Here is a 57,186-nt window from a genome sequence, read left to right as displayed (position 1 = left end):
TTACCGAAACCGTTCCCAGGTGCGACCGCGACATCGGCTTCATCCAATAATAATTGGGTGAACGATGCACTCGTATAACCTGCCGGGACAGGCAACCAAGCGAAAAATGAAGCGGCGGGTGCTTGGACATCCCAACCGATGCGTCTACATTCATCAATAAAGACATTGCGACGACCTTCATATAGAGCAATCAGTTCGCGTACATTTTCTTGATCACCGGAGAGGGCTGTAATGGCAGCACGTTGAACAGCCGGGAATTGATTGATGAATAAATGATCTTGCAATAAATTGATCGCTTCGATGATGCCTGCATTCCCAATCGCGAAACCGACACGCCAGCCTGCCATATTATATGTTTTAGACAATGTATACATTTCAATCCCGACTTCTTTCGCCCCTTCCGCTTGTAAGAAACTGACCGGCTTTTTGCCGTCAAATCCGATGCCGCCATAAGCGAAGTCATGCATGATGGCAATGTCATGTTCTTTGGCAAGGGCGACTGTCTCTTCGAAGAATGGAAGTGTTGCTGTTGCGCTCGTTGGATTGTTTGGGTAGTTCAAATACATTAATTTGGCTTGTTTTTTTTGTTCAGCTGATAAACTACCGTAATCAGGCAAGAAATCGTTTTCGGCAAGCAATGGGAATGTTTCATGACGAATATTGGCCAAGCTGACGCCGGATAAGTAATCGGGATAACCGGGATCAGGAAGCAAGAGCAATTCGCCTTCGTTCATAATAGCAAGCGGCAATTCAACCAATCCTGTTTTCGTGCCGTATAGGATGGCGACTTCCATATCGGGATCGATATCCACGGCATACTCACGTTTATAAAAATCTGCAACAGCACGCTTCAATTCAACTGTTCCACCAAATGGTGCGTAACCGTGTGTTGCCGGATCCTCGACGGCCGCTTGTAACGCTTCGACAATATGAGGCGGAGTCGGTTGATCGGGGTTCCCTCGTCCTAGATTGATGACGTCCCGACCTTCAGCGAGCGCTGATTCCACATTTTTGACGAGTGTGGAGAAAAAGTGGGGAGGTAAGCTTTTTAAACGATTCGATATGGTCATGGAAAAACCTCATTTCAATTCTTAATGGAATATAGAGCTTGTAATGAAGTAAGTATACTAGGTTCAAAGTCGAAATGACAACATTCATCGAATTCTTACTGAAATGAAAATCATGTTGACTTTTGCGATTGTACAAACTATTATATGATGTATACTCAAATACAACTTCATATTGTAACTTATCAAGAGCGACCGAGGGATAGGCCCGATGACGTCCAGCAACCCCTTGTATTATACAAGGAAGGTGCCAACTCCTACAGAGTGATTTTCATTCTGAAAGATAAGCTGAAACAATTTTTCGGTGCTTCTTTCATTGATGAAAGAGGCGCTTTTTATTTGATTGAGGTCAGAAAGGAAAATAGACGATTTTCAAAAATATGAGTGTCTAGACTCCGGACGCTTTTCTATAGAATGTATAGAAAGAGGAGAAATTAATGATTCAAATTCAAAAAGTTTCGAAAGTCTATCAAACAAAAGATCGACTTGTAAAAGGGGTTGACAATGTATCCCTTGAAATTGAAAAAGGAGAAATTTTCGGTATAGTCGGTTATTCCGGAGCGGGGAAAAGTTCTTTGCTTCGTTGTTTGAACCTATTGGAGAAACCGACAGAAGGTACAATTCTTATAGATGGCATCAATTTGACGGAGTTAAAAGGGAAACAGTTACGTCAGGCTAGATTGAAAATCGGTATGATTTTTCAACATTTTTATTTAATCAGTCAAAAGACTGTATATGAGAATATCGCCTTCGCTTTACGGGCTGCTAAAACGCCTAAACAACAAATCGACGATCGGGTGACTGAACTGCTTGAAATGGTCGGATTGTCGGAGAAGCGCGACGTTTATCCGGGTCAATTGAGTGGTGGTCAAAAGCAGCGGGTCGCCATTGCGCGTGCTCTTGCGAACAATCCGAGTGTTTTGCTCTGTGATGAAGCGACGTCCGCATTGGATCCGAAAACGACATTGTCCATCTTACGGTTACTGAAGAAAATTAATCGGGAATTGGCTATTACAATCGTTTTAATCACCCATGAAATGCATGTGGTGAAAGAGATTTGCGACCGTATGGCCATTATGCAGGATGGAAAAGTGATCGAGGAAGGGCAAGTATATGATATCTTTTCGAATCCGGTGGCAGAGTTGACGAAAGAGTTCATTAGCAGTGTCGTATCTTTTGAAGTTCCGGACACGATATTGGCGCAATGTACAGGAACCATAGTGAAATTGTTATTTAAAGGAAATGTGGCTGGAGAAAGCGTCATATCAGAAACCATTCAGCAGTTTGATGTCCACGGGAATTTCTTGCACGGTTCGATTGAATACATTCAAGAGATGCCGCTAGGAACATTTTTAATGGAGTTGCAAGGGCGAGAACCGGATATCGAGCGTGCCATTTCCTATATGTCCACCCGCCATGTCCATGTGGAGGTGATCAATAATGGGAATTGAGGTTCAACGGATCGCCGAATTATTGCCGGATATGACGAAAGCATTTGGCGAGACACTTTATATGGTAGGGATTTCGTTACTTGTTGCACTCATCATTGGACTTCCGCTAGGCATTTTATTGTTTGTGACCGACAAAGGATTGTTTCTGGAAAATACAGTTATCAAATCGGTTATCGGTTTTATCGTCAATATGGTGAGATCCATTCCGTTTATCATTTTACTTGTTTTATTGATTCCTTTGGCGACTCTATTAGTAGGTACAGCATATGGACCGACAGCTGCCAGTGTATCCCTATCGGCAGCGGCCATTCCTTTTTTTGCAAGGATCGTTGAGACGTCGTTTCGGGAAATTGATAAAGGCGTAATTGAAGCGGCAATTTCAATCGGTGCCAGTCCGTGGATGATTATCAGGGATGTTTTATTACCAGAAGGGAAATCGAGCATTATTCAAGGTTTGACGTTAACGGCAATCAGCTTGGTTGCTTATGCTGCAATGGCGGGAGTTGTCGGCGGTGGTGGAATCGGGGATTTGGCCATCCGATTTGGGTACTATCGCTATGACAAGACGATCATGGTTGTGACAGTTATCATTTTGATTGTGCTCGTGCAACTTATTCAATTTGCGGGCGATCGAATTTCAAAAGCAGTCGATAAGAGATAAGAAGGGGAGAATGACAGATGAAGAAATTATTATTGACAGTACTGATCCTTGTAGTTGGTGCGGCTTTAGCTGCATGTGGCGGAAAAGAAAAGGCTGGTGACGATAAAACATTGACGTTTGGAGCAACAGCAGGTCCATATAGCGATATGCTGAAAAAGGCGATCATTCCGGGTCTTGAAGAAAAAGGTTACAAAGTGACAGTGACGGAGTTCGGTGATTATATCCAGCCAAATAATGCATTAAATGACGGGAATGTTGATGCGAATCTTTTTCAACATACTGTTTACCTGGAAAACTTTGCAAAAGAAAATAACATGGAATTATCGAGTTTGATCGTTGTCCCGACTGCACCGCTAGGAATTTATTCGAAAAAATTTGAGTCGATTGACGAAATTGCGGACGGATCAACAGTCACGATTCCTAATGATCCGGTCAACGCGGCAAGAGCGTTAATCGTATTGGAAGCTAACGGTCTAGTCGAAATCGATCCTAACGTTGAGCCATTGAAGGCATCTGAGAAAGATATCGTGAAAAACCCGAAAAATTTAGTGGTGACACCGATTGAGGCTGCACAACTTCCACGCTCTGTTGAAAGTGCAGACGTGGCGGCAGTACCGGGTAACTTTGCGCTCGCAGCAAGTATGAATTTAACGGACGCGCTAGTTTTGGAAGATATGCCGGACCAATTCCGTAATGTGGTTGCTGTAAAAACGGAAAATAAGGACGAGCAATTTGCAAAAGACATTATTGAAGTGATTGAATCTGAGCAATTTGAAAAAGTGATCGACTCGGATTTCCAAGGGTTCGGAAAACCGGCTTGGATGCAATAAGTAGACAAACAACCAGTCGATTGAATAAGAATAGCCAAAAAGCCATCTAAGCGGATGGCTTTTCTCTATTTCAACCTATTCATCGGAATAGTCGCCACGCAGTTGTTTTTTATTTTTTTCAATCAATTGCTCGAAATAGGAGGTTGGCTTTTCCGGGGCTTGCATCGGTATAGGGTCGTCTGGACTACTTTGAGGATTTAATTCTGTACGGTCCTCAGTTAAGTCTAGTGAATATTGTTTCATGTCGACATCCATCATAATTTGTGTCTTTTCATTGGGAGGATCTTCTTGCGATAGATCTTTATGGTTAGCTGGTTCGATAATTTCAAGCGGTTGTTCGACATTTGAAGTGGCGAAACTTTCTTCAGTCTCATTGATGATGGTTTCTAACCTGGTAAACCATTGCTGAAGGTTGCTGTAGTGTCCTTGATATTCTGGAGAATCTTTTCTTATCCGGATATTTGGCTCATGATAGAAGCGGATTAGATGCCTTGGTTTTACGTTGTCGTTCAAGATAATTTCAAGGTCCATTGAGCTGATTTTATCGATAGGAGGCCCGGATGCATTTTTCGATTCTACTTTGTCCTTGCTTAATTTATTGAGCAAATAGTGGGTGAAGTGAGTATCCCTCTGAACGGTAGCGGTCTGATGCTGATCCTCTGTGAACCTCACCGCTAGAATATCAATATAATTGTAGGATTTGATTATGTATGGCATTCCAACATATGCTTTTGTGATGTTTTGAACCTTATCAGAATCGGCTGCCCAAAAGTAAACCTTTCCATGCTGGTCATCGATTGCAATTTTGGTCAATAAATCATAAGAGGTAAAGGATTTTAGTTTATGGAAGTCCTCCACATCAGGTTGGAAAGTTTGGAGGTAATCCAACTGTTTTAATTTGCGTTTTTCTTCAATCCGGATACCTAAGGCAATGAAGAGAATGGTTATGACGAAGGAAAGCACGATGGAGATAACACCTAGTGAGATTGAGCTTTGAAATAAAAAATAGCATAATAGTACGATACCGACAATCGGCGTAAGACAACCGAGACCGGCCATTAAATTTGAAAGTTTAGATGGCATGAAAAAACCCTCCACTTGAATAATACATAATTAGCGATGTATATCTATACGGGACATCGCCAAATAAGTTTCGCAATACGATAAAAGAGAAGCATTTCCCTGGTAATCAAGTGGGAAATGCTTTGTTTTTAGTCATTCATTCACTTTTGCCGCTTCAATTTCCTCTGTTAACGTAATGAGTTCATCAATCAATTCGCCGATATAGGCAATAGTGTCACGCAAAGGTTGCTCGGTTGTCAAATCGACACCTGCCATTTTGGCTAAATCGACTGGAGATTTCGTTCCGCCCGCTTTTAGTACGTCCAACCATTGCTCGACAGCAGGTTGACCTTCTTCGAGGATCCGCTTGGATACTTGTGTGGAAATGGTCAAACCGGCACTGTAAGTGTAAGGATACAAGCCCATATAATAGTGCGGCTGACGCATCCATGTCAATTCAGCTCCATCGATGATGTCAACATCTTCACCCCAGAATTCTTCGAGGACTCCGCGTTTCAGATTGTTCAATATGTTGGCATTGACGCTCCCACCTTCATCGATGCGCTCATATACTTTTCGTTGATAAGCCGCTTCCAGCAAATGCGTGACAAAGTTATGGTAGTAGGTGCGCGCGACGATGGATGAAATGACCCATCGTTTGAATTTAGGATCTTCTGAATTAGCGAGTAAGTGATTCGCCATCAACATTTCATTCATCGTAGAAGGTGCTTCGATGAAATAAAGAGATGGACGTGCGTTAAACACATTTTGCTCTCGGTTCGCATTATAGAAGTGGCCCGCATGTCCCAATTCGTGAGCTAAAACGAAGACATCTTCCATGCTGCCTGTCCAGGAAATCAAGATATACGGATGATTGCCGTAGGGGCTCGAACAGAATGCACCTGTCGATTTTCCGATGTTTTGTGCAAAGTCGATCCAGCGTTCTTTATAAGCACGATCGATCATATGGATATAATCATTTCCCATGATCGCGAGGGCCTCATCGATGTATTTCTTGGATTCTTCCACTGTAATTTTCGGTTGATAAGTTGGATCGAGCGGAATTTTTAAATCAGCGAATGTCATTTTATCGAGTCCATGCACTTTTTGAAGAAGCTTCGCATATTTGCGCATATGGGGTGCGAGTTCTTTCATAATGAGATCGATTTGACGGTCATGCATCGATTGATCGACTTCTTGATTGAACAACAAATAGTCGAAAATCGATGGGTATCCGCGTAAATCGGATGTTGTTTTTTCAATTTGCAAATGCATATCATATGTTTTCGCTGTTGTATGTTGGTACTCTTTCAGTTTAGCGGAAAATGCTTCAAATGCTGCACGTCGTACCGCTGTATTGGGTTCGGATTCCCAGTCACCTTCGAAAGTGACATAGCTTAATGGATAGCTTTTTCCGGCAACTTCGAAATCTTCGAAAGTCATATCGACCATTTTTGTCGTATTGTACAAGCCGTAAGGGTCATTGAAAGTAGAGGAGTAAGCGGCTAATGTTTTCTCGACTTCAGGGTGTAATTGATAATCTTTTTTGCGGATCAGCTTCTCTAAAAAGTTTTGGAAGTCTGCGGATTGTTGTATTGCTTCTTGTAATACTTCTGTCGGCAACGATAAAAGCTCGCTGTTAACGAAGCTTAGCTGACTCTGGATTTGTGCCGCAATCGATCCGAATTTGCTTGAACGCATTTGTGCTTCATCATTCGTTTGGTCCGTGCTTACCGAAAGGCTAGCGTAGGTAGCAACTGGAACGATTTTTTCGGAAATCTTTGCATAGCCTTTCAAACCCTCAATGACAGCAGAAGCATCTGTCATTTTACCTTTGAATTGTTCTGTATAAGACGCGACTTCTTTTTCCAGTTCCGTCATGGCGTTATTATAGGCTTCTTCGGTTTTGAAGAGGTCTTGCAAATTCCATGTTTCTTCACTATTTACTTCTGAACGAAATGGCAAGCTTTTAACCAATTAGATCTCTCCCTTTTTATTACGGATGTCAAATTAATACCAGTATATAGTAGAGTAGGATGAAAGTAAAAAGATGAATCAATCTTTTGGCAACTTTCAGACGCGTCCTATCATGGAAGCCGTGCTATTTCTTCGGCTACAACGAAAGCGAGGTCTTCATTGCCAAATAATTGTAAGACATCGAGCATCGTTTCGTGGTCGATGTGGATGTTGTCTTCCTCATCCGTTTCTTCTATTATTTTCTGCATAGCTTCGTTTTCTTGCTGAGCCGGATAGGCCCGTTGATATAACTCTTTCGGATCCAGTTGATGATTGGTACACCATTGGACAAATAATCGGATCATCAATTGCTCATCTTCTTGGTATTTTTGAATGATTTGTTCATCCATATTTTTGAAATCCATACAGTCAAACTCCTTTTTCTGGTACACTCATCATTAAGTATATACGAAATTTTACCAGTTTGTTTGGAAGGGGCAAAGAGAAATGAATGTTTTTATTATTATTGGAGTAATTTTATGTCTCTTAATCATTGGGGATTATGTACTAAGAAGAAAATTGAAAGTACTAAAGCATGAAAAAATGGATCCACGGCCAAAACGGATTGAAAATATTGGTGTAACCATTCTCTTTATAGGTTATATGATCATTTCTACTACGCTTATTTTCAAATATGACGATGTGAATATATTATTGATCATGTTCCCTTTTTTCATTGTATTATCTTCGTTTAGGGCTTTCATGGAATGGCGATTTAATCGCCAAGCGAGAAAATGGGCAATGGAAATCTATTCGCTCAGCGTGTTAAGCATTTTTATTATCTTTTTACTCGTAGCGGGAGACCGAGTATTTGGATAAAGGACAAGAGTAGCCTCTTATCCTTTTAGCCATCACGGAATATGGAAAAACCCCTATCTATAAATCGCATTAAAGTTGATTGTCGACGAAAAATTTGACTAGCCAGTCGACATCAAGTGGTCCGTCAACAATTTCATAATAGTTATGTCCGTTTTGGATGATGAGATTCTTGTTGACAACCACGCTGATCAGATTATCGTTTTCGTCCTTTAAACTGATGACAAATTGATCAAATCGGTCATCTTTGCCGATTTCTTCAGGTCGAAGTTTTCGAACGTGATAATCTTGAAGAAAATCGAGTAAGTCCGCAATCTCTGTTTCGTTTGATACGTTCCATGATACGGATGTGACACCATCCGGAGCCGGTTTTGTAAAAATAAGAGAGGTGAATGGCGTAGAGTGGGAATCGAGCAGTTCTGTCATCGCTTTTGCCTTGTAGTCATGGAAAGATTGGATCATGGCATAAGCGCCGCCCACCATAATGAGTATGAGTAGGAATGCTCTCATTTTCATCTTCAATTCCTCCTGCAATTCGTTTCTGTATTATACGCGAACGTAGCTGTAGAGTCTCCAGCATGTGACTATATTAAGATATGCGAGCCGCCCAAGAAAAATTTGTCCTAAGGGGATGTTTCCGTGATCACGAAGTATTTCCTGGATCATCGAGAGAAGTTTCTACAAGAAATTTTGAAAGATGAATGACTAGCCGGAATGTTATAATAAGTCCGAAGGGGGAATGATGGAGATGAAGAACGAAGTGGTACATGCAATTCAAGATGATTATCCGGACGATTTTGCGTGGTGTTTCGGCTGTGGCCGATTAAATGAAGAGGGGTATCGTTTTCGGACAGGCTGGTTGGGAGAAGAAACAGTAACGTATTATGAGCCGTCACCCAAACATATCGCGATTCCTGGATTCGTCTACGGTGGATTGATAGCCTCGCTTGTGGACTGTCATGGGACAGGCTCGTGTGCGCTCGCGTTGCATCGGAAAAACGGTTTTGAACCGGGGAGCGGCGAAGCGCCTCCACGATTTGTTACAGCTTCTTTAAATGTGAATTATTTGAAACCGACACCACAAGGGAAGCTGTTGAAAGCGGTTGGAAAAGTGGAGGAAATCCATCCGAAGAAATGGAAGGTGACCGTCGAAGTCTTTGCGGATGAAACATTATGTGCAATGGGGGAAGTTGTCGGTGTTGTCATGCCGTCAACATTTGCACAGAACGAATAAGCCCATAACATAAAACAAGCTGATTGCCAGATGCAATCAGCTTTTTTGCTGTTTATGAAAATAATAAGTGAAATGAAAACTGAATGAAAACGGAATAGTTGGGTAGACTGCTTAGGATTCTTCGATTTAAACGTTAAGAAGATAATGTAATATGGAGGGAAATGTGATGAGAAAAATAGTCGAAATTTTTGCGGCTGTTTTGATGATTGTGATGGGTGGAAAACGCGAGAGCGATTTGATCCAACAATTAGTGAAAGAACGGACAAGATGAATATTGGTCCATTGTGAAAATCGATGGATGTAGAGTTGAATAATGATTGACATGAAACCATTTGGTTGCGTATAGTAATTTATGCAACCAAATGGTTTTGCTTTTGAAAGTGGGAGGAATCGATATGTCGAAAAATGAAAATTTTGCAGAAGTAAGAAAAAATGTAATGATCCATGCACCAATCGAAAAGGTGTGGGAATATGTTGCGACCGCTGAAGGGATTGCGGCTTGGTTCATGCCGAATGATATGGAGCCGATTGAGGGGAAAGAATTTATCATACAAGCTGGGCCGTGGGGCAACTCTGCCTGTAAGGTGACTGAAGTGAGTCCGCCGAACCGTTTATCTTTTGAGTGGGGAAAGGATTGGCAGATTACGTTTGAGTTGAAAGCAACGGAAAACGGAACGGAATTGGCATTGATCCATGCCGGTTGGAATGAAGGGGAACAGACAGAATTCGGGGAATCCCATTTGGAAGTACGTTCACGTATGTCATACGGATGGGATGGACTCGTGCTCAAACTGAAAAATGTAGTGGAGGCTTAAATGGCGGAAGAGCATCAGCCATATGATGTTTTTCAAGCAATCGCAGACCCGACAAGACGTAAACTTCTCGAGTTGCTTGCCAATGATGAAATGTCGATTTCAACCATCAGCAAGCACTTCCCAATGAGCAGAACGGCAGTGACTAAGCATTTGCACGTGTTAGAATCGGCGGGACTTGTCCGTTCGCAAAAAGTGGGACGTGAAAAGCTTTACCATCTGGAAACAAAGCCCCTACAGAAATTGCAGTCCTGGCTGGAGTTTTTTGGCCCCTTTTGGGAATCCAAACTTTCGGAACTTAAAAGAGTCGTTGAAAATGAGCAGCGTGAAGATTGATTCCAAAGCTTATGATTTGTTACGACAGTTTAGCTATAGAGTTATGGTATTTTCCTCTTGCGCTACCTATCAATCAAGAAAAATGATGTACCGGATTAACGTAACAATCGCGTACATCATTTTTCTGTCATGTTTTCATATTTCATTTACGACTTCTTTTAGTTTTATCGGCGTCAGGGCTTTTGTTTGATCAAGGTAAATGAAAGCATCGTAACGTTTGCCGATTTGCGAGGGGACGTAATTTCCGAAAGCTTCAAATTCGGGATTATAGACGACCCCGATTGCGCGATGTCCAACCCATCCGGAAAAAACATCCCGGTTGGTATCATTGAATACATACAATTTGTCGTAAGCACCAGCTTTGTGTAGTAGGTCCTCCCACGAATGTTGGCGCGCTGGCGGTACATCGATGCTTTCGAAGGGGAGTCCCCATTTTTCGGCTGCAATGACTGTGCCACGATGCGTACCAAATCCGATTGCAAAGACCTCTTCTTTTTTATGTTGTTGACGCAGCAATTGGCCAACGTTTAACATGCCATCGTCCTGCATCGTCGTTGCGCGGGCATCGCCAATATGAGTGTTATGCTCCCAAACGATGATTTTGGTCTCTTCCCCGTGATGGTTCCGGATTTCATGTAGGGCTTCGACCATATGTTCATCACGGATATTCCAGGAATGGGCATTGTCTTGAAGCATTGTCCGGTAATAATCTTCGGCATTTTTTGTGACGAGTGCATTCACTTTCAAATTCAACTCTGCTTCCTGCTCATCTTCATAGTGTTTGGCGTGTGAACGGATGGATGCTAACAGATTACTGACTTCATCAATGCATACTAGCGAAAAATGGGCGGTGGAAATCGCATAATGTTCAGGCATGCCATTAAACGGTTCAAAACAGGAAAAGGCTTTCTTAGCCAATTCCAAATCGGCGCCAGCAGGATTGGTTTCGGTTAAATACCGGATGATTTCATCGATGGATTCCCAAAGGCTGTACAAGTCGATGCCGTAAAAACCGACTTTCTGTTCCGTTGCTTTGTGCAGGTTATGCACTTGCAACCAGCTGATGAATTCTGCAATTTCTTCGTTTGCCCACATCCACGTCGGCCATCTACTAAATGCGCTCAACACCTCATGTACCGTCAAATCTTGCTTGTTATACCCTTTTATAAATTTGTTCACGTGCTGAGCGGATGGCCAATCGCCTTCTACCGCGATGGCAGAGAACCCTTTCTGTTCGATCAGCAATTTGGATAGCTTCGCCCTGACTTTATAAAATTCAGAAGTGCCGTGACTCGCTTCCCCTAATAGAACGATTTTTGCATCTCCGATTGCTTCGAGAAGAGGTGCAAAATCTGCATCCGATTCAAAAGGGAGTGCATAGCGCTTTACCGCTTCTGCAAGTGTGTCTTTCATATAAAAACCCCATTTCTATCAAGGTATTCGGATAGTATGCCCATCTAGCCGTTCGGTAGCCGTTAGGATGTGGATGACAACGAAAAAAGTGGGATCGTTCATTTCAATCATGTACAATTGAAACAAATAAACGGCAAGGGGAGATTATCATGCTGACCGCTGTACTAATCGTTGCAATTGTCATGACTGTACCGATTACTGCCATCATTACGGATCACAATCGCAGAATCGCGAAAATTAAAGCGGAAACGGTTCGTGATGAAATTGAATTGGAGAAATTGAAACAGCAGAACTTTATTGTAGAAACGGAGAAAATGAAACTCGAATTGGAGAAGATGAAGCTGGATTATACATCGGGGCAAAATGAATTACTGAAAATCGATAAATGAGATCCTGTGAATCAGAACGTTCAAAAATACTATTGGTTCAAACTCAATCGAAAGTCGATGAAACTTCCTCTTTCTATATACGTATAATTAGGTACAAGAAGAAAGTAGGGAGGTTGTTCGAGTGGAAAAAACAGGTATGAAAGTATTGATACACGCCAGTGCTTTTTTTGCTCCCTTTTTAGTGCCATTTATTATTTTTCTCGTTGCTCACTCTACGGAAGATGACGAAGTAAAACGGTTATCCATACAAGCAATTCTGTTCCAACTTGTGATGGGTGTGATCATCAGTATTTCGGCGTTGCTCATCGTTGTGATTATCGGGATTCCGATGGTTATCGGTTTTGGACTTATGTGGCTTATCGTCCCGATCATCGGTATTGTGAAAGCGCTGAATGGCGAACCGTATAATTATCCGATTGTCGGCAGATGGATCTAATGGAAAAAAGAAGGACTGATTCGAAAGTCATTATCAGGGATTTTCGGATCAGTCCTTTTTTATGAGTGAAGATTTTGTTAGCCCAAGCATATACATCTATAAATAAAACAAAATGGGTGGGGTTTGGTGTATTTTTTGCAGAAAGCTTTGACGATCCTAATCGGTAGTTTTTTAGTCGCATGCGGTGTAAATGCCTTTCTTTTGCCGCACGGTTTGCTTGATGGAGGCGCATTGGGCATCAGTTTGATCTTCCATTACGTTTTGGATGTCAAAGTGGGGATGACTTTTTTACTGATCAGTATTCCGATTTTTGTTCTTGCTTGGATTTTTTATCGCTCTTTTTTCTACAACGGTATCCATGGTATGCTCTTTTCTTCGCTCATTATCGACGTTTGTTATCCGTTGCAGATAATCGGAAGAGAAACTCTCTTATCTCCATTAGTAAGTGCAGCATGTGGAGGGATTTTGATTGGTTCGGGGGTCGGCATCATGCTTCGACATGATATTAGTATTGGTGGGACAGACTTACTTGCACAAATGATTGCAAAGAAACTGACGATCAATCCAGGCATCATGATTTTAATCATTGATTTTCTCATTGTCTCGGTCGGCAGTTATTTGATCCAATCGGTCCACTTACTTTTATCGGTGACGACCGTCTTATTTGTCGGGCTTACTACGAGTGTGATCGTTTCCGTAACACCTAAAGCCGTCGATATGCATACACAATAAAAGTGATCAAATTTGAGTGAATGCTCAAATTTGATCACTTTTTTCTTTCTCTTTCTCCTTCACCATATTAAAACCGCTGTACGTATCGATGATGTTCGTGACAATGACTAAGCAGACGACTGCGTTCATAATCAATTGAATGACATCTGTCATTTTTTCAGATGTGCTGTTATAGACACCGGCCAAATACACAGCAAATTCGGGATCGAACAGTTTTGGATCCATTGCAACGACAAGGATGAGCACAATCCACATTAAGTTGACGAACAGGTTTCCAACCGCATGCTTCGCGGACCATTGGAAAACATCCGATTTATAAATCGACATGATGACTTCGAAGGTGATCAATAAAAGAGCAGCAGGAAAATAAGTTATTAACACTTCACCGTTAAGTATGGACATATGCCATTCCAACCCTTTCTAGCGTGATTCAGTCATATGGAGAGTGTAGCCAAAAGAATCGTCAATTATAAGTGAAGTAAAAGGGGTGTATAATATTTCCTGAAATGATGGTGAGCGTTTAGGACGAATTGATTCTTGATATTCCGATTGCCAAGTTCAATTGTTCTGGTTCGATCAATGATGGATTGAACCCTCTTATTTTTTCTGTACCCTAATTTTCTTGTTGTTAATCACCATTATCTATTTTCAATGGAATATGGAGGTTCTGAACGTCAAAAAACGGGATCGGCCTTTGGGCAAATCGATCCCGTTTTTTGTCAACGCTCATTTTCGTAGATTTTCAGTTTTGTATAGATGGTTTCCAGTATTGGAACTGGGATTTGGTGGGTAGAGGCATGTTGCAATAAGAAACCATGTAAATGATCTGCTTCCAATGGAAGCGATTTCTCCATATCCCGTTGCATGGATGACTTCATACCGAAAGGCATTCGACTTATTTTGGCGAATACTTCTTCCGTAATATTCTCCTGGATAGGGGCACCGATTTTCTGCATGATGGATTCGATTTCTGTTAGAACGGAAGCGATAGTATGACGCCCACTTTCCAATGTCATAATAGGACCGATTGCAGACCCCATAAGGGACGTGATTCCAGAAAGCGTAGCGATGAACAAATATTTATGCCACATTTCTTGAATGATTTGTGGACTTACTTCAAATGCTGCATTGGCTCCTTCGAATACTTCTTGCAATTTTTCAATTCGCGGAGTGATCTTCCCGGATCGCTCGCCGTAAATGAGCTGATGAATCGGGCTTTTTTGAATGATGGTTCCACGTTTGTCGAGTGTTGTTTCAATGAAACAAAGACCGCCAATGACGGTTTCTTCGCCGAAATGTTCAATGAACAGATCGATATGTGCGATTCCGTTTAACAGGGGAAGGATTGTCGTGTCATTTTTGACAGAAGGTCGTATGTCTTCAATTACTTGTGTGAGATGGTAAGATTTTGTGGAAATAAGGATGACATCGAATGTCTCGGTCTTATCGTTTGTAGTAAGTAGACGAGGGACAAGTTGCGCATTGCCATGCACACTGTCAATGTTTAACCCTGTTTTTTCAAGCTGCATTTTCCGTTTTTCTCGGACAAGAAAAGTGACATCCACCCCTTTTTCCAATAACCGCCCGCCAAAATACCCACCGATCGCTCCTGCCCCAACGATTAGAATCTTCAAATTGATGACCTCCTCATCTTTTATCCTCTATTCGATTATATATGAGTGGGGCGACTGGGATTATTCAGGAGGTAGGAAGCGCCGAAATAGTTGAGGGGACTTGCTTTGCGAAAAGTTGTTTTCGTTTTGCTGATCTTTGATTAAAAAACCCATCAAAGTTGTTTGATGGGCAGTAGAAGATTAAGCGTCGATCCAAGTTGTCAATTTTTTGGCATCTGTTCTCGTATAAGGTTTTGGTTCGAAATCCGGGTAACCGAGGTAAATAAAGGCGGAGAGCTCCCCTTTTTCGGATAGGCCGAAGAAGTCGCGCACTTGAGGGTGATAGCAAATCGCACCCGTTCTCCAAATGGCACCTAATCCGAGTGCATGGGCTGTTAACAGCATGTTTTGGACTGCGCTACTCACAGCGGCAAACTCTTCTTTTTCAATGATTTTGTCCTCAGTACCCGGTTCAACACCGACAGCAATGATGACAGGCGCACGGAGCGGATTGCGTTCACTGCGTTCAATTTTTGCTAAACTGTCCGCAGAGAGGGGATCTTCCTGTTGAGATTTTGTAATAGCAGCAAGGACTTTACCTAATTTCTTGCGACCATCGCCACGTAGGACGAAAAAACGCCATGGTTCCGATTTATGGTGGTTAGGCGCATATGTACCCGCTTCGATGATTTGTTCGATCAGCTCTTCCGGCACTTCTTGCTCTGTTACAAGAGAAATACTTCGCCGTGTTTTAATCGCTTCATGGATATTCAAATTCATTCGCTCCTTAACAATGATAATCCTTCTCAACTATTAGTATAGCGTCTTTAGAAATTATAAGCATTGTTTTCGCTCGAGTAATTGTTTCATTTTCCGGAATTTACGATATACTGAATCTATTACGATATTTCGAGAACAAGAAAGAGTGTGAGGATTAATGGCTACAATGAAAGAAACACCGATTTTGGGCAACCCGGTTTATCCGATCATGTTTGCAATCGGGGGTTGCCATTTACTAAATGATACGTTGCAAGCAGTCATTCCGGCGTTATTTCCAGTGTTGGAGCAGGAGAAAGGCTTGACCTTTACACAACTTGGATACATCGCTTTTGCTTTGAATATGGTTGCATCTGTTCTACAGCCTGTCGTCGGCTTTATCAGTGATAAAAAACCGATGCCTTTTGCACTTCCGACGGGTATGATTTTTTCACTGATCGGTATGGCGGGGATTGCATTCGCACCAAATTATTGGACGTTGTTAGTTGCCGTCATTATACTCGGATTGGGCTCAGCCGTTTTTCATCCGGAAGGATCGCGTGTATCCTATATGGCAGCAGGTTCGAAACGGGGGCTTTCCCAATCGATTTACCAAGTTGGAGGAAATTCCGGACAAGCGCTCGCTCCGTTGATTGGTGCATACATATTGGTGCCTTATGGTCAAAAAAGTGCAGCCTTTTTCATAATCGTTGCGGCAATCGGTTTTATTATCTTGATGAGAATATCGGCATGGTATAAAAAACAGTTAGAACAAGAACAAACGGCAAAGCGAAAAAAAGTCATCCTGTCTTCGTTGGGGAATTTGACGAAAAAACAAGTAGGTACTGCTCTTACATTGATTTTTGTTATCATTTTTGCCCGCTCTTTTTACGTAACGAGCATTACGAGCTTTTTTATTTTTCATTTGATGGAAAAGTACGATCTACAAAGTGAACGAGGGTTTTTGTATATCTTCTTATTTATGGCATTTGGTGCGTTAGGGACATTATTCGGGGGGCCTATGGCAGATCGGTTTGGTAGAAAGAAGATTATCATGCTTTCACTCGTAGTACCGCTTCCTTTCTGTCTGGCTTTGCCGTATGTTCCGTTGTGGGCGGTTGTCATACTCTTGATGTTCATCGGGTTTGTCATCATGCTCAGTTTCACTGTAACAGTCGTCTATGCGCAAGAATTAGTCCCGAGTAAAATTGGCACAATGGCAGGCTTGACGGTCGGGCTGTCATTCGGAATGGGTGCAGTTGGAGCAGTCGTTGTTGGAATTTTTATGGATCACTTAGGAATTCTTCCCACAATGATCATTATTTCGTTATTGCCACTTCTTGGGCTTGTCAGCTTGGCACTTCCGAGTGATCAAAAACTAACAGCAACACCGACTAAAGGATAAATGAATATGGATAAGAAAATGCCAGTTTCCACAAACACGGGAAGCTGGCATTTCAAATGTAAATAAAAAAATAGTGACAATGAAATTGGGAAAGGCTATAATAGGAAGTCTGTGAAAAAATGATGAGAAGGTGAATGGATTTGACGCAAGATCAAAAAAAGAAAATGTTTATCTTAATGGTGAACATGTTTATTGCGATAGGAAGTTTTGGTATTATTATTCCCATTTTACCAGCATATTTAATATCAATCGGACAAGGAGGCAAGGCGGCAGGATTGATGCTCTCCATTTTTGCGGGTGCACAGCTGATTATGTCACCCATCGCGGGGAAATGGGCGGATAAGTATGGGCGAAGAGTGATGATCATTGCAGGGTTGAGTGTCTTGGCGCTTTCGATGTTTGTTTTCTATTTTTCGGATTCAATTGGCGTGCTGTATCTTTCACGTGTAATTGGTGGAGTCGGAGCAGCGCTATTAGTGCCGGCAATCTTTGCCTATGTTGCTGACATTACGACGATGGATCAGCGAGCAAAAGGAAATAGTCTTATTTCTGCATCGATGTCACTCGGCATTGTGATTGGCCCTGGTATCGGTGGTTTTTTAGCAGATTTCGGTTTGAAAATGCCGTTGCTCGTTTCAGCAATCGTGGGGGTTTTTGCGGTTGTTTTCTCGGCATTCATGCTCAAGGAGAGCCGCGTAGCAAAAGTGGATGCTCCTCTTAAAAAGCCGGAACCGATGGTGATAGAAATTGCTCAATCTGTTAAGAAACCTTATTTTATCCCTTTGGTCATTACGCTTGTGATGAGTTTCGGTTTGATGGCATATGAATCGGTTTTAGGCCTTTTCGTTGATAATCAGTTCGGGGCTTCACCGAAAGACATTGCGGTCATGGTGACATCGACAGGTATTATTAGTGTCATTATTCAAGTATTTGCTGTTGATCGGGTTGTGCGCCGGTTTGGGGAAAACGCCGTTCTGAATATTTTCCTCGGAGTTGCCGCACTTGGATTTTTGCTTTCCATTATCGCTCCAAGCTATATTTTGTTTTTTGGGGTGACAATGATTATTTTCCTTGCAACTTCTATTTTAAGACCTGTTCTGACGACACTGATTTCAAAATTGGCTGGAGAAGAGCAAGGGTTCGCAATGGGCATGAACAATGCCTATATGAGTATTGGTAACGTGCTCGGTCCGCTTCTGGCAGGCGTATTGTACGATGTGCAGATTTTGTATCCGTTCATACTCGGTCTGATTGTTCTTGCGGGGACGATGTTCTTATCGATGAAGTGGAAAAGTCCACGCGAAACAGTTGTTTAAGGTAACTTGCAGCCATCCATTCCTTTGGATGGCTATTCTAATGGAATGAAATGCTGTCTATTGAAAAGCCGATCGCTTTACAAATTTCGAGTCACGAAGTATACTGTTATAGTTACCTAGGTAAATAAAGGGGATGGAATGATGAATCCGTTATTTCATGTCATTTTTCAAATGACACGCCTGTTAAATAAAGAAGTGAATCAAGCGCTGAAAAAACATGAGTTATTTGCTTCACAATGGACAGTCTTATTCTGTGTCTATCAACAAGGAGAAATGTCGTTGACACAAATATGGAAGTACTTAAACGTTGAAGCGCCGACGATTACGCGCACAGTCAACCGTCTGGAAAAACTGGGTTGGTTGACCACACATGAGGGGAAGGACCGTCGAGAAAAGATTGTTCGTCTTTCGGAAGAAGCGATTGCCAAGTTTCCGGAAATCGAATCATCAATTATTCAATTTGAAAATGAATTTTTGACCGGTTTAACAGAAGAGGAGCAGGTACAATTGATGACGTTGCTTCGGAAAATGGATAAGGAAGGATTGATGTAATTTAATGAATAAAGAACCAATATGGACAAAATCATTTATGAGTCTGTTTATTACCAATATAGCTGTTTTCATCGTATTTTATGGTCTTGTATCTGCTTTGCCGTTATACGCGATCGGTGTGTTAGGAAGAACGGATGAAGAAGCCGGCTTACTCATGACGGTCTTTTTATTATCCGCGATTGCAGTCAGACCGTTTACAGGAAAGATACTAGATATATTCGGGAAGCGAAAAATGTTATGGATCGGACTTGTACTCTATTTACTTTGTACGATCCTTTATTATTTCATCGAGCCGTTTGGATCACTTTTAGTATTACGTTTTGTGCAAGGGATCTGGTTTAGCATTATTACGACGGCAGCCGTTTCGCTTGCCGCAGATTCGATACCAGCTGCGCGAAGAGGTGCAGGTCTTGGCTATTTTACGATGTCGACGAATCTGGCTGTTGTTCTCGGTCCAATGATTGCATTATCGATCATTCAAACAGCTTCTTTTGATGTGTTATTTATTGTGATGAGTATTTTGATGGTGATCGGTGTAGTGACATCCGCATTTGCACCGGTGGGTACTGCGCCAGAAAAGCCGGTTGGGAAAAGAAGATTATCAATCGGCGATCTGTTCGAAAAAGGAGCCATGCCGGTTGCGCTCCTTGGCAGTATGATCGCCCTGTCATATGCAAGTGTCTTATCCTTTTTATCCATTTATGCACAGGAGAAAGGGCTTTTGCCATTGGCAAGTACTTTTTTTCTCGTGTTCGCTGCAGTCATGTTGCTAACGCGTCCTTTTACAGGAAAGCTTTTTGATGAAAAAGGGTCTCAATATGTGCTCATTCCCGGTTTTATCACTTTTGGCATCGGTCTTGTCCTATTAGCGTATATGGACTCGGTAGTAGTCTTTTTAATCGCTGGAGCGTTTATCGGATTCGGGTATGGTGCCCTCGTTCCGTGTTTTCAAACACTTGCGGTGCAATCGACGAAAAAAGAAAGAAGCGGTTATGCGACGGCAACGTTTTTCACATTTTTTGATACGGGGCTGGCACTTGGATCCTATGTGTTAGGAATTATTGCTGTCCAATTTGGCTACCAAAATGTTTATTTGTTATCAGCCGGTTTAGCTGTCGTTGTGTTTATCATCTATCTGAGTACCTTTATGAAACGAAAAAATAAAGTGATGATTAGTAATTAATGACTGTGAAATAAGGAAAGCGAATCCTGACTTATGAGGGTTCGCTTTTTGGCGTGGAAAGATCCCCACGAATGCGATTTCTTATGACTTCATTTGCTTATCATGATAAAGTGATAGGTAGCGTACCCCATCAGAGCGAGATGAAGTGCAATAACTCAGTTGGTGTTATATTGTTCATTTCCTGGGGAATATTTTGAAAACTTAGGATGGAAGTTGGTTTGACATTTATCGTAAGGGGGAGAAAAATGCTTGCTGATTTAATGAAAAAATCAAACTATACTATCGTTTACACAGGTGCGGGGATGTCGACGGAAAGTGGTTTGCCTGATTTTCGCTCTGCCAAAACAGGTCTTTGGGAAAATGAAAACCCGGCCGCAGTGGCAAGTACTGAAGCTTTGAATAAGGATGTGGAGCGCTTTTTCCAGTTTTACCGTACACGAGTTCTCGGAGTGAAAGACTGCCATCCGCATAAAGGGCATGAACTGTTGGCGAAATGGGAAAAAGAAGGCATCATCCGAGGGATCATTACACAAAACGTCGATGGCTTCCATTCAGTTGCAGGATCGGAAAAGGTTATGGAATTGCACGGGACACTACAAAAAGTCCATTGTCAGTCATGTGGGAAAAAGTATGGCAATGAGACGTATGAGGAGGAAATCTTTTATTGTACATGTGGTGGGAAGTTGCGCCCATCCGTTGTCCTATTTGGTGAAGGACTGCCGGAAGATACCTTTATGAAAGCAGTTGAGGAAAGCGAACACGCAGAGTTGTTCATCGTGCTCGGTTCTTCACTCACTGTCACGCCTGCAAACCAGTTTCCTCTCCTTGCAAAAGAAAATGGCGCTAAGCTCGTTATTGTCAATATGGAGCCGACAGTATTTGACGATTATGCAGATGTCGTCATTAACGATCGGAAAATCGGGGATGTGTTAGCTGAAGTGGCTGAACAGTTATAAAAAATAATCAAGCGTCCGTCCCTGTAAGAAGGTGGACGCTTGATTGCTTTGGTCTCTATCTGTTTTTTTACGTGAACGCCATCATTCGATCCAGAGGGCCATCGGGTTGGATAATGTCTGATAGATCGAGAATCGGGATCGGGAAATAGGGGAAGCCCCATACATACGGTGTAATTTCGTAAAGTTGGAAGTAGATGACGAGAGAGGTGTCTGCAATATAGAAATCCTGATCGTTGCGAATGCCTTTGAAAGGCGGGTCCAACAATTGAATATCCCAATCCTTGATCCGCTGTGTAATGATGTCAGAAATCCGCTTTTCATAATCACTTCCCGGCTTGAATAATTCTTTTAGTGTATACTGCTTGCCCGTTTTCGTATCGAACGTCAAGGAGTTGACGACTGTCATGCCGTGAGCACCACCCGTGAATGAATAGACGATCAGATTCAAGCTGAGGATGCCCCGCTGATTATTTTTTAATTCAAAATTAGCAAGCAGTTCCACAAGGTTGGCATCGTAGAAGTTCTGCTCAACTAGCAGTTTGTTCAGTGTTGTTATGATGGCATGATTGATGCGGCTTTGGGCATTGACGTTAGGTAAATGGACAACGACAGGGTAATAGACCGTCACTTTGGGGGAAGCATGCGGTAATCGTTTAGTGACAATTGAAACTGGTAAATCCATAATTGCCGTCCTTTCCTTTTCAATAGAGTCCGTACATCATATGTTGGAAAAGGTAAGGAAAGACGAGGATTTATATTGAAAAGAGAGGAAGAGCCTAAGTGATGGAATTCCTCTCTTTTCATTGCCTTAATATAAAAGTTGTAGCCATACTGCGAGAGCGGTCAGCGTGATGAACAACGTTGGCAATGTTAGTACGATGCCAACTTTAAAATAATAGCCCCATGATATGTTGACACCTTTTGCATTGAGCACGTGTAACCAAAGAAGCGTTGCAAGCGAACCGATCGGGGTCATTTTCGGCCCAAGATCCGATCCGATGACATTGGCATAAATGAGCGCTTCGCGAATGGATTCCGGCACATTTGCATCATGGATTGCAAGTGCATCGATCATGACAGTCGGCAAGTTATTCATGACAGATGATAAAATGGCTGCGATGAAGCCCATACCGATGGTTGCGGCATATAGCCCGTGACTTGCTGTCCATTCGATAACAGCTGTCAAAACAGAGGTCAATCCTGCATTGCGCAAGCCGTAGACAACGACATACATCCCGATGGAGAAAAAGACGATGGCCCAAGGAGCGCCTTTTAACACCGTGACGGTATTCACTGCAGGACTTCTCCGTGCAATCAGCAGAAAAACGAGCGCAACGATGCCGGCAATCAATGAGACAGGAACGTTGAGCGTCTCACTGAAGAAATAGCCTGCAACGAGAAGCCCGAGAACGATCCAGGATATACGGAAAATTCTCGTATCTTTCAATGCTGTTGCCGGCATTTGCAACCGTTTTTCGTCAAATTGTTTCGGAATCGATTTAGCGAAATAAAGATACAAGACGAGCATACTCGCAACTAGACTGAACAAGTTGGGGATGATCATGCGAATAGCATATTCCGTGAAACCGATGCCGAAAAAATCGGCGGATACGATGTTGACAAGATTGCTGATTACGAAAGGCAAGGAAGTTGTATCGGCGATGAAGCCGGATGCCATGATGAATGGCAACACCATCTTGTCTTTAAAATCAAGTGCACGCACCATCGCAAGGACAATCGGCGTCAGGATCAGTGCCGCTCCGTCATTTGCAAAAAGTGCTGAAACGCCAGCGCCTAACAAGGTGATCAGGAAAAACATCCGGATGCCGCTTCCCTTTGCAAAACGCGCCATATGTAAAGCCGCCCATTCGAAAAATCCAATTTCGTCGAGAATGAGGGAGATGATAATGAGTGCAACGAATGTTAAGGTTGCATTCCAAACAATGCCGGTTACATCCCATACATCGCTGAAACTGACAACGCCGACGAGAAGTGCCAGTGCTGCTCCAGCAATTGCAGACCATCCGATCGACAAACCACGCGGCTGCCAAATGACAAAAATAAGTGTAATGATAAAAATAAGAGCTGCGAATATAACTTGCATTATCGATCCTCCCATTCGCTTGTACAACATTGTTTAGCGATCTCCCGGTTTGGAAGGAGGTCGAGCAATTGCAGTAGAATGACATGATGTGGGTGTTCAGTATTCAAAGACCAAAATGTCCACTTCCCTCGTTTATCGTCAAGTACGATTTGCTCATCTTTCAATCTACGCATATGTTGACTAATGGCAGGCTGTGACATGTTTAACGATGCGGTCAAATCACAAATACAAAGTGGACCGTGACTGATGTCCTTCAATATTTGTAACCGTGTACCTACACCGATTGTCTTCAAATAACGTTCAAGTTGTACAATCTCCAAAGGTATCTCCTCACTTATAATTGAATATCCGTACAACTATTATCATATAAGCATACGCTTATACATACAAGAGGAAACTTAGAGACAAACAGTAGAGAATGACACATCGTGATGTTCCATGTAGAATTAAGGTAACGAACATGCAATTGGGAGGCATTTTACATGACGAACGAACGGAAAGACTATGAAAAAGAATTGAGTAAACTGGATCTAGAATCGAGCATGCAAGGAACAGAAAACCACTATTCAGACCGGAAATTTTGGGACAAGGTGAAAAAGTATGGGAAACAGGCGGGGAAGCAGACCCTCTATTATAGCTTGCTACTTTATTACACGGCGAAAAGTTCGACAGTGCCGAAATCATCAAAAATGATTGTCATCGGAGCATTGAGTTATCTCATTTTCCCTGCCGATCTTATTCCCGATTTCATCCCGGTAGTCGGTCTTGTAGATGATGCGAGTGTCATTGCAGCTGCAGTGGTTAAAATTGTCCAGCACATAGATGAGGATATTAAACAGAAAGCGAAGAAGAAGTTGTATAAGTATTTTGGCGGAGATGAGAATTACGAGGAAATCGATAAGCAACTATTATAAAAGAGCAAACAAGGAACACTCTCCTTGTCTGCTCTTTTTTCATTCATAAACAATGCGTGGTGCTTTGCGGATGACGATTTCCCAATTGGTACCTGTGCCAACCCGATAAGCATCTGCGAAAGAGCCTTGATTAATGGCGATGCCGATGTTATCGAGTGAATTGACATAGACGAGCGGCTCGCCGATATGCAAATCCGCAAACGACCTGCCATAGGTCATAATGTTGTTGTAAATTGTACGGCCATCCGTTGTAATGGTGACTTCGAAAGAATCGCCGTGTTGTTCAGCGATTTCCTTGAATTGGGTACGGCTAATATTCGTCCAAAGGTTACCGAATGGGCGGTCGATAATATCAACAATGCCTGTGATCACTTCATCCACTATTTTCGACATTTTAAGAGGTAAGGAAACTAGGACAGCCGGGTCGATTGCTGGTCCGACTCCTTCATATTCAATGACACCTGCAGCAAGACGGGCTCCTGTATAGGCGAAAATATCGCGTCCATGGAATGTATGGGATTCCCCTGATTGCGGTAGCCGGTTAACGGATTCATCAATTTCCCGCACTTCGGAAATGCCGATAAATTGCTTCACATGCGTCAAAGTTCCGTTATCTGGCGTGATGATATAGTGACCATTCACTGTTTTGGCGACGACGGCCCGGCGATCGGAGCCGACACCCGGGTCGACAATCGAGACGAAAACCGTGCCGGCCGGCCAATAGCCGATCGATTGCAATAAGCGGTACGATGCTTCCCAAATATTATATTGAGGAATTTGATGGGTGATTTCGAAAATCGGTATACCAAGTTGAACTGAATTTGCCACGCCATGCATAGCGCTGACTGCACCGTCACTTTTTCCAAAATCCGATTGAAAAACCAATAATCCTGTTGTCATAACCAATCCACTCCTCATTGTTTTAGTGTATGAAATTCAAAACAATCGCGCCTTGGCGTGATTGCGTCCAGATTTTGAATCGAGCTTGAGGCCAACAGGATGTTGGTCATGCAACCGTTGCCGCAGGACGCGGCGATCTTAGGTTGCCTTCCTTATACTCCTTTCAAAATCTGTGACATCCGCCGGAGGCTTTATCTTCGTTCAGCGGGCGTTTGAACACCTGCTGAACAGGAAAAACAAAACCGCATTCATCTCACCAGCTACAGAGGTGGGAGTGTTCTGCTGAATGAAGATAAAAAAATCCCGCCCCATTCAATCATCAATCGATTGAAAAGGACGAGATGAATTCTCGTGTTACCACCTTTTTTCGTCGCCTATTCACGTAGACAACCTCAGCAAGTACAGAATTCAGTCGATATGAATTCTAGACCGTAGTTCGGATAACGGGTACCAACTCCCGCTGCCATCTACTGATGCACAAGATGCACGTTCAAAGCAGAGCTCAGAGGCCATTTTCAAGTGGAGACAACCTGCTTCTTTTCAGCTGCCGAAGCTTTCTGTTAGGAAATCCGTTCACTTTACTTCTTCTCTTCAAAGCATTTCGATATTACAGTCTAATGTACACAATGAAGAATAGAAAGTCAACTCATATACAGTCCCTGCCAGATGAAAAATCGGAACAAACAAGAGGCTCCCTCTTGTATTATCGCGAAAAATGTCCGATAATTAGTAGACATGGAGAATTCGAACGGAATATGGAGAAGGGTGGTCGCACAGTGGCACAAGTGACTAACGAAACGATTTTGACTGCGATCAGTGAACTATCGGGCTATATTAAAACTCTTTCCGCTGATATGATGGAAGTGAAGACAGACATCGTAGGGATGAAAGAAGAAATTTCAAGTATCAAAGGAAATATTTCTGAGATAAAAGAGGAAATCTTTGAAATCAAAGAAGAAATGCAGAAGATGAACAAGAAAATCGATTTCACCTATAAGTTGACAAGAGCGGTCGATAATAAGTTCACCGTTCTCAATGCGGACCTGATCACGACACGTGCCGAGGTGCTGGAACTGCAACGGACAAGGTAAGAATATATGATAATCGCTACCATTGCGACGAAGGAACTCGTCAGTTGGTAGCTTTTTTTATTGCTATGAAAACTCTAAATGAGGGGAACTGCTGAAATGCAAGCAACTCGAAAGCGAGTGCAACCAAACGATTCACGAATGCAACCAAATTTAACAGCAATCTTCGCTTTTCCAGCCGTTTTATGCTACGATTGAAATTCAGAAAAAAAGAGGACGTGAAGTTGAATTGATTACGATTACGATACCGAATCCGGATGTAACGATTGTGCAGCGCAAGCAGGAAATGAGTGCGGATGCGGCGCCGATCAAACCGGTTAATGGCTTTATTGATTTACATGAGATCCCGCGTGATAAAGGCGGCATCATTTTGTTTTACAACAAAGAGGATGAGTTGTTGTTTGCCGGGAAGGCCCGCAAACTGCGTCAACGTGTGAAAAAACATTTTGAAGATAATGTTTCTCCGATTAAAAATCACCGTGCTGAAGTGAACAAAATTTCCATCATCATCGTGGAAGACCCGATGGAACGTGAGATTTACGAAACGTATATCATTAACACACTTCGTGCGAAATATAACGTCGATAAAGTGTTTTTTGAATAAGCTGATTGCCAGGTGCATTCAGCTTTTCTTTTTGAATCAATCTAGGAAAAGAGTGGGAATATGGATGAACGATTGCAAAAAATAGTGGATGAAGCACAAGTGGAATTTGGGCTGGATGCGTATCGCTTAGAAAGGTACGGGCTCTATAAACAAAGGGATTCAAAAGGTGAGGCTTACTATCAATTCAATATGGAATGGTTTCCACAAGAATCAGGTGAGCCGGTCGAAGAAGATTTGAACCCCGAGGGCACAGCTAGCATTGATTACAATATCCAGGAAAAACGTTTTGAAAGTGTTCTATTTGTTGAAGGGAAATCATTTTCCACAAGAACGCCATTTAAAGGGAAGACGCCTGAAGAAGTGGCGGCTTGGGTCGAACAGCACACGGGATGGACGTATTTGCAAGACTTTAAGCTGGCACAAGTGAACGGAAACGAATTTCAATTCCAATTTGATGTGGACGGAATTAGACTTTCACCCGGTTTTAGCATGACCGTCCAGTTTGATGAGGAAGGAAAGCTCACTGCTTTTTCCACCTATGGCTCACCACCTCGTCCGGAAGAAATTGAGCAATCAGCTTTTACATTGACGCTTGAAGAAATCGAACCGATTGTTAAACGACAGCTGCAACTTGTCAAATTTCCATCCGAAGCAGAAAAACGGTTCGTTCCGGCGTATGCAATGGAAGAGGTGTTTGTGACGGTCGATGGAAAAAGGATTATCCCGTTTTTTGAACATGAGCGTTCAGAAGTGAAAGCGGATGAAGTGATGGAATGGGATACGACACTTGAAATGGATATCGAACGTCAGCCGATCGAATTCACTTCCAAGGCGGGTGTGGAAGATGCATTTGGAAATATCGGTCTTGAAAAGTTGCGGCTGACAGAAGAGCAAGTTGAACAAGGAAAAAAAGTTGTGCGTGATCTCTTACGCGCCGAGTATCCGGATGATTCCGGAAAGTGGACGCTATACAAGTTCCAGCGACAAGAGCAGTTTATCGAAGCGCATTGCAAAATGAATGAGGAAAATCCTTCCGTTTTTCAGCGGAAATTGGTTGTATTCATTGATCCTGAACAGCTGTCCGTGATGAATTTTATGGATAACGGTGCCATGTTCGAGATTTTTGAATCGTTCGCGCCAGCGGAACAAGAGAAGGTTACACATGAAGAGGCATTTGAAAAAATGATATCTTACATTACGCTTGACCCGACTTATCTCTATGACGAGTTCACCGGAAAATATATTCTTTGCGGTTTGTTGGATGCGGCGGAAGCGGTGGATGCGGTGACCGGTGAAATTATTGCGTTGAGTGATTTATAATTTGAAAACAATTATTATGATGGCTTGTTTTTGAAGAATGCGTAGACAGTATTCTCGGGAGCGAGGCATCATTTTTTATTTTCGTAACGGAAGCATGGAGCAGCATGGGAAGTTCATCGAGCAGGATTTTTCTTGGAAATGGCGAAGTTAAAAGTAGATAAATTGTTTTTGGAATCCTTCATCATGAAGTGAATGGAGTGAAGAGGAATGGATCAAATGCAATATGCAGAATCAAATTCCGATTTGACTGATGACGTGGAAGATTTAACTTTTTTCACACCGGAAGACTTTGCGGACGAAGAAGAAATGATTGCGAAAACGACCGAGCAATTTCTCAAGTTGGATGTAAGGCCTTTGATGGAAAAGGTTGCGCCAATCGAACAGCAAGCTGTACGTATGCTCTTTGAAAAAGCGGGGGAGATTGGCCTTCTTGGGATCGAAGTACCGGAAGATTTTGGCGGCTTGCAACTGGGGAAAACAGTGGCGGGGCTCGTTGCGGAGAAAATGGGAGCTGCCGGTTCATTTAGCGTATCGTTCAATATTCATGCTGGAGTTGGTACCTTGCCCTATGTTTACTTCGGGACGAAAGCGCAAAAGGAAAAATATTTACCAAAACTTCTCAGCGGAGAATGGATCGGCGCCTATGCACTGACGGAACCGAATGCGGGATCGGATGCATTAAATGCGCAGACTACTGCCGTGTTGAGTGAAGACGGAACCTATTGGACTTTAAATGGTGAGAAACAATGGATTACCAATGCGCAACTTGCCAATTGCTATGTTGTATTTGGGAAAACGGCCAGAGGGATGACTGCATTTATCGTAGATCGAAATTTTGAAGGGGTCTCTGTAGGGCCGGAGGAAAAAAAGATGGGGATCAAAGACTCTTCAACTGCGACACTTATATTGGAAGATGTGAAGATTCCCACCGGAAATGTTTTAGGGGACATTGGAAAAGGACATCAAGTCGCTTTAAATATCTTGAATATGGCCCGTTTGAAATTGGCTTTTGCCAATATTGGAACAGGAAAGCATGCCCTACAACTGGCGCTCGCTTATGCAAAAGAGCGGAAACAGTTCCAAAAATCTTTGATTGATTTCACGATGATTCAGGAAAAGATTGCGAATATGGCCGTGCAACTATTTGGTGCGGAAAGTGCCGCATACCGGACTGCCGGTGAATTGGATGATGCCGTTCAACATCTGGCATCCACTGAAGAATTTGTGCGGATCGTGGCAGATTTCATGACGGACTGTGCAATCAACAAAGTGAATTGTTCTGAAGCGCTTGACTATATCGTCGATGAAGCTGTACAAATTCACGGTGGCTACGGCTATATGCAGGAATATGAAGTGGAAAACTTATACCGCGATGCGAGAATCAATCGGATCTTCGAAGGGACGAATGAAATCAATCGTCTCGCCATTGCCAAAGGGGTACTCAAAAAGGGGCAAGGCGTTTCCCGGATTGAAGATGCAGATTATCCAACTTGTTTGGAAAGATCCTATAACTATATTGTAGCGGCACAACAACAGATCGCTGTCGTTTTGAAAGCGCTCACACTTCAGTTGAAAGAATCGATTGGAGAACAACAAGAATATTTACGGCTATTGGCCAATATGAATAAAAGACTGTTCGTCCTCGAGTCTGTTTTCAAACGGACAGAAAAGGCGATCAACAAACAAGGGGAGGCCTCAGAAAAATTAAAACGTCTCCTCACTGAAATCCTCTGTGAAGAAGGATATCGCAGTATAGAAGCGGATGCGATAACCTTTGTGTCAAGTGCGTATACCGATGAAAATAGTCGACGGAAAATCGTTTCAGAAATTGAAGCCATTCCAGTTCCGCTCTATAGCAATTTGTTTGAAAAGAAAAGGGAAATTGTCCAAGCAATGATCAAAAGCGGTCGCTATACCGTCTAATTGGAGGAGGAGAACGATGGAAATTGGTTTGATCGGTTTAGGAAATATGGGGATGCCCATGGCGAAAAATCTGCTGGAATCAGGATGTACCGTTTACGGGATGGACAAAAATGAAGCGGCAGTAAAAAAATTTCAGGAAGCGGGCGGCAGCATTGGGCAATCGATACAAGAAATGACGGAAAATTGCGCGATCATTTTAACAAGCTTACCTTCCTCGGCTGCCGTGGAATCCATTTTTTTAGGGGAAGAGGGGCTCATCTATCATAGCGATGACAAGATTCTATTAATTGATACGAGTACGGTCGCTCCGGAAGTAAATCGACGCATTCATACGGAAGCGGATGCGAAGGGGATTGCCTATTTAGCTGCTCCTGTCAGCGGCGGGGTCATCGGAGCGGAAAATCGGACGCTGACGTTTATGGTCGGGGGTTCTACCGCTTATTATGAGCGTTCGTTAGCTGTACTGTCATTACTAGGCGAAAATCTATTTCATGTCAATGAACAGATCGATAGTGGGACCGTTACAAAATTGATTAATAATCTTCTCATCGGCTTCTACACAGCTGGGGTGGCTGAAGCGTTAGTGTTGGCCAAAGAAAGCGGTATGGATTTGGATAAGCTTTTCGACATGTTGAATGTCAGTTATGGGCAAAGTCGCATCTATGAACGAAACTATAAATCTTTTATCGCAACTGAGGATTATGCCCCTGGCTTTGCCCTGAAACTATTGCGAAAAGATATGGGATTTGCGATGGATTTGGCACAAGAAAAGAATTTACATTTACCGATCAGCCAAGCACTGTTAGCTGTTTACAAAGATGCGGAGCAATCCGGATTTGCGGAGGAAGATATGTCGGCGCTTTATAAAAAAGCGAAAGAACAAGCTACCTCTTTGACAACGGAAGGGGCTCAATGAAAAATGGAAAAGCCGAACTCCTTCAAAGAGGCTTCGGCTTTTTTCTTTATTTATTGGCGATTGTTGACTCCGCTATAAAAAAACGATTGACCATTTCCTCTGATACGGATGAAAGCGTTGGATATTTATACTGTGGTGTTTGATCTTTATCGATCAGGACGGAACGGACACCTTCGAAAAAGTCTTCATGCTTCATAAAGTTCTGAGCAAGAATCAGGTCAGTGGCAAGACATTCTTCCAATGTTTTGGACTGTCCATCCACCATTTGTTTCAGTGTCACCTTTAAAGAGACAGGCGATTTCGAGAGCATTGTTTCGCGTGTTTCTTTTGCGAATGGGGTGCCGCTTTTCTCAAGAGAATCAATGATTGCTTCGACCGTTACTTTGGAGAAATGGGTATCGATCTCTTGTTGTAAGGAGGCAAGCTTGCCTTTTTCAGGTTGGTTCGCTGTATATTTTGCCAGCAATGTATCGAGTGTTGAATCTTGCCACTCGATTTTCTCCAATTCCTGAAGGAAAAGTTGAAGGTTGTCATGCAACATAAAATGATCGGCAGCATTGATATAAAGAACGTCTGCTGCTTTCCATTGCGTAGCAGTCAGTGCGAGATAGCGGCCGACGAAACCTGGCGCCTTATTGAGGAAATTGGCTGCCCCTACATCAGGGAAAAAGCCGATCGTCATTTCAGGCATGGCCCAAACTGTCCGTTCCGTGACAATTTTCGTGGAAGCGCCATACGTTAAACCGACGCCGCCACCCATGACGATGCCATCCAAACAAGCGATGATTGGTTTAGGAAATTGAGCCACTGCTAAATCAGTCCGGTATTCCGTTGTGAAAAAATCATTGGCTTTTTTAAGAGCGTCGGCACTAGCTTTCGCTGCATATAATGTTTTGATATCCCCGCCTGCACAAAGCCCTTTTTCACCTGCACCTTTCATGATGACCGCTTTGATTTGATCGTTTTCTGCCCAATCCGCCAAAGTTGTCCCGATGGCTTGCACCATTTCCAAAGACAATGAATTGAGCGCTTTAGGCCGATTCAGCAAAATGGTTGCCACACCATTGTCGCTGATTGAAAATAACACTTCATTTGTCATCCATCCCACCCCTTTTAGTTATGCGTGAAGAGCAGTTTCTTTTTTGAGCAAATCGGGAACGAACCCGTTCAAGCTAATCTGCCAAAGTATCAGTTACCGCTCTTATTCTCTCATTCTACAGCATATAGGATTTAGTTGATGTTCGTTTAATAAAAAATTTAAGAAGTTTTGCTTTACATTTCAGCGGGTATATTTTATTATGTAGAAGTAAAGTTTCCTTCGGGAAACAAAGTGGAGTTTATTTTTTTTTACTCAAAAAGTTGCCTTAAGGCAAAAAAATTTACGATAGAAGTTGCCTTAAGGAAACTATTGCATATAAATAGAACTACGGAGGTGCTTTTTAGATGGAAAATGCGATAACAGTTTCGGATTTGCATGTCTCTTATTACGGAAAAGAAGTGTTGCATAATATTGGGTTTACGATTCCGGAGGGCAGATCTGTAGGAATCATCGGACCTAATGGTGCAGGCAAATCCACTTTACTAAAGTCAATTTTAAATTTGATTTCAAAAGATAAAGGAGAAATTTCGATTCTAGGCGCTAGTCTGAAAGAAGTGCGGAAACGGATTGCTTACGTACCGCAGCGTAGTACGATCGACTGGGATTTCCCGATTACGGTAAAAGATACGGTACTAATCGGTACATATCCAACAATCGGTGTATTGAAAAGACCAGGGAAAAGAGAAAAAGAATGGGCTTTAAAATGTTTGGAAAAAGTGGATATGATCGAATTTCAAGATCGTCAAATCGGTGAATTGTCAGGTGGTCAGCAACAACGGGTTTTCTTGGCAAGGGCGCTTGCGCAACGGGCGGATTTATTTTTATTGGATGAACCGTTCGTCGGGATTGATGTGACAAGTGAAGAAATGATCGTGAAAATTTTAAAGGAACTGCGGGATGAAGGGAAAACGATCCTCGTCGTTCACCATGATTTAAACAAAGCGGAAAAGTATTTTGATGAGCTTTTATTATTGAACAAGGAGTTGATTGCTGCAGGAAGTGTGAAAGAAGTGTATACACCTCGTACCATCGCACAAGCATATGGCAGCCAATTGTCCTTCTTGGATGAGGTGATGGCAAAATGATGCATTTTATCGAATCAGTCATACACTACGAATTTCTGCAAAAAGCGCTTATGACTTCTGTCATGGTCGGGATCATCAGTGGAGTGATCGGGTGCTTTATCATCTTGAGAGGGATGGCGTTAATGGGAGATGCAATTTCCCACGCGGTGTTGCCTGGGGTTGCAGTTTCTTATATGTTGGGTATCAATTTCTTTATCGGCGCGGTTGTTACTGGGATTTTAACGGCCATTGGCATCGGGTTTATTAGCCAGAATAGTCGTGTGAAAAATGATTCCTCCATTGGGATCATGTTTACGTCAGCGTTCGCTTTAGGGATCATTCTCATTACGTTTTTGAAAAGTAGTTCCGATCTGTATCATATTCTGTTCGGAAATGTGTTGGCTGTCCGACCGTCGGATATGTGGATGACTTTGGTGATTGGCGTCATCGTATTAGTCAGTGTCTTCTTATTCTATAAGGAGTTGCTTGTCAGTTCGTTTGACCCGATTATGGCGCAAGCATACGGTCTGCCAAATAAATTGATCCATTATTTCCTGATGACGCTGTTGACGCTTGTTACAGTTGCTTCATTGCAGACAGTGGGGATCATTTTAGTCGTTGCAATGCTTATCACGCCGGCATCCACTGCTTACTTATTGACAGATCGCTTGTCGGTCATGATCTTTCTATCGGCTCTTTTCGGAGCAATTGCAGCCATCGTCGGTTTGTACTTAAGTTTTACGTATAATCTTGCATCAGGCGCGACGATTGTACTTGTTGCGACTGTGTTATTTATCGCGGCATTCATTTTCTCGCCAAAACAAGGAATTTTGTGGCGAACAATTCGTTCTAACAAACAGAAATCAGCTGTTTCTTGACAGCTCAGAAAAATAGAAAGGAATGTTGGGAAATGAAAAAATGGTTGATGGGGCTAGCGATGCTAGTCGTAGCCGTCTTCTTGACGGCATGTAACGAAGAGGAGGCTACTTCGAAAGAGGAAGGCGATAAATTAGAAGTTGTGACGACTTATTCGATCATCTATGATATTGTCAAAAATGTCGGGGGAGATCTGGTCGATGTGCACAGCTTGGCACCGATCGGATCGGATCCTCACCAGTATGATCCGCTTCCACAGGATGTCGCGTTGACAACAGATGCAGATGTCGTCTTTTACAACGGATTGAACTTGGAAGAAGGGAATGGCTGGTTCCAAAAGTTGATCGAAACGGCTGGGAAATCGGAAGAGGATGGGCAAGTTTTCAAAATAAGTGAAGGTGTCAAAGCGATGCATTTAAACTCGGATGAGCATAAAGGAGAGGAAGATCCTCATGCATGGCTGGATGCACGCAATGGAATTATCTATACGGAAAACGTCCGCGATGCATTGAAGAAAGTCGACCCAGATAACGCAAAGGTTTACGAAGAAAATGCACGAGCATATATTGAAGAACTTGAAGCGCTTCATGAAGAAATAAAAGAACAGGTGAACCATATTCCGAAAGAAAAACGAGTTCTTGTCACAAGCGAGGGCGCCTTCAAATATTTCTCCGATGCCTATGACTTTAAAGCGGCCTACATTTGGGAAATCAATTCCCATAGTGAAGGAACACCTGAACAGCTGAAAAGCATCATCGAAATCGTGAACGACGATCAAGTGCCTGCCTTGTTCCTTGAAACGAGCGTCGACCCAAGAAGTATGGAAATGGTAGAGCGGGAGACGGGGGTACCGATTGCAGGGAAAATCTTTACGGATTCTTTAGGGAAGCCCGGTGAAGATGGCGATACGTATATTAAAATGCTGAAATGGAATGCGGATATGATTGTTAGTGGGTTGGCTGAATAACTATATACCAAAAGGGAAAGCTCAGGGCTGTATGCTTTGAGCTTTCCCTTTTGGTATAACTCGATAATTTTTTACCGCTTTCTTTTATTCCTTTTGCCATTAATATTGAGAAATTCGCTTTCTTCCGCAAACTCGACCTCTGCGTTTTTCGGTGCTGTATCATATTTCGGCATGACATTTCGCTGGTTACCCTTATCTTTATTGTGATTTTTGTTTTCTTCCGACATTACACAGTCCTCCCTTTTGTAAAATCCGTTGTTAGTATGAGCAAAAAAAGGTTGACTATGCGGAATTAAAATTGGAATTGCCTTTGAACACAGAATAACACTAATACCTACATGTTTTTTAGGTGATAATTGTTTAACTAAATAAGTTACTAAAGTTAAACAATTTTACTTTTGTGGAAATCTGCGTTATATTCATTGTGATGTGTACTGAATATTGGGATTATTAAAAGGCGGTTTATTAGGATGTTTTTGTGCGAAAGAATATACAATTCTTTCGCACAATAGTTATAAGTTTTTCAAAACATCAAGTCTTTAAGAATTCTAGATGGGAGGAAAATAGTGACTATATTATCTACTTTTATTATGCTTTTAATTCCTATATTTTTAATATTTTTTTTAATAACCTTGAAATTCGGGATGTCTCAAAAATCTAAAGATGAACGCGAGAAAAAAATACTGTTGAAATCTTATCAGTATGCATCTATTGTTTTTCCTATTGGATGGTTACTAATCGAAATTTATTATCGTTTTTTTGATAAAATATCAATGGATATTTATAGGGATTATATGGTTTTATTGATTTTTGTCATGTTTATTACTCAGGGAATGAGCATATTAATACTCAAAAAAAGGAAAACGATTATTGATTTATAATGATAAAAGCAGCTCGGTCCCCTTGACGATAGGGGGCTGAGCTGCTCTTTAGGAAAATGGATCGGTTTGGTGATAGATCCATTCAAGCCGGTAATAATTTTTTATTAATCCATATTGACAAATATCCTCTCAAGATCCGCCTCTTTTTTCAATAAACCCGTTTCCTTCATCCAATCCGCAGTCAATTTCCACGTCTCTTCGTCCTGTTCGCCAAAGTTACCTAGTGAAGTCATTTTCGGAAGGAGAACGGAAAGCGATTCTTTTTCCACTTCTTCGATCAGCGGAAAATTGGCTTCGTCTTGGTGTTTCAGCAAGATGGATAGTGCTTCGTCAGGATCTTTTTCCATGTCGGCAAATGCTTTTCCAGCGGCACGCCAAAATGCTTCGATGTTCTCCTGCTCTTCCTTCCATGTGTCATCGCTCGTTACAACGACGAGTTCGTAAAACGAAGGCACGCCGTAGTCTGTCGGATCGATATAGCCTGTCGGGAATCCTTCATATTCTAGCAGTGGCACTTCGTGATTGATATATGCTCCGATGACGGCATCCGCTTTCTTTGTGATTAATGAAGAATTCAATTCAAATCCGACATCGACCATTTTTACTTTATTGAAATCAGCGTCGTCTGCCACCATTATTGTTTCAAGCATTGCTTCATTCAATGGAATTCCAGAATAGCCAATCGTTTTTCCTTCCAAATCTTTTGGTCTTTCTATCCCGCTCTCTTTTAAGAAAGCGATATGGTTTAACGGAGAACGAACGAGAACACCGACTGATTTCACGCCGATATCCTGCTCGGATTTCGCAATGATGACATCAGGTTGATAGGTGATGCCCATCGTCACTTTTCCAGCAGCGGCAAGATTGATCGGGTCGGTTGGATTTGCGGGGAACTGGATATCCAGCTCGATCCCTTCTTCTTCAAAATAGCCTTTCTCCTGTGCGACATACAAGAAGCTATGTACGGCATTCGGATACCAATCGAGCATGATGCTTACTTTTTCCGTATCTGTTTCATCTTGATTGCAAGCGCTGAGCAGTAGAATAAGTACAGCACTTGCTAATAATAATGAAATTTTCTTCAATTTATATTCCTCCATTTCACAAGACGTTTTTCAATAGAAGTGACACAAACAAACAAAACAATCCCAACAACAGTCAAAACGAAAATAGGGGCAAATACGGCTGCTCCATCGAACTGCGTCATCATACGTCGGCTAAAATATCCGAGCCCGGCCTGAGCACCGAGCCATTCCCCGATGGCCGCGCCGATTACGCTCAAGGTCACTGCCACTTTCAAACCGGAAAAGAAATGAGGGAGGGTGGTAGGCATTGAATACTTCAAAAAGATATCTTTTTTCGTTGCGCCCATCGTTAATAACAGTTCTTCCGTTTCTTTCTTGCCAGAAGCCAATCCGTCAAATGTATTGACAGTAATCGGGAAAAAAGTGATTAGTACGGCGACAGCCACCTTACTCCAAATTGTGTAACCGAACCAAAGGACAAAAATCGGGGCCAATGCAATGACAGGAATCATTTGCGAGGCGATCAGAATCGGATAGAGTGCTTTTCGTACCGACGGATTGGCAAACATCCAAACAGCGATTGCCGTACCTGAAACAATTGAGATGGCGAGCCCGATGATGATGGTCAGTAATGTGACGGGCAAATGATTGATAATCAGTACTTCTTTCAAATCCCAAAGCTTGATAGCAATTTGAATTGGTGAAGGTAGGATAAATGCTTGATCAGCCAGTCGTGCGCCGATTTCCCACACGCTGAGGAATGCAAGGACAATGAGTAATGATGAAGCGTTTCTCATAGCATCACCTCTTCTCGTAATGCACGCAGCAATTGTTCTTTCAATTGAAGAATTTCCGGGCGATGTAAATCATTCCTTGAACGGGGTCTTCCAAGCGGAACTTTGATTTCTTCAAAAGATGTGACGGGTTTACTCCGCAGCATAAAAACCCGGTCTGATAAAAACAGCGCTTCTTCCACATCATGTGTAATGAAGAGCACGGTAGCCGTCCGTTTTTCCCACCGTTCGATCAACCATTCTTGCATCGCCAGCTTTGTAATCGCATCAAGCGCAGAAAAAGGTTCGTCCAATAGGAGGAGCGGATTGCCGGAGAGAACAGCGCGTAAAAAAGCGACACGCTGTTTCATCCCACCGGATAGTTCATCAGGATAGTTGTTTTCGGTTCCAGCAAGGCCAAACTCTTGCAATAACGGTAAGACTTGTTCATGGGCACTCATTTTCTTCGTTCCGGCAATTTCAAGTGGTAAGCAGGCGTTTTCCAATACAGTACGCCAAGGCAACAGGAGATCTTGTTGTGGCATATAACCGACTTTGCCAAGGCGCTGTCCGTTCGGATGGCCATCCAATGCAATGGTTCCTGTCGACGGTTCGTCCAATCCTGTAACGAGGCGGAAAATCGTGCTTTTCCCCGAACCGCTTCGCCCGACAATCGAAATGAATTCGCCAGGTCGGACTGTGAAAGATAGTTGATCTAAGATGTTGTCATTCGCCCCATAACCGAATGTCACATTGTCAAACGCTAACATTGATGGTTTCAGCCCCAGGCCACATTTGTTTGGTGTTCGCCATATCCCAGAACATATATTCAAATCGGGTCGTATTGAGGAAAATCTCTTCTAGCTTTAGCAATTCATGTTCCGGTTTGCCTTCCGCCGCTTTGTCCATCAGTTCGATACACCAACCGGCGAGTTCCCCAAATTCTTCCGAAGAGTACATGCGCACCCAATCCCCATATAACGGATGCTCTGCAGCTCCCGGAATGGCATTAAGTTCCTTGCCGATCTCCCAATAGCTCCATGCGCAAGGAAGCAGTGCCGCAATGACTTCAGCGGTCGTGCCATTTTGACAGACATGCAACATGTAATGAGTGTAAGCAAGAACGATAGGAGATGGCTTTGCCGTTTCAAGTTCTTGTTCTGAAATACCGAATCGCTTCGCGTAGCTTCGGTGAAGGGCCATCTCTGTATTCAATGTGCCGTCGAGAAGAGAAGCGAACTTGCCCATTGTTTCCAAATCGTCCGCCTTGACGGCTCCGATAGCAAATACTTTTGAGTAATCAATTAAGTAAAGATAATCTTGTACCATGTAAAATCGGAATTTATCCGGATCGAGCGTCCCATCGCCAATTCCTTGTACAAATGGATGACTATGATTCTGTCTCCAGATTGGTAACGTCTTTTCAAGCAAGCGATCAGTGAATTTCATTTTTCCAACACTCCCTTTAATTATTGAAACCAATCCATTCCATCCGCTTTCGCATTATTTTTGAAATCAATCACGCCTCGGCGTGATTGCGTCCAGATTTTGAATTGAGCAAGGCTCACGTCTAGTCTTCGGGCGCCAGCGGCTTGGGACATAAGTCAAAGTTGCTCTGTGGCAAAAGACGCCACGCCGCATCTTCGCCTTATGCCTGTCGCCCCTAGGCAGGCGCCCTGCGCTTTTGGAGAATTAACTCCTTTCAAAATCTGTGACATCCGCGGGCCTACAGGATGTAGGTCATGCAACCGTTGCCAATCGAACAGCGAAGGGTTCGATTTGCCGTATTTCTGTGTTCTTTGCAGAAATTAAGGCACTTTCCTTCAGGACGCGGCGAACTTAGGTTGCCATCCATTCTTCGTTCAGCGGGCGTTTGAACACCCGCTGAACAGGAAACAAAATCGCATTCATCTCGCCACCTATTGAGGTGGGAGTCTTCTGCTGAATGAAGATAAAGCAAAAAACCCACTCCTTGAAGAAGGAGTGGGTTGTAGACAGCGTGCTCATACCGAAAGACAGACCGGCAGAATCTATTGTCAGCACCTCTTCCTTACGCTGGTATTAACCAGTTCAAGTTATAAGGGTTAAGGCAACGCCTCTCTCAGCTCTGTTCGAGCACCCCTAGCGGTGGAACGTATGTAATTGGATTCGCCCCCATTATAGGCATAGTTGTAATGGAAGGTCAACCTTTACTTTGAAATTTCAGAAAGGAATGTATGTTTCCTTTTTTGCTTGATGTCCTGTAAAATGGAGAAAAGAAGTGCAAAGGGGAGAGGGCATTGAAGTTTTTTCATACAGCGGATTGGCATTTAGGCAAGCTGGTACAAGGGGTTTACATGACCGATGACCAGCGCCATGTATTGGATCAATTCGTCGAAGCAATCAAAGAGGAAAGGCCGGATGCAGTCGTCATTGCAGGTGATTTGTATGACCGCGCAGTTCCTCCGACAGAAGCGGTTGCGCTATTGGATGACGTGCTCGAGAAAATCACGATTGAATTGGAGACACCTGTCCTGGCTGTCAGCGGCAACCATGATAGTCCCGGACGGCTCCATTTCGGCAGCGGATTGATGCGTGCGAACGGCTATCATATTGCAGGGCAGATGACGCAAGTGATCGAACCAGTTGTGTTGGCGGATGATCACGGCGAAGTCCATTTTCATCTCGTCCCATTTGCAGACCCTTCCGTTGTCAAATACCTCCAAGATGACGAGACAATTGCCAATCATAATGACGCGATGAAAAAAGTGGTTGAGGTCATCCAGCAAAACATGGCGAAGCATGCACGACATGTGTTTGTCGGCCATGCATTTGTGACGCCTCACGGGGAAAGTGAAGCCAATACGAGTGATTCGGAACGGCCATTGGCGATTGGCGGGGCGGAATATGTTTCGGCTCATTTGTTTGAACCGTTTCATTACACAGCACTTGGCCATTTGCACCAAGCGCATTATGTGTTGAATGAAACGATCCGTTTTGCGGGCTCACCGTTGAAATATTCCATTTCGGAAGAACATCATCAAAAAGGATTTTTGGTCGTGGAATTGGATACTGACGGGCAAGTCAGTGTGGAAAAACGGGCATTGAAGCCTCTGCATGATATGCGCACTGTCGAAGGAACGATGGAAGAAATTCTGTTACAGCCGATCAGTGAAGATTATGTATTCGTCAAATTGCTCGATGAGACACCAGTTTTATTCCCAATGGAGAAAATCCGATCGGTCTATCCGAATGCCATGCATGTCGAGCGGAAGATGGCGCTGCCGAAAGGACGTCAGGAAAGTGAAGGGCAAATCAGACATGAAAAACAAGATGACATCGCTCTTTTCAAAGCGTTTTACGAAGAGGTGAAAGGGGAGGCGGCTGATGAAGAGACGGAAGCGCTATTCGCGGGCGTGCTCCACGAAGTGATGCAGAAGGGAGGAGTTGGCTTATGAGACCGATCCAGTTGACAATGACGGCATTCGGACCGTATAAAGGGACGGAAACGATCGATTTTAGGGAGTTAAAAGAGAATCGTTTATTTGTGATTTCTGGAGCTACAGGCGCTGGAAAAACGACCATTTTCGATGGAATCTGCTTTGCGTTGTATGGACAAGCAAGCGGTGAAGATCGGACAGATATCAAGGCAATGCGCAGTGATTTCGCGGACGATGCCGTTCAAACGACGGTGGAATTGACATTTATGATCCACCAGCGGACTTATCGCATCATGCGGCAAATCCCATACATAAAAAAGGGCAATAAATCCGAAACGGCCGCCCGTTGTACGTTCCATGAATTGACAGCGGAAGGGGAAGTGCCTTGTGTCGATCGGCAAATCGTATCCGAAATTAACAAGAAAGTGGAAGAACTCATCGGTTTTACGCAAGCGCAATTCAGCCAGATCGTCATGTTGCCGCAAGGGGAATTCCGGAAGTTCCTCACATCGGATACCGAAAACAAAGAAACGATCATGCGTAAAATTTTCAAAACGGAGCCCTACCGTGAGCTTGTGGATAGGCTGAAAGCGAAAAAAGACGAAGCCCAATTGGAGTTATCGAAAGAGATGCAACTGAGCGAAGGGCATATCCGGCAAATTCCATCATTGCTTCCGGAACGCGAGTCTTCTATTTTCGAAGTGTTGGACCAAGAACATTATAATGTACAGCAAGTTGTCATCGGTTTGGAGGAAGAACATTCCTTTTATGAAAGGAAGACAGTGGCTGATAAAAAAAGTACGGATGATGTCTATATACAACATATGAACATGCAAGAAAGTTATCATAACGCCAGGACGATCAATGAAAGGTTAACTGAATTACACGAAAAAGAACGTGCGCTACAAGAATTATCGACGAAATTGCCGCTGGTCAAAAGAAAAGAACAACAATTGGCGGATGCGGACCGGGCTGTCACCATCGGAGAAATCGAAAGACAGTTTACTGCGTTGCAGAAAGAGATGATTGTAAAGGACGGTGAATTAAAAAATGCTACGGTTGCCCTCCAGATGGCGACTGAACAGATGGAGGCAGCAAAACATCGTTACCTCGTGGAGGAAGGGAAACAAGGAGAGCGCGAGAAAGTGACGGAAAGCCTAATCCGCCTTTATGATCATCTGCCTGCTGTTTCGGGTTTGGCTGCGAAAGAAGCCGATCTTGAAAGGTTGAAACATGAGTTAAAACAATTGGAACAACAACTTCTAGTAGCAGAGAAAAAAGCAGAAGACGAAACCGTCAAATCGAAAGCATTCATAACGGAGATGGAGCAGATCGAAGCGAGACTCGGTTCATATGACGAGGCTCTCGATCGGTTGACTGAACTTACAGAAAAATGCAGAGTACTTGATGAATTCACCAGCTTGGAAAAGCGGAGTGCTGTACTGGAAGTAGAGCGAAATGAAAAGGAAATGCTTTACCGAAAATATAAAGAGGATTATGACACAACGGAGCAACGCTGGTTTGACAACCAAGCGGCAATGCTAGCGGAGTCACTTCGTGAAGGAGAAGCGTGCCCGGTATGTGGAAGTGAGCATCATCCCGTAAAATCGCATAAAAAAGTCGAAGGAGCCTTATCAAAGGAACAGCTGGAAAAACAAAAAGAACAACTGGCGCAAGTTGAAAAACAGTATCGTCTCTCGACAATCAATGTTGAGAACTGCTTACAATTGTTGAATGAAAAAAAGAAAGAAATGGAACGTTTACACATTGAAGCGCCAAATGATGAACTGCATGATCAAAAGCGGAAACTGGAAATTGAAATGGCTCGGCTACGGGAAGAGCGAAAAATCCTTGCTGAATTAAAAGAGAAAGCGAAAAAGCAAGAAATGGTAACTGCCCAATCTGTTCAAGCCACAACAGATTTGGAACGGGCATTGCTTGAACGGCAATCCGACTACCAAACGAAGGCCGCTGTTTTGGAAACGACGTTACAGACGATTCCGGGGGATGTCCGTGTACTATCCGTCCTGCAGGAGAGGATTGCTGACATGGAAAGTCGGAAGAACCAGCTTGAACGTGAGTGGAAACGAGTGCAAAAACTCCGAGAGGAAGCGGCGGAACGTTTGGCAGCTGTTACATCCGCAAAAATGCATGCGGAAAAAATGCTAGAAGACGTAACGGGGAAAAAGGAGCAGGCGGAAGCAAGGTTCAAGGAAGCTTTAAGAAACTCTGATTTCCCGACAGAAGCCGCATATCGTGAAGCGCAAATGACAGAAGCGGATCGTCTTTCATTGAAGGAAAGCATCATAGCCTTCAAACAGCAGTACCATTCGTTGCGCGAAACGGTCGCCGAATTACAGGAGTTGCTGAAAGGGAAAGAACCTGTCGATTTGAAAGTCATGGAAGCGGAGATGAACAACCTGAAATTGGACTATGAAGCGGCGTTGAAAGCATACAATGCTTCCTCTCAATATGAAAGAACAGCTTTGGGTCTGAAAGAGAAGCTTATCCAATCTTCTACTAAAGTGATCGAGCTGGAACGAGCGTATGGGAAAATAACGGACCTATACGATGTCGTCAGAGGGCAGAACGGGCTGAAACTGTCATTTGAACGGTATATCCAGATCGAATATTTGGAACGGATTATCCAATCGGCAAACGAACGATTGAAAGACATGTCGAACGGTCAATTTGTATTGATGCGCAGCGACCGGCAGGAAGTACGTGGGAAACAGAGTGGTTTAGGGTTGGATGTCTATGATGCGTATACTGGCCAAACCCGTGATGTGAAAACATTGTCGGGTGGGGAGAAATTCAATGCATCTCTTTGTCTAGCGCTCGGTATGGCCGATGTCATCCAAGGGTTCCAAGGGGCCGTCTCGATCGATACGATGTTCATCGACGAAGGTTTCGGGTCATTGGATGAGGAATCGTTGAACAAAGCGATTGATACATTGATAGAACTGCAGAAATCAGGCCGGATGATCGGTGTCATTTCTCATGTCCCGGAATTGAAAGCCGCACTTCCCGCGATTCTTGAAGTGAGGAAATCGAAAGAAGGCCATAGTAGAACGAAGATAGTTGTCAAATAACTCATAACTGGATCCGTTTGCATGTTATTCATGCAGACGGGTTTTTTCTTTTGCGGTTAAGGGAATGGGGAAGTAGATGGATCGACATCTTTCGTCAACAAATTATTATTTTATTATTCCGAAAAAAGGATGAAGGGCTTCAGTTACATGCCTTCTTGTACCATAGATGGCTCCGTTTTCATTGGAGACCATTTGGATCTTTAATTCATAATAATTTCATTCGATTACTTTATTTTTAAATAATTTTTGTAATATTGGAACAAGATTAAATCCTTTAATCGTGGGGTTTAATTGGGATTTTTCCTATTTGTGAAAATAAATAAAGTTCTCAGTATTAGATTGCATTTTCTAAATGAAAAGAGTATTATTGTTTCAGCGATATATTGTATATATATTTATATTTTTTTACATTTGAGGAGGAAATTTGTATTATGCAACCCAAACTATCGTTTTCATCATACCTAGTTATTGGTGTGATGTTATTCGCTTTATTTTTTGGTGCCGGAAATCTTATTTTCCCAGCACAGCTTGGGCAGTACGCTGGGTCGAACTTATGGCTGGCGATTATTGGATTTTTAATTACGGGTGTCGGTTTGCCGTTTCTCGGCGTATTGGCGATGGGATTCTCTGGTAGCCAAAACTTGCAGGATCTTGCCACTCGAATCCATCCTGTATATGCAGTGATTTTCACATCACTTCTCTATTTAACGATCGGTCCATTTTTCGCAGCGCCGCGTACAGGGGCAGTTGCGTATGATATTGGGATTGCACCGTTTATTGCCGAAGATTATACAAAGATCGGCTTACTTATTTTTACGTTACTATTTTTCGGTCTTACACTTTGGTTATCATTGAACCCGGCTAAAATTGTCGATAATGTCGGGAAAATCTTATCTCCGGGAATCATCATTCTACTGATTGGCTTGTTGGTCATGGCCATTGTCAATCCGATCGGTGCAATCGGATCACCACAAGATGTTTATGCCGATGGTGCCTTCATGAAAGGTTTTACAGAAGGTTATAATACGATGGACGCACTTGCTGCTCTAGTATTCGGAATCATTGTTATCAATGTACTTCGATCAATGGGTGTGACGTCGAAACGTGGTATCTTGGCAGCTACAGCCAAAACAGGTGCCGTGGCAACTGCTTTTCTTGCACTCATCTATGTAGGAATCGCTTATTTAGGAGCTACAAGTGTAGAGAAATTTGGCTTGTTTGATACAGGTGGTCCTGTTTTAAGTGAAGCGGCTGCCCACTATCTTGGAACATTCGGACTTGTGTTATTGGCAATTGTTATCATTCTAGCTTGTTTAACAACAGCCATCGGGTTAGTGACAGCTTGTGGGGAGTACTTCCACACACTTATTCCGAAAGTAAGTTATAAAATGTTCGTCATCATCTTTACAGTATTCTGTTTTGTAGTAGCAAACTTCGGTTTGGCGAATATCATTACGTATTCCATTCCGGTATTGATGTTCCTTTATCCGCTTGCGGTTGTACTCATGTTGTTGACATTCACCTCTCCATTGTTCAAACATGCACGTCCCGTTTATGTGGCGGCGACAATCGTTGCTTTCTTGATCAGTACGGTGGATGGATTGAAAACACTTTGTCAATTACTTGAAATCGACTATTTCGGATGGTTGGCACCGATCATTACTTTCTATGAAAATGTGTTGCCGCTCTACAAAGACGGTCTTGGCTGGTTATTGCCAGTTTTAGTGGTCATGCTCATTACGGGAGTGATTGCCCGTTTGACGCACACCGAAACAGTTCAATCGTAATACAGAAAAAACCGGTATCCTCATGTGGAGGAAACCGGTTTTTTTGCTGTGTTTTCATGTAAATGATGGAATTCGTCAATCGCCCGCACCCAGTTGTTACGCATGATGGCAGATACACCTTCCGCATCACCCTGTTTCATCAGTTCGATGATACGCGTATGTTCTTCGATAGAGTCTTTCGTCAAGACGATTGAATTATGGAAGAATAATCGTCTGACATGCACTTGAAGGGTGGGTACCGTCGTTTTAATATACGGATTGTTTGCAGTGTCGACGATAATCTGATGAAATTCTTCATCGATCTTCAGGGCAGCAAAATAATCTTCGGCAAGGACTGCATCTGCAAAGCGTTTATTTGTATGTTCAAGCAGCTCGATCGTTTCCGGTGTGAGATTCGGAATCGCGAGCTCGGCGGATAATGCTTGTAAAGCGGCGAGAGGAGGCAGTAAATCCGTGATGGATTCTTTGTCCACTTCCGTCACTTGAGTTGCTTTTCCGGGATACATTTTCACAAATCGTTGTACTTCGAGCAACTGAAGCGATTCACGGATGGGCGTCCTGCTCACGCCTAATGCCTGGGCCAACTCTGTATCGTTCAGCTTCTCGCCAGGCTGTAAGGTTCCATCGATGATCCAATCTTGTAGCTGTTCGAAAGCGTTCTCTTTTGCAGTTTTACGTACCGGTTTAGATAGATCGGTAGGTATCGGCATGATGATTCACCATCCTATATAAGTCAGTATTTTTTTATTATACCGGATTTCGATGGAAGTTGGAAGGTATACAATATATTGCATTTATGAATTTACTTTTTTAAATGTCGTATCCAATTGTGGGATCAGTTTCTTTGCGACGACGTATAACCCGTAGCCGAGCATCGTACCTGTCGTATTCAACCATAAGTCATCGATGTCGCTACTCCTCGCTTGCGTCAATTGCATTGTTTCGATAAAAAAAGAAATACAGAAGCCGAAAAGCGTCGTTTTCCAAAATCGATTGAATGCGCGCCATAGCAACGGGACAAGAAAACCGATCGGCATGAAGATTACAATGTTCCCCAGGAAGTTGATGATGAACGGCTGCCAGAAGCGCAATTCCGTAATGGCGTAATAATTATCTACAAACACTCTGAATGGAACAAGATTCAGGTTGGCGAAAGAACGTGTAACAATAGGGCCTGTATAAAGGAATGTCAGAATGGTTTGAGAGAATAACGCCGTCATGAACAACAGAAAGGCGACTGCACCTATTTCGTGCAAAAGATTCAAGTTTTGAACGCCGCGTATTCGGTTATAGCCGAACCGAGCGAGAAGGATGAAAGGTAATGCCGCAACCATATAAGGAAGCATTTCGCGAATATAACTTAAAATGTCTAACATAAAAATCTCCTAGCTTTTTTCATAATGTACCGCTTAGATTTCACGCTTGTACTTCAGGGATATGTCCTGATCTTCTTCCCTAGTACCGTAGGTCAGTTCTTCGTGGTGAAAGGTGAAGCCCTTTGCCTCATAAAAAGGGATGCCGTGCTGATTGCCCTTAGCGACAGCTACCCACTGTTCCTGTGCACCGTATGTAAACTTTTGGTGTTTCGTAAAAAAATCGAGAAGTCGGGTGCCGATACCTTGTCCACGCAGAGAAGGATCGATGTAAAAGACATACACTTCCCCGATGGAGGCATCTGTCATTCCACCTCCGATGACCCCGAGAATCGATTTCTCCATTTCTGCTATGAAATAGCCGTGCCAGTCCTTACTAATGGAGACGTTTTCTTGTTCAATACGTTCCACATTGTAATATTGGGCGATTAAGTTTTCGATATATTCATCGGAATAGAGCGTTTTGTAAGTGAACCATTGACACTTTGCAAGCAGATCCGCCATAGGTTTTGCGTCATGTCTAGTCGCTCGCCGAATCAAAATTGTTTTCATGTTATCAAACTCCATTTCTGTAACAATCTTTTCTGCTTTGTAATGTGAAAGGAAGATTATTGTAATGTGTCTGTAATAGAAGCTTGTTAATCTAAGTATAGACTAAAAAGCACGGGGGAGAGCATTTGAAGAAAATTCTTGGAGCACTCATCATTACGATTGCATTATTGGTCACCGGGGCAACAGAGAGTCAGGCGGCTTCTTCGACTTACACGGTACAAAAAGGAGATTCGTTGTATAAAATCTCGAAAAAGTATCAAATATCAGTCTCGGAATTAAAAGCTTGGAACAATTTGAAATCGGATGTCATTCATCCAAAACAAAAATTGAAAATTACAAAAGAGAAAACAACTGCTAAAGCAGCGACTAAATCAAAAGCAGTAGCAAAAGCAAATACGAAGACCCCTTCCCGGTCAGACTCTGATAATGTGGTCAAAGAATTCACCGTTTCGGCAAGCGCCTATACGGCAAGTTGCAACGGTTGTACCGGCATCACTGCAACGGGAATTAACCTTAAAAAGAATCCGGATGTGAAAGTTATCGCTGTCGATCCCAAAGTCATTAAACTTGGGACGAAAGTGCATGTGGAAGGGTACGGTTATGCCGTTGCAGCCGATAAAGGAAGCGCCATCAAAGGGAATAAAATCGATGTATTTTTCCCGACTAAGAGCGAAGCGTATAAATGGGGTCGTAAAGACGTCAAAATTAAAATATTGGAATAAACATACAAGGACCAATTTTTCTTCGGAAGAATTGGTTTTTCGTTGTTTTTGGACATTCAATTCGTCGGTCTATCAACGAAAGTCACTGTGTAGTAGTATAAATGATAGTGGATGAAAGGGGAGAGTTATATGGAAGTGTATATTGTGACGGGTGCTTCAAAAGGAATCGGAAATGAACTGGTGAAACAGCTTCGAGAAAAAGGAAACAAGGTGATCGGCATAGCAAGGACGCCCCAAGTAGATGCTAAAGATTTTGTAGTGACAGATTTGTCGGCTACAGAACATCTTGAAGGACTGCTCTCGAAGATTATTGACGACCATAGAGAAATAGCGACTTCCTTTACGCTTATTAACAATGCTGGGATGGTGGAGCCAATTGGGCGGATTGGCTCTGTTGACGCAGAGTCGATGCGTCAAGCGGTTGCGCTCAACCTGACAGCCCCGATGGTTCTTTCGAATGTTTTCATTGCAAATTTGGTTGGTTTTGAAGGACAGAAGAGAATTATCAATATTTCATCTGGAGCAGGAAGAAAGGAATATGAGGGCTGGGGAAGCTATTGTGCGACTAAGGCGGGCCTTGACCATTTTTCACGTGTTGTCGCCTTGGAACAAGCAAGTGCTGACTATCCAGTAGACATCGTTTCCATCGCGCCAGGCATTATTGACACGGGAATGCAGGAAACAATACGGTCGAGTCATGAAGAGGCATTTCCATTATTGGAGAGGTTTGTAGAATATAAAGAAAAGGGATTATTAAGCAGTGCGGAACAAACGGCTGAAAAATTGATCAGCTTTTTGGAAAAAGAAGACTTTCGAAAAGTAGGTCCGATTGCAGATATCCGTCACTTTTAAAAGGTGAATATGTCAACAACAAAAGGTTGCCTCAAATAAGGCAACCTTTTGTTCTGTTAATCCACTTGTTTAACCATCTCAAAGTCCCTCATCTTTTCGAGAGCGATGAGGAAAGGCGGGTTGTTGCGCTGATTTAATAATTCGTAACGAATGACGTGGACATCCGCTTGGTGCAGTGTTTTTACATAGCTGAGCAATGCGTCCCGCTCTTCTTTTCCGCCTTCATGGCCATCGTAGACGGAGATGGCGATGATGCCGCCTTTTTTTAATAGGCCGAGTAACATATGAATCGCTTTGATCGTCGTCTCGGGTTTCGTCACAATTGACAAATCATTGCTATAAGGCAAATAGCCGAGATTGAAAACGGCACCGCCGATCGGTCCGGTTACATATTGTTCAACATTATCGTGGCTATCAAGGATAAGCGAAACGCGTTCATTCAGTTCCCCTAGCCGTTCAGCCGTCGAGTCAAGGGCAGCTTGTTGGATATCGAACGCGAAAACATGTCCTTTCTCTCCGACATGCTCGGCCAGAAAGAGGGTGTCGTTCCCATTGCCGGCTGTTGCATCGACAACCGTTTCATCGGCTTCGATCGTTTCACTGAGTAGATATTTTGAAAATGGAAGTACGCGAAGCAGTTTCATTGTTGTTTGACCGCCTTTACATAGTGCTTTCCTTGCCAGCTGCCGCGCCGTTCGAGTTCTTTGTCGATCCCGTTCAGCACTTCCCATTTCGTTACACTCCACATCGGTCCGATTAATAAATCGATCGGTCCGTCACCTGTAATGCGGTGAACGATCATTTCTGGAGGCAAGATTTCAAGTTGATCGGCAACAAGGTTGATATATTGTTCTTTTTCTAGGAACTCCAATTGTCCTTTTTCATATTGTTTGACCATCGGCGTTCCCTTCAATAGGTGTAGGAGATGGATTTTGATGCCTTGAACATCAAGTTTTGCAACTTCACGCGTTGTTTCCATCATCATATCGTAATCTTCGAGCGGCAAGCCGTTGATGATGTGCGAACAAACGCGAATCCCGTGTTTGCGGAGTTTCTCGACCCCTTCCACATAGGTTGCGAAATCATGTGCTCGATTGATCAGCTTAGCGGTTTTTTCATGGACGGTTTGTAGGCCGAGCTCCACCCAAAGGTATGTCCGTTTGTTCAACTCTGCCAGGTATTCGACTACATCATCCGGCAAGCAATCTGGACGGGTTGCGATGGATAAGGCGACGACCCCATCTTGTGCGAGAGCCGCCTCAAATTTCTCCTTTAGTTTAGGAAGGGGAGCATGCGTATTTGTATAGGCTTGGAAATAAGCCATATACTTGCCGTCTTTCCATTTTTTGTGCATCCTATCACGGATTTCTGCAAATTGAACATCAATCGGATCGACACGATCACCTGCAAAGTCCCCGGATCCCGCAACACTGCAAAATGTACAACCGCCGAACGCGACAGTCCCATCCCGGTTCGGGCAATCAAATCCCGCATCCAATGCCACTTTAAATACTTTGAAACCAAATTCATCTTTTAAATGACGTGACCATGTATGATAACGTTTCCCTTCAGAAGGAAACGGTAACGCGATGTTTTCCATATGGTTCAACTCCTCTAACAGTAGATTGTATCATGTTTCCGGGGATGCTGTATCATCTGAATTGCTGAACTTTTCCTGTTCACCTTGTCGAAATGATGGGAAAAGCATACACTCTAAATAAGTTTATTGTAGAAAGGAGATGATGGCGTGCCTAAAAAGGTTTGGTTGCTCATTATCGGTATGCTGATCAATGTCATGGGGAATTCATTTCTATGGCCATTGAACACCATCTATATGCATGATTATTTAGGCAAGTCGTTATCCGTTGCAGGGCTTGTCCTCATGGCGAATTCGGGAGCTGGCGTTATCGGGAATTTGCTTGGGGGAGTACTATTTGACCGGATCGGCGGATTTAAATCAATCCTCTCAGGGATCATCATCTCCATATTTGCTCTTGTCGGTCTAGTTTTTTGGCATGGATGGCCTCATTATGTATGGTTTTTAACATTGCTCGGATTTGGCGGCGGTATTATTTTCCCGAGTATGTTTGCGATGGTCGGAACACTTTGGCCAGAGGGTGGACGGAAAGCATTCAATTCAATTTATCTTGCTCAGAATGTCGGCGTTGCGATTGGCCCTGCTTTAGCTGGACTAGTTGCCTCCATAAGCATCGATTATATATTTTCAGCAAATCTCTTTTTTTATGTCTTCTTTTTCGTGCTCGCTTTTTTGGGTTATCGAAATTTGGAAATCGCACCGGATCGCCATACAAGTGTCATAAAAGAGAGGAAGAAAATACAGCAAAAAGCTCCATTTTACGCATTGCTTATCATTTCAGGTGGGTATCTGATCATGTGGCTTGCCTATTCTCAATGGGTGACCACGATTTCAGCGCATGCCTTGTCCATCGGCATTACATTGACACAATATAGTTTGCTATGGACAGTCAATGGCTTGCTGATCGTACTTGGACAACCGCTCATCAAGCCGATTATCAGGCGATTGGAGCACCGGATCAAGGCTCAGATGCTTTTAGGTCTCATCATTTTTATTGCATCCTTTATCGTGCTCAGTTTTGCCGGTACTTTCAAGGTATTCATCGTTGCTATGGTGATTTTGACATTTGGCGAAATGTTCGTTTGGCCTGCAGTTCCAACGATTGCCAATCAGCTGTCACCGAAAGGGAGAGACGGTTTTTATCAAGGGATCGTAAACTCCTTTGCGACGATCGGTCGGATGCTTGGGCCATTTTTCGGAGGGGTCCTTGCAGACCAGTATGGGGTGCAAGTGATGCTATTCGTGATCACAGCCTTTTTGATCATCCCGATTTGCACAAGCCTCTTCTATGATCGGCCTTTGAAGAAAGTCGGGATACAGTCAGAGAATGAAGGATAGGATTCAAAAGAGGACCCTTTTCGGGATCCTCTTTTTCCTTCTACTTCGGTGGGGTATTCGATGAGAAAAATGCGAATATCGTTTTTCATGACGCGCCGGTTAATGACGCTGAATTTTCAATATATTTTGTTAAAATAGTATTTAAAAAGAATATGAAAATGTCTTACTCAGTTTGGGTCACATGAACAAATATTTGTCTTTAAATATGATGACAACGGCTTTATTAGCTTCACTGTCTTCCCTTGTACCTCTTTCATATCAGCTCTTTGAATCACCCAAAACCACCGAAAAAGGTTTTAAAGATACAATATCTGCTATTGAAGTGATCGGGAGCTTATCATAAAATGATGTAGTGAGGAGGCGTGTTATGAAACAGAAAAATGAAATGAGTATGGCGAAAAATTGGAAACTACATATAATTGTGCTAATTTTCGTCTTACTCGGTGAAGCGATCGGCACTAAACAGTTTAACTTAGGAGTCGGGACTGTTGCCTTATTCCCGATGCTCTATGTGTTAATATGGGGCGGAATTGTTAGCTTCCCGAAGTTGAAGCTTTTGAACGAAGTGCAAATGAAAAAAGCTGCAGGGATCTTGGGCATATCGTTCATGTTATTCGTCGCGAAGTTGGGCACGATGCTCGGTCCATCCCTGCCGAAGATCTTCGAAGCTGGGCTATCGTTGGCATTTCAGGAAGTCGGACATGTTATCGGAACGATTGCCATTGGCTTGCCGATTGCACTGCTGATGGGGATGAAGCGGGAAGCGATTGGTGCAACATTCTCCATAGACCGGGAGCCGAACTTGGCAATTATTTCAGAAAAGTATGGCGCTGACTCTCCTGAAGGTAGGGGAGCGTTAGGTGTCTATGTGTGCGGAACGGTGTTCGGTGCCATTTATTTGGCAATGCTTGCCGGGTTTTTGGGAAGTCTTGGTATTTTCCATCCGATTTCGTTGGCAATGGGTGCTGGGGTCGGATCTGGAAGTATGATGGCGGCAGCTTCTGGTGCACTTGCGGTCACATTCCCAGACGATGCAGAAGATATCGCTTTATTTGCGGCAGCAGCCAACTTGATTTCAACCATTTTGGGAACATATCTTTGCGTATTTTTCTCTCTTCCTGTCACAGCGCGTCTCTATGAATGGCTTGAGCCTAAAATTGGACGTACTCGCAAGGAGGGAGCAAAATAATGATTGAAAAAGCCAAAGTACTCGCTTTGATCGGGGTCATTGCCATCTTGGGGAACTGGGTTGGTTACGGTGTATCTCCGATAGCTGCACTACCCGGAATGATTGTCATTGTCATCATTACCATGGTAGGTTTAGCATTGAATGCTGTTTTACCAAAGATGCCGTCTGTCGTATGGATTTCTTTAATTGCACTCATTGTCACAACTCCTATTTTTCCTGGAAATGGATGGCTTGTGGAAAAGACTAGCGAAATTAACTTTATGGCATTGGCAACACCCATTTTAGCCTATGCTGGACTTTCACTCGGTAAAGATTTGGACAGCTTTAAAAAGCTGGGTTGGCGCATTGTCGTCATCTCGCTCGTTGTCTATACAGGGACATTTCTTTTTGCAACGTTGTTTGCTGAAATTGTCTTTAAAATACAAGGAAGATTCTAAGTTTCTGCTAAAAAAGTTCTGGACAATTTTGAATTGTTCAGGGCTTTTTTTAGTTTTTCTTAGATTTGAATTAATCGTTTTAAGCTTCGGAATTTCTGCCAATGAATAAATTTACCGATTTGGACGTATAATCCTTGGGAGTCAAGAAATCTTGCAAAAGTAAACTAATTTCCAAGATTACCTTTTTGACCTATCGTCTTTCCGTTAGCAGTTGAAAGACTTTTATTCCAGTGTGAAAAAGTTAATCTCACCTTCTGCAGAACCGGTTGATTGGAAAATAAGCCTGAATTTTAATATCAGATTTACTCTGGGAAAATACAAGTTTCGGGGGAATGGTGATGGGGATCTTAAGTATGATCGGTCTTATCGGAGGCTTGGCTTTACTGATCTTTTTGACGATGAAAGGGGTTAATATTTTAATTGTTGGACCGGTTTCCGCACTCTTTGTTGCCATCATGAGTGGGATGCCGTTATTTTCCCAGCTTGCTGCAGGGGATGAAGCAAACTTTGTGACAAGCTATATGACTGGGTTCACGGGATTTATCATGTCATGGTATTTAATGTTTTTGCTCGGTGCTGTATTCGGAAAAGTCATGGAAGATAGTGGGGCGGCGGATGCAGTTGCCAAATGGTTTGTCGAGACATTAGGCATGAAATATGCAGTTTTAGCAATCGTTGCGGCCTGTGCTGTTTTGACGTATGGCGGGGTAAGCTTGTTTGTAGTTGCCTTCTCTGTCTATCCGATGGCGATCTCTTTATTTAAACAAGCTAATTTGCCGAGGAGGTTCATACCTGCGACGCTTGCACTTGGATCCGTGACTTTCACGATGACATCAGCTGGTTCGCCGGAAATTCAGAACTGGATTCCAATCGAATTTTTAGGGACTTCCCCTTGGGCAGGATGGCAAGTCAGTGCGATTGTCGCGATTTTTATGGCTGTCTTTGGCTATTGGTGGTTAAAAAAGATGGTCACCAAAGCCCTCAACAGAGGTGAACGGTTCGTAGATCGGGAAACGGATCCGAACTTCGATACAACACGCGAGTTGCCAAATCCGTTCTTGTCAATGATTCCTCTGCTTGTTGTATTAGGAATTTCATTTGTTTTCCATGATTCCCTTGCACAATCCGCATTGATCGTTGCACTTTTAGGCGGAGTCATCACGACATACTTTGTAGGCAAGAAATACTCGTCCAATTTCGGAGGGGCTGTCTCTGCCGGAACCCTTGGGGCAATCGTTGCCATTGGGAATACAGCTGCAGTCGTCGGCTTTGGGGGAGTGGCAAAAAATGTTCCTGCTTTCCAGACGGCAGTCGATGCAATGACGAATATCCCGGGCTCCCCGTTAATCGGTGCTGCAATTGCCGTCTCGGTTATCGCGGGGATGACCGGGTCTTCATCAGGAGGGCAGGCAATTGCCTTACCGTTATTGGCACCGCATTATATGGATATGGGCGTAAATCCGGAAGCCTTACACCGCGTTGTGGCGATTTCCTCCGGTGCACTTGATTCACTTCCGCATAATGGGTATGTTGTAACGACAATCCAGTCGATTTGTGGTGAAACGCATCGGGCTGCATATGGCGCAGTCGGGGCAGTAACCGTTATTGTTCCAGCAATTGGTGTGGTCATCGCAATTGTTTTATTCTCATTGGGACTGGGGATATAATAAAATATGAAAATAGCCGCTTCTGGCGGCTATTTTCATGACGCAGTTTAATTGAATTAGGGGGATGGATATGGTGGAAGGGAAAGTGCTTTTTATCACGGGGGCTGCTCGGGGAATCGGGTTTGAAATTGCGAAAGAATTTTCACACGCCGGTGCTAAAGTGGTGCTGACCGATTTGGATGGGGAAGCTGTGGAGAAAGCAGCAGCCGGTCTTGGGAAAGAGGCGATCGGTTTGAAATGCGATGTCACTTCCGAACCTGAGTTGCAGCAAGCGATGGATGATGCGATCGAACAATTTGGACGCATTGATATTTTAATCAATAATGCGGGAATGCAACATGTTGCCTTGCTTGAAGATTTTCCGACTGAAAAATTCGAACTGCTTGTCAAAATCATGTTGACGGCCCCGTTTGTGGCGACGAAGCTTGTGCTGCCACATATGCGGAAAAATGGTTTTGGGCGCATCATCAATATGGCATCGATTAATGGCTTGGTTGGCTTTGCAGGAAAAGCTGCTTACAATTCAGCTAAGCATGGCGTCATCGGATTGACGAAAGTGGCGGCATTGGAGACTGCTGCAGACGGGATAACCGTTAATGCGATTTGTCCAGGCTATGCAGACACACCGCTCGTTCGCAATCAGTTGCAAGACTTGGCGGAAACAAGGAATGTTCCGCTGGAGTCGGTGCTGGAAGAAGTGATTTACCCGCTCGTGCCTCAAAAGCGGCTGTTGGATGTGAAGGAAATAGCAGATTTGGCGCTGTTTTTATCCAGTGAAGGGGCAAAAGGGATGACCGGCCAAGCCGTCGTGCTTGACGGCGGGTATACGGTCCAATGAAAGCTTGTAATTCGCCAACAATTCGGGTACACTGTAACCAATAGTTTGGGCGTTGAAGAGGATTAGTAATCTGTACGATCGATTTTAGAGAGCAGGCGGTTGGTGAAAGCTTGTACGACGACGATGAACTCGCCTATGAGCCTGCATTGGTGAATGATTAGTAATCAATGCCGTTTTCCGCGTTAAGGATTCAAGTTGGGCGGCTTTGTCGTCAATTTGGGTGGTACCGCGGGAGTGTGGATAGATCTCTCGTCCCTTCTTTTGTTAAGGGACGAGAGTTTTTTTATTTCGAATAGGAGGAATTGTCAGATGAGTTATAATCATGGACAGATTGAAAAGAAATGGCAGAAATATTGGAAGGACAACCAGACGTTCAAGATGACGGACGATCCTTCAAAACCGAAGTTTTATGCTCTCGATATGTTCCCGTATCCATCAGGTGCCGGGCTTCACGTCGGGCATCCGCTTGGCTATATTGCGACGGATATTTTGAGTTCATTCAAACGGAAGCAAGGTTATAATGTGCTGCATCCGATGGGGTGGGATGCATTCGGACTGCCTGCGGAACAGTATGCCCTTGATACGGGGAATGATCCTGCTGAATTTACAGCGAAAAATATTGCGACATTCAAACGTCAAATGAATGACCTCGGTTTTTCCTATGACTGGGATCGTGAAATCAATACGACAGATCCGAAATATTACAAGTGGACTCAATGGATTTTCATCCAATTGTATAAGAGAGGCCTGGCCTATGTCGATGAGGTAGCGGTGAACTGGTGCCCGGCACTTGGCACTGTGTTGGCCAATGAAGAAGTAATTGACGGGAAATC

Annotated in this window: 60 protein-coding genes, 2 riboswitches and 2 other annotated features (2 of these 64 cut by a window edge); of the genes, 36 read left to right on the top strand and 24 right to left on the bottom strand. The window is 43.2% G+C overall.

Going from position 1 to position 57,186, the window contains the following annotated elements; all coding sequences use genetic code 11:
* Window positions 1-1,070, bottom strand: partial view of a pyridoxal phosphate-dependent aminotransferase gene (locus MHZ95_RS10065; RefSeq protein WP_239390491.1) — the 5' portion only. Its footprint begins 97 nt before the window's first position; only the first 1,070 of its 1,167 coding nucleotides appear in the window; the start codon lies at window positions 1,068-1,070; the stop codon falls past the left edge of the window.
* Window positions 1,071-1,246: 176 nt separating this feature from the next.
* A riboswitch (SAM riboswitch) is annotated at window positions 1,247-1,357 on the top strand.
* A 147-nt stretch (window positions 1,358-1,504) separates the two neighbouring features.
* Here MHZ95_RS10065 and MHZ95_RS10060 point away from each other — a divergent pair.
* The 3 genes from MHZ95_RS10060 to MHZ95_RS10050 are packed head-to-tail and all read left to right on the top strand — an operon-like array spanning window position 1,505 to window position 4,009.
* Window positions 1,505-2,518: a methionine ABC transporter ATP-binding protein gene (locus MHZ95_RS10060; protein ID WP_239390490.1), complete on the top strand. Its 1,014-nt coding sequence runs from the start codon at window positions 1,505-1,507 to the stop codon at window positions 2,516-2,518.
* Window positions 2,508-3,179 (top strand): methionine ABC transporter permease, encoded by a 672-nt coding sequence (locus MHZ95_RS10055; protein WP_239390489.1) that lies wholly within the window; start codon window positions 2,508-2,510, stop codon window positions 3,177-3,179. The genes MHZ95_RS10060 and MHZ95_RS10055 overlap by 11 nt, the downstream gene beginning before the upstream one ends.
* A 17-nt stretch (window positions 3,180-3,196) precedes the next feature.
* Window positions 3,197-4,009, top strand: a complete 813-nt coding sequence (locus tag MHZ95_RS10050; protein ID WP_239390488.1) for a MetQ/NlpA family ABC transporter substrate-binding protein — start codon at window positions 3,197-3,199, stop codon at window positions 4,007-4,009.
* Between the two features lie 75 nt (window positions 4,010-4,084).
* Here MHZ95_RS10050 and MHZ95_RS10045 read toward each other — a convergent pair whose 3' ends face one another.
* The 3 genes from MHZ95_RS10045 to MHZ95_RS10035 all read right to left on the bottom strand — a co-directional run bounded on the left by MHZ95_RS10045 (window position 4,085) and on the right by MHZ95_RS10035 (window position 7,452).
* Window positions 4,085-5,092, bottom strand: coding sequence for a hypothetical protein (locus tag MHZ95_RS10045; RefSeq protein ID WP_239390487.1), 1,008 nt, complete (start codon window positions 5,090-5,092; stop codon window positions 4,085-4,087).
* 132 nt (window positions 5,093-5,224) lie between these two features.
* Complete coding sequence (pepF, locus tag MHZ95_RS10040) at window positions 5,225-7,048, bottom strand: oligoendopeptidase F (protein WP_239390486.1); 1,824 nt, start codon at window positions 7,046-7,048, stop codon at window positions 5,225-5,227.
* 110 nt (window positions 7,049-7,158) lie between these two features.
* Window positions 7,159-7,452: a hypothetical protein gene (locus MHZ95_RS10035; protein WP_239390485.1), complete on the bottom strand. Its 294-nt coding sequence runs from the start codon at window positions 7,450-7,452 to the stop codon at window positions 7,159-7,161.
* A gap of 82 nt (window positions 7,453-7,534) precedes the next feature.
* On the opposite strand from MHZ95_RS10035, the gene MHZ95_RS10030 reads away from it, so the two are divergent.
* Window positions 7,535-7,906 (top strand): DUF4181 domain-containing protein, encoded by a 372-nt coding sequence (locus MHZ95_RS10030; protein ID WP_239390484.1) that lies wholly within the window; start codon window positions 7,535-7,537, stop codon window positions 7,904-7,906.
* 69 nt (window positions 7,907-7,975) lie between these two features.
* Here MHZ95_RS10030 and MHZ95_RS10025 read toward each other — a convergent pair whose 3' ends face one another.
* On the bottom strand, window positions 7,976-8,419 hold the full coding sequence (locus tag MHZ95_RS10025) for a hypothetical protein (RefSeq protein WP_239390483.1): 444 nt from the start codon (window positions 8,417-8,419) through the stop codon (window positions 7,976-7,978).
* Between the two features lie 232 nt (window positions 8,420-8,651).
* Between MHZ95_RS10025 and MHZ95_RS10020 the strand changes: the two genes are divergently transcribed.
* The 3 genes from MHZ95_RS10020 (at window position 8,652) to MHZ95_RS10010 (ending at window position 10,285) form a co-directional block, all read left to right on the top strand.
* On the top strand, window positions 8,652-9,137 hold the full coding sequence (locus MHZ95_RS10020) for a PaaI family thioesterase (RefSeq protein WP_239390482.1): 486 nt from the start codon (window positions 8,652-8,654) through the stop codon (window positions 9,135-9,137).
* 395 nt (window positions 9,138-9,532) lie between these two features.
* Complete coding sequence (locus MHZ95_RS10015) at window positions 9,533-9,952, top strand: SRPBCC family protein (protein WP_239390481.1); 420 nt, start codon at window positions 9,533-9,535, stop codon at window positions 9,950-9,952.
* A complete protein-coding gene (locus MHZ95_RS10010; RefSeq protein WP_239390480.1) occupies window positions 9,953-10,285 on the top strand; it encodes an ArsR/SmtB family transcription factor in 333 nt (110 codons plus the stop codon).
* Window positions 10,286-10,420: 135 nt separating this feature from the next.
* Here MHZ95_RS10010 and MHZ95_RS10005 read toward each other — a convergent pair whose 3' ends face one another.
* Window positions 10,421-11,698, bottom strand: coding sequence for an erythromycin esterase family protein (locus MHZ95_RS10005; protein ID WP_239390479.1), 1,278 nt, complete (start codon window positions 11,696-11,698; stop codon window positions 10,421-10,423).
* A gap of 149 nt (window positions 11,699-11,847) precedes the next feature.
* Here MHZ95_RS10005 and MHZ95_RS10000 point away from each other — a divergent pair, with 149 nt between their 5' ends.
* From MHZ95_RS10000 to MHZ95_RS09990, 3 genes are all read left to right on the top strand, one after another.
* Window positions 11,848-12,087, top strand: coding sequence for a hypothetical protein (locus MHZ95_RS10000; RefSeq protein WP_239390478.1), 240 nt, complete (start codon window positions 11,848-11,850; stop codon window positions 12,085-12,087).
* Between the two features lie 121 nt (window positions 12,088-12,208).
* Window positions 12,209-12,523, top strand: a complete 315-nt coding sequence (locus MHZ95_RS09995; RefSeq protein ID WP_239390477.1) for a DUF4870 domain-containing protein — start codon at window positions 12,209-12,211, stop codon at window positions 12,521-12,523.
* Between the two features lie 126 nt (window positions 12,524-12,649).
* The gene (locus tag MHZ95_RS09990) at window positions 12,650-13,255 is read left to right on the top strand and encodes a YitT family protein (protein ID WP_239390476.1); all 606 of its coding nucleotides are present in this window, start codon (window positions 12,650-12,652) and stop codon (window positions 13,253-13,255) included.
* A gap of 24 nt (window positions 13,256-13,279) precedes the next feature.
* On the opposite strand, the gene MHZ95_RS09985 is transcribed toward MHZ95_RS09990, so the two are convergent.
* The 3 genes from MHZ95_RS09985 to MHZ95_RS09975 form a co-directional block, all read right to left on the bottom strand.
* Window positions 13,280-13,657 carry a hypothetical protein gene (locus MHZ95_RS09985; RefSeq protein ID WP_239390475.1) on the bottom strand — a complete coding sequence of 126 codons (378 nt, stop codon included), beginning with the start codon at window positions 13,655-13,657 and terminating at the stop codon, window positions 13,280-13,282.
* Window positions 13,658-13,974: 317 nt separating this feature from the next.
* The gene (locus MHZ95_RS09980; RefSeq protein ID WP_239390474.1) at window positions 13,975-14,889 is read right to left on the bottom strand and encodes a ketopantoate reductase family protein; all 915 of its coding nucleotides are present in this window, start codon (window positions 14,887-14,889) and stop codon (window positions 13,975-13,977) included.
* A gap of 180 nt (window positions 14,890-15,069) precedes the next feature.
* On the bottom strand, window positions 15,070-15,642 hold the full coding sequence (locus MHZ95_RS09975) for a nitroreductase family protein (protein WP_239390473.1): 573 nt from the start codon (window positions 15,640-15,642) through the stop codon (window positions 15,070-15,072).
* Between the two features lie 163 nt (window positions 15,643-15,805).
* Here MHZ95_RS09975 and MHZ95_RS09970 point away from each other — a divergent pair, with 163 nt between their 5' ends.
* The 5 genes from MHZ95_RS09970 (at window position 15,806) to MHZ95_RS09950 (ending at window position 21,036) form a co-directional block, all read left to right on the top strand.
* Window positions 15,806-17,029 carry an MFS transporter gene (locus tag MHZ95_RS09970; protein WP_239390472.1) on the top strand — a complete coding sequence of 408 codons (1,224 nt, stop codon included), beginning with the start codon at window positions 15,806-15,808 and terminating at the stop codon, window positions 17,027-17,029.
* Between the two features lie 140 nt (window positions 17,030-17,169).
* The gene (locus tag MHZ95_RS09965) at window positions 17,170-18,345 is read left to right on the top strand and encodes an MFS transporter (protein ID WP_239390471.1); all 1,176 of its coding nucleotides are present in this window, start codon (window positions 17,170-17,172) and stop codon (window positions 18,343-18,345) included.
* 141 nt (window positions 18,346-18,486) lie between these two features.
* Complete coding sequence (locus tag MHZ95_RS09960) at window positions 18,487-18,897, top strand: MarR family winged helix-turn-helix transcriptional regulator (protein WP_239390470.1); 411 nt, start codon at window positions 18,487-18,489, stop codon at window positions 18,895-18,897.
* A 4-nt stretch (window positions 18,898-18,901) separates the two neighbouring features.
* Entirely contained in the window at window positions 18,902-20,080 is a 1,179-nt protein-coding gene (locus MHZ95_RS09955; protein WP_239390469.1) for an MFS transporter, read from the top strand.
* A gap of 245 nt (window positions 20,081-20,325) precedes the next feature.
* A complete protein-coding gene (locus MHZ95_RS09950; protein ID WP_239390468.1) occupies window positions 20,326-21,036 on the top strand; it encodes an NAD-dependent deacylase in 711 nt (236 codons plus the stop codon).
* Window positions 21,037-21,103: 67 nt separating this feature from the next.
* Here MHZ95_RS09950 and MHZ95_RS09945 read toward each other — a convergent pair whose 3' ends face one another.
* The 3 genes from MHZ95_RS09945 to MHZ95_RS09935 form a co-directional block, all read right to left on the bottom strand.
* Window positions 21,104-21,718 (bottom strand): DUF3298 and DUF4163 domain-containing protein, encoded by a 615-nt coding sequence (locus MHZ95_RS09945; RefSeq protein ID WP_239390467.1) that lies wholly within the window; start codon window positions 21,716-21,718, stop codon window positions 21,104-21,106.
* 126 nt (window positions 21,719-21,844) lie between these two features.
* Window positions 21,845-23,140, bottom strand: coding sequence for an arsenic transporter (locus MHZ95_RS09940; protein ID WP_239390466.1), 1,296 nt, complete (start codon window positions 23,138-23,140; stop codon window positions 21,845-21,847).
* Window positions 23,140-23,460: an ArsR/SmtB family transcription factor gene (locus tag MHZ95_RS09935; protein ID WP_239390465.1), complete on the bottom strand. Its 321-nt coding sequence runs from the start codon at window positions 23,458-23,460 to the stop codon at window positions 23,140-23,142. Before MHZ95_RS09935 ends, MHZ95_RS09940 begins: the two co-directional genes overlap by 1 nt.
* 162 nt (window positions 23,461-23,622) lie before the next feature.
* Between MHZ95_RS09935 and MHZ95_RS09930 the strand changes: the two genes are divergently transcribed.
* Window positions 23,623-24,054 carry a YkvA family protein gene (locus MHZ95_RS09930; protein ID WP_239390464.1) on the top strand — a complete coding sequence of 144 codons (432 nt, stop codon included), beginning with the start codon at window positions 23,623-23,625 and terminating at the stop codon, window positions 24,052-24,054.
* A 39-nt stretch (window positions 24,055-24,093) separates the two neighbouring features.
* Here the strand turns inward: MHZ95_RS09930 and MHZ95_RS09925 are convergent, their stop codons facing one another.
* Window positions 24,094-24,954, bottom strand: a complete 861-nt coding sequence (locus MHZ95_RS09925; RefSeq protein WP_239390463.1) for an SAM hydrolase/SAM-dependent halogenase family protein — start codon at window positions 24,952-24,954, stop codon at window positions 24,094-24,096.
* 329 nt (window positions 24,955-25,283) lie between these two features.
* Window positions 25,284-25,558, bottom strand: a binding site (T-box leader).
* A 94-nt stretch (window positions 25,559-25,652) separates the two neighbouring features.
* Here MHZ95_RS09925 and MHZ95_RS09920 point away from each other — a divergent pair.
* The 5 genes from MHZ95_RS09920 (at window position 25,653) to MHZ95_RS09900 (ending at window position 30,805) form a co-directional block, all read left to right on the top strand.
* Window positions 25,653-26,045: a hypothetical protein gene (locus MHZ95_RS09920; protein ID WP_239390462.1), complete on the top strand. Its 393-nt coding sequence runs from the start codon at window positions 25,653-25,655 to the stop codon at window positions 26,043-26,045.
* Window positions 26,046-26,271: 226 nt separating this feature from the next.
* Window positions 26,272-26,646 carry a nucleotide excision repair endonuclease gene (locus tag MHZ95_RS09915; RefSeq protein WP_239390461.1) on the top strand — a complete coding sequence of 125 codons (375 nt, stop codon included), beginning with the start codon at window positions 26,272-26,274 and terminating at the stop codon, window positions 26,644-26,646.
* Between the two features lie 60 nt (window positions 26,647-26,706).
* Window positions 26,707-27,966: a hypothetical protein gene (locus MHZ95_RS09910; protein ID WP_239390460.1), complete on the top strand. Its 1,260-nt coding sequence runs from the start codon at window positions 26,707-26,709 to the stop codon at window positions 27,964-27,966.
* A 216-nt stretch (window positions 27,967-28,182) separates the two neighbouring features.
* A complete protein-coding gene (locus MHZ95_RS09905) occupies window positions 28,183-29,889 on the top strand; it encodes an acyl-CoA dehydrogenase family protein (protein ID WP_239390586.1) in 1,707 nt (568 codons plus the stop codon).
* A 16-nt stretch (window positions 29,890-29,905) separates the two neighbouring features.
* Window positions 29,906-30,805 (top strand): NAD(P)-dependent oxidoreductase, encoded by a 900-nt coding sequence (locus MHZ95_RS09900; protein ID WP_239390459.1) that lies wholly within the window; start codon window positions 29,906-29,908, stop codon window positions 30,803-30,805.
* Window positions 30,806-30,851: 46 nt separating this feature from the next.
* On the opposite strand, the gene MHZ95_RS09895 is transcribed toward MHZ95_RS09900, so the two are convergent.
* Complete coding sequence (locus MHZ95_RS09895; protein ID WP_239390458.1) at window positions 30,852-31,904, bottom strand: enoyl-CoA hydratase/isomerase family protein; 1,053 nt, start codon at window positions 31,902-31,904, stop codon at window positions 30,852-30,854.
* 344 nt (window positions 31,905-32,248) lie between these two features.
* Between MHZ95_RS09895 and MHZ95_RS09890 the strand changes: the two genes are divergently transcribed.
* The 3 genes from MHZ95_RS09890 to MHZ95_RS09880 are packed head-to-tail and all read left to right on the top strand — an operon-like array spanning window position 32,249 to window position 34,811.
* Window positions 32,249-32,989 carry a metal ABC transporter ATP-binding protein gene (locus tag MHZ95_RS09890; protein WP_239390457.1) on the top strand — a complete coding sequence of 247 codons (741 nt, stop codon included), beginning with the start codon at window positions 32,249-32,251 and terminating at the stop codon, window positions 32,987-32,989.
* The gene (locus tag MHZ95_RS09885) at window positions 32,989-33,846 is read left to right on the top strand and encodes a metal ABC transporter permease (protein WP_239390585.1); all 858 of its coding nucleotides are present in this window, start codon (window positions 32,989-32,991) and stop codon (window positions 33,844-33,846) included. The genes MHZ95_RS09890 and MHZ95_RS09885 overlap by 1 nt, the downstream gene beginning before the upstream one ends.
* Before the next feature lie 32 nt (window positions 33,847-33,878).
* The gene (locus MHZ95_RS09880; RefSeq protein ID WP_239390456.1) at window positions 33,879-34,811 is read left to right on the top strand and encodes a metal ABC transporter substrate-binding protein; all 933 of its coding nucleotides are present in this window, start codon (window positions 33,879-33,881) and stop codon (window positions 34,809-34,811) included.
* A gap of 71 nt (window positions 34,812-34,882) precedes the next feature.
* Here MHZ95_RS09880 and MHZ95_RS09875 read toward each other — a convergent pair whose 3' ends face one another.
* Window positions 34,883-35,038, bottom strand: a complete 156-nt coding sequence (locus MHZ95_RS09875) for a hypothetical protein (protein WP_239390455.1) — start codon at window positions 35,036-35,038, stop codon at window positions 34,883-34,885.
* 339 nt (window positions 35,039-35,377) lie between these two features.
* On the opposite strand from MHZ95_RS09875, the gene MHZ95_RS09870 reads away from it, so the two are divergent.
* Window positions 35,378-35,692, top strand: a complete 315-nt coding sequence (locus MHZ95_RS09870; RefSeq protein WP_239390454.1) for a F0F1 ATP synthase subunit B family protein — start codon at window positions 35,378-35,380, stop codon at window positions 35,690-35,692.
* Between the two features lie 104 nt (window positions 35,693-35,796).
* Here the strand turns inward: MHZ95_RS09870 and MHZ95_RS09865 are convergent, their stop codons facing one another.
* Genes MHZ95_RS09865 through tenA form a run of 4 tightly spaced genes read right to left on the bottom strand, consistent with a single transcriptional unit; the run spans window position 35,797 to window position 38,939 of the window.
* The gene (locus MHZ95_RS09865) at window positions 35,797-36,777 is read right to left on the bottom strand and encodes an ABC transporter substrate-binding protein (RefSeq protein ID WP_239390453.1); all 981 of its coding nucleotides are present in this window, start codon (window positions 36,775-36,777) and stop codon (window positions 35,797-35,799) included.
* Window positions 36,774-37,514 carry an ABC transporter permease gene (locus tag MHZ95_RS09860; RefSeq protein ID WP_239390452.1) on the bottom strand — a complete coding sequence of 247 codons (741 nt, stop codon included), beginning with the start codon at window positions 37,512-37,514 and terminating at the stop codon, window positions 36,774-36,776. The genes MHZ95_RS09865 and MHZ95_RS09860 overlap by 4 nt, the downstream gene beginning before the upstream one ends.
* Complete coding sequence (locus tag MHZ95_RS09855) at window positions 37,511-38,260, bottom strand: ABC transporter ATP-binding protein (RefSeq protein WP_239390451.1); 750 nt, start codon at window positions 38,258-38,260, stop codon at window positions 37,511-37,513. The genes MHZ95_RS09860 and MHZ95_RS09855 overlap by 4 nt, the downstream gene beginning before the upstream one ends.
* Window positions 38,247-38,939 carry a thiaminase II gene (gene tenA, locus MHZ95_RS09850; RefSeq protein ID WP_239390450.1) on the bottom strand — a complete coding sequence of 231 codons (693 nt, stop codon included), beginning with the start codon at window positions 38,937-38,939 and terminating at the stop codon, window positions 38,247-38,249. Before tenA ends, MHZ95_RS09855 begins: the two co-directional genes overlap by 14 nt.
* Window positions 38,940-39,520: 581 nt before the next feature.
* Window positions 39,521-39,623, bottom strand: a riboswitch (TPP riboswitch).
* Between the two features lie 146 nt (window positions 39,624-39,769).
* Here tenA and MHZ95_RS09845 point away from each other — a divergent pair.
* The 3 genes from MHZ95_RS09845 (at window position 39,770) to brnQ (ending at window position 45,788) form a co-directional block, all read left to right on the top strand.
* Window positions 39,770-40,927 carry an exonuclease SbcCD subunit D gene (locus MHZ95_RS09845; protein WP_239390449.1) on the top strand — a complete coding sequence of 386 codons (1,158 nt, stop codon included), beginning with the start codon at window positions 39,770-39,772 and terminating at the stop codon, window positions 40,925-40,927.
* Window positions 40,924-44,001, top strand: a complete 3,078-nt coding sequence (locus MHZ95_RS09840; protein WP_239390448.1) for an SbcC/MukB-like Walker B domain-containing protein — start codon at window positions 40,924-40,926, stop codon at window positions 43,999-44,001. The genes MHZ95_RS09845 and MHZ95_RS09840 overlap by 4 nt, the downstream gene beginning before the upstream one ends.
* A 431-nt stretch (window positions 44,002-44,432) precedes the next feature.
* Window positions 44,433-45,788, top strand: coding sequence for a branched-chain amino acid transport system II carrier protein (gene brnQ, locus MHZ95_RS09835; protein WP_239390447.1), 1,356 nt, complete (start codon window positions 44,433-44,435; stop codon window positions 45,786-45,788).
* Window positions 45,789-45,808: 20 nt separating this feature from the next.
* Here brnQ and MHZ95_RS09830 read toward each other — a convergent pair whose 3' ends face one another.
* The 3 genes from MHZ95_RS09830 to MHZ95_RS09820 form a co-directional block, all read right to left on the bottom strand.
* The gene (locus tag MHZ95_RS09830) at window positions 45,809-46,498 is read right to left on the bottom strand and encodes a GntR family transcriptional regulator (protein WP_239390446.1); all 690 of its coding nucleotides are present in this window, start codon (window positions 46,496-46,498) and stop codon (window positions 45,809-45,811) included.
* Between the two features lie 84 nt (window positions 46,499-46,582).
* A complete protein-coding gene (locus tag MHZ95_RS09825; RefSeq protein ID WP_239390445.1) occupies window positions 46,583-47,164 on the bottom strand; it encodes a VanZ family protein in 582 nt (193 codons plus the stop codon).
* 33 nt (window positions 47,165-47,197) lie between these two features.
* On the bottom strand, window positions 47,198-47,713 hold the full coding sequence (locus MHZ95_RS09820; protein WP_239390444.1) for a GNAT family N-acetyltransferase: 516 nt from the start codon (window positions 47,711-47,713) through the stop codon (window positions 47,198-47,200).
* Window positions 47,714-47,838: 125 nt separating this feature from the next.
* On the opposite strand from MHZ95_RS09820, the gene MHZ95_RS09815 reads away from it, so the two are divergent.
* Together MHZ95_RS09815 and MHZ95_RS09810 are read left to right on the top strand one after the other, a co-directional pair.
* Complete coding sequence (locus tag MHZ95_RS09815) at window positions 47,839-48,435, top strand: 3D domain-containing protein (RefSeq protein ID WP_239390443.1); 597 nt, start codon at window positions 47,839-47,841, stop codon at window positions 48,433-48,435.
* Between the two features lie 129 nt (window positions 48,436-48,564).
* Window positions 48,565-49,287, top strand: a complete 723-nt coding sequence (locus tag MHZ95_RS09810; protein ID WP_239390442.1) for an SDR family NAD(P)-dependent oxidoreductase — start codon at window positions 48,565-48,567, stop codon at window positions 49,285-49,287.
* Window positions 49,288-49,343: 56 nt separating this feature from the next.
* Here MHZ95_RS09810 and mnmM read toward each other — a convergent pair whose 3' ends face one another.
* Together mnmM and mnmL are read right to left on the bottom strand one after the other, a co-directional pair.
* Window positions 49,344-49,931, bottom strand: coding sequence for a tRNA 5-(aminomethyl)-2-thiouridylate-methyltransferase MnmM (gene mnmM / locus MHZ95_RS09805; RefSeq protein WP_239390441.1), 588 nt, complete (start codon window positions 49,929-49,931; stop codon window positions 49,344-49,346).
* Window positions 49,928-50,887 carry a tRNA modification radical SAM protein MnmL/YtqA gene (mnmL, locus tag MHZ95_RS09800; protein WP_239390440.1) on the bottom strand — a complete coding sequence of 320 codons (960 nt, stop codon included), beginning with the start codon at window positions 50,885-50,887 and terminating at the stop codon, window positions 49,928-49,930. The genes mnmM and mnmL overlap by 4 nt, the downstream gene beginning before the upstream one ends.
* Before the next feature lie 147 nt (window positions 50,888-51,034).
* On the opposite strand from mnmL, the gene MHZ95_RS09795 reads away from it, so the two are divergent.
* The 6 genes from MHZ95_RS09795 to leuS form a co-directional block, all read left to right on the top strand.
* Window positions 51,035-52,222, top strand: a complete 1,188-nt coding sequence (locus MHZ95_RS09795) for an MDR family MFS transporter (RefSeq protein ID WP_239390439.1) — start codon at window positions 51,035-51,037, stop codon at window positions 52,220-52,222.
* Between the two features lie 367 nt (window positions 52,223-52,589).
* Window positions 52,590-53,411 carry a DUF3100 domain-containing protein gene (locus MHZ95_RS09790; RefSeq protein ID WP_239390438.1) on the top strand — a complete coding sequence of 274 codons (822 nt, stop codon included), beginning with the start codon at window positions 52,590-52,592 and terminating at the stop codon, window positions 53,409-53,411.
* Entirely contained in the window at window positions 53,411-53,848 is a 438-nt protein-coding gene (locus MHZ95_RS09785; protein ID WP_239390437.1) for a hypothetical protein, read from the top strand. Before MHZ95_RS09790 ends, MHZ95_RS09785 begins: the two co-directional genes overlap by 1 nt.
* 344 nt (window positions 53,849-54,192) lie before the next feature.
* A complete protein-coding gene (locus MHZ95_RS09780; protein ID WP_370642998.1) occupies window positions 54,193-55,515 on the top strand; it encodes a GntP family permease in 1,323 nt (440 codons plus the stop codon).
* 70 nt (window positions 55,516-55,585) lie between these two features.
* Complete coding sequence (locus MHZ95_RS09775) at window positions 55,586-56,353, top strand: 3-hydroxybutyrate dehydrogenase (RefSeq protein WP_239390436.1); 768 nt, start codon at window positions 55,586-55,588, stop codon at window positions 56,351-56,353.
* A 43-nt stretch (window positions 56,354-56,396) separates the two neighbouring features.
* Window positions 56,397-56,613, top strand: a binding site (T-box leader).
* Between the two features lie 49 nt (window positions 56,614-56,662).
* Window positions 56,663-57,186 carry the 5' end (the start) of a leucine--tRNA ligase gene (gene leuS, locus MHZ95_RS09770; protein WP_239390435.1) on the top strand. Its footprint extends 1,894 nt past the window's final position, so the window shows 524 of its 2,418 coding nt (coding positions 1-524); it begins with the start codon at window positions 56,663-56,665; its stop codon lies off the right edge, out of view.

The organism is Sporosarcina sp. ACRSM (assembly GCF_022346545.1).
In the GTDB taxonomy this organism is placed as follows: Bacteria; Bacillota; Bacilli; order Bacillales_A; family Planococcaceae; genus Sporosarcina.
This window is presented reverse-complemented; position numbering and strand designations above follow the sequence as displayed.

Coding starts and splice junctions, on each gene's coding strand:
- MHZ95_RS09930 (WP_239390464.1), top strand. CDS start 23,623: ATGACGAACGAACGGAAAGACTATGAAAAAGAATTGAGTAAACTGGAT.
- MHZ95_RS09785 (WP_239390437.1), top strand. CDS start 53,411: ATGATTGAAAAAGCCAAAGTACTCGCTTTGATCGGGGTCATTGCCATC.
- MHZ95_RS09895 (WP_239390458.1), bottom strand. CDS start 31,904: ATGACAAATGAAGTGTTATTTTCAATCAGCGACAATGGTGTGGCAACC.
- MHZ95_RS10010 (WP_239390480.1), top strand. CDS start 9,953: ATGGCGGAAGAGCATCAGCCATATGATGTTTTTCAAGCAATCGCAGAC.
- MHZ95_RS10015 (WP_239390481.1), top strand. CDS start 9,533: ATGTCGAAAAATGAAAATTTTGCAGAAGTAAGAAAAAATGTAATGATC.
- MHZ95_RS10050 (WP_239390488.1), top strand. CDS start 3,197: ATGAAGAAATTATTATTGACAGTACTGATCCTTGTAGTTGGTGCGGCT.
- MHZ95_RS09890 (WP_239390457.1), top strand. CDS start 32,249: ATGGAAAATGCGATAACAGTTTCGGATTTGCATGTCTCTTATTACGGA.
- MHZ95_RS09960 (WP_239390470.1), top strand. CDS start 18,487: ATGAATCCGTTATTTCATGTCATTTTTCAAATGACACGCCTGTTAAAT.
- MHZ95_RS09855 (WP_239390451.1), bottom strand. CDS start 38,260: ATGTTAGCGTTTGACAATGTGACATTCGGTTATGGGGCGAATGACAAC.
- MHZ95_RS10060 (WP_239390490.1), top strand. CDS start 1,505: ATGATTCAAATTCAAAAAGTTTCGAAAGTCTATCAAACAAAAGATCGA.
- MHZ95_RS09875 (WP_239390455.1), bottom strand. CDS start 35,038: ATGTCGGAAGAAAACAAAAATCACAATAAAGATAAGGGTAACCAGCGA.
- MHZ95_RS10020 (WP_239390482.1), top strand. CDS start 8,652: ATGAAGAACGAAGTGGTACATGCAATTCAAGATGATTATCCGGACGAT.
- MHZ95_RS10025 (WP_239390483.1), bottom strand. CDS start 8,419: ATGAAAATGAGAGCATTCCTACTCATACTCATTATGGTGGGCGGCGCT.
- MHZ95_RS09775 (WP_239390436.1), top strand. CDS start 55,586: ATGGTGGAAGGGAAAGTGCTTTTTATCACGGGGGCTGCTCGGGGAATC.
- MHZ95_RS09810 (WP_239390442.1), top strand. CDS start 48,565: ATGGAAGTGTATATTGTGACGGGTGCTTCAAAAGGAATCGGAAATGAA.
- MHZ95_RS10045 (WP_239390487.1), bottom strand. CDS start 5,092: ATGCCATCTAAACTTTCAAATTTAATGGCCGGTCTCGGTTGTCTTACG.
- MHZ95_RS09885 (WP_239390585.1), top strand. CDS start 32,989: ATGCATTTTATCGAATCAGTCATACACTACGAATTTCTGCAAAAAGCG.
- tenA (WP_239390450.1), bottom strand. CDS start 38,939: ATGAAATTCACTGATCGCTTGCTTGAAAAGACGTTACCAATCTGGAGA.
- MHZ95_RS09830 (WP_239390446.1), bottom strand. CDS start 46,498: ATGCCGATACCTACCGATCTATCTAAACCGGTACGTAAAACTGCAAAA.
- mnmL (WP_239390440.1), bottom strand. CDS start 50,887: ATGGAAAACATCGCGTTACCGTTTCCTTCTGAAGGGAAACGTTATCAT.
- MHZ95_RS10055 (WP_239390489.1), top strand. CDS start 2,508: ATGGGAATTGAGGTTCAACGGATCGCCGAATTATTGCCGGATATGACG.
- MHZ95_RS09790 (WP_239390438.1), top strand. CDS start 52,590: ATGAAACAGAAAAATGAAATGAGTATGGCGAAAAATTGGAAACTACAT.
- brnQ (WP_239390447.1), top strand. CDS start 44,433: ATGCAACCCAAACTATCGTTTTCATCATACCTAGTTATTGGTGTGATG.
- MHZ95_RS10035 (WP_239390485.1), bottom strand. CDS start 7,452: ATGGATTTCAAAAATATGGATGAACAAATCATTCAAAAATACCAAGAA.
- mnmM (WP_239390441.1), bottom strand. CDS start 49,931: ATGAAACTGCTTCGCGTACTTCCATTTTCAAAATATCTACTCAGTGAA.
- MHZ95_RS09860 (WP_239390452.1), bottom strand. CDS start 37,514: ATGAGAAACGCTTCATCATTACTCATTGTCCTTGCATTCCTCAGCGTG.
- MHZ95_RS09925 (WP_239390463.1), bottom strand. CDS start 24,954: ATGACAACAGGATTATTGGTTTTTCAATCGGATTTTGGAAAAAGTGAC.
- MHZ95_RS09905 (WP_239390586.1), top strand. CDS start 28,183: ATGCAATATGCAGAATCAAATTCCGATTTGACTGATGACGTGGAAGAT.
- MHZ95_RS10005 (WP_239390479.1), bottom strand. CDS start 11,698: ATGAAAGACACACTTGCAGAAGCGGTAAAGCGCTATGCACTCCCTTTT.
- MHZ95_RS09910 (WP_239390460.1), top strand. CDS start 26,707: ATGGATGAACGATTGCAAAAAATAGTGGATGAAGCACAAGTGGAATTT.
- MHZ95_RS09840 (WP_239390448.1), top strand. CDS start 40,924: ATGAGACCGATCCAGTTGACAATGACGGCATTCGGACCGTATAAAGGG.
- MHZ95_RS09945 (WP_239390467.1), bottom strand. CDS start 21,718: ATGGATTTACCAGTTTCAATTGTCACTAAACGATTACCGCATGCTTCC.
- MHZ95_RS09825 (WP_239390445.1), bottom strand. CDS start 47,164: ATGTTAGACATTTTAAGTTATATTCGCGAAATGCTTCCTTATATGGTT.
- MHZ95_RS09950 (WP_239390468.1), top strand. CDS start 20,326: ATGCTTGCTGATTTAATGAAAAAATCAAACTATACTATCGTTTACACA.
- MHZ95_RS09880 (WP_239390456.1), top strand. CDS start 33,879: ATGAAAAAATGGTTGATGGGGCTAGCGATGCTAGTCGTAGCCGTCTTC.
- MHZ95_RS09820 (WP_239390444.1), bottom strand. CDS start 47,713: ATGAAAACAATTTTGATTCGGCGAGCGACTAGACATGACGCAAAACCT.
- MHZ95_RS09940 (WP_239390466.1), bottom strand. CDS start 23,140: ATGCAAGTTATATTCGCAGCTCTTATTTTTATCATTACACTTATTTTT.
- MHZ95_RS09970 (WP_239390472.1), top strand. CDS start 15,806: ATGGCTACAATGAAAGAAACACCGATTTTGGGCAACCCGGTTTATCCG.
- MHZ95_RS09985 (WP_239390475.1), bottom strand. CDS start 13,657: ATGTCCATACTTAACGGTGAAGTGTTAATAACTTATTTTCCTGCTGCT.
- MHZ95_RS10000 (WP_239390478.1), top strand. CDS start 11,848: ATGCTGACCGCTGTACTAATCGTTGCAATTGTCATGACTGTACCGATT.
- MHZ95_RS10030 (WP_239390484.1), top strand. CDS start 7,535: ATGAATGTTTTTATTATTATTGGAGTAATTTTATGTCTCTTAATCATT.
- MHZ95_RS09900 (WP_239390459.1), top strand. CDS start 29,906: ATGGAAATTGGTTTGATCGGTTTAGGAAATATGGGGATGCCCATGGCG.
- MHZ95_RS09955 (WP_239390469.1), top strand. CDS start 18,902: ATGAATAAAGAACCAATATGGACAAAATCATTTATGAGTCTGTTTATT.